Annotated in this window: 52 protein-coding genes and 3 pseudogenes (2 of these 55 running past the window's edge); 33 read left to right on the top strand and 22 right to left on the bottom strand. The window is 65.1% G+C overall.

Going from position 1 to position 55,289, the window contains the following annotated elements:
* Positions 1–475: pseudogene (locus ACVIGB_RS29985) on the top strand (hypothetical protein) (its annotated part extends 68 nt beyond the left edge of the window); the annotation flags it as partial.
* A 22-nt stretch (positions 476–497) separates the two neighbouring features.
* Positions 498–617: pseudogene (locus tag ACVIGB_RS29980) on the top strand (MutS-related protein); the annotation flags it as partial.
* A 9-nt stretch (positions 618–626) separates the two neighbouring features.
* On the opposite strand, the pseudogene mutS reads toward ACVIGB_RS29980, so the two are convergent.
* A pseudogene (mutS, locus tag ACVIGB_RS29975) lies at positions 627–3,327 on the bottom strand (DNA mismatch repair protein MutS).
* Positions 3,328–3,540: 213 nt separating this feature from the next.
* Here mutS and pcaF point away from each other — a divergent pair.
* From pcaF to ACVIGB_RS29940, 7 genes are all read left to right on the top strand, one after another.
* Positions 3,541–4,749, top strand: coding sequence for a 3-oxoadipyl-CoA thiolase (gene pcaF / locus ACVIGB_RS29970; protein WP_456719947.1), 1,209 nt, complete (start codon positions 3,541–3,543; stop codon positions 4,747–4,749).
* Between the two features lie 105 nt (positions 4,750–4,854).
* Positions 4,855–5,556, top strand: a complete 702-nt coding sequence (gene pcaH, locus ACVIGB_RS29965; protein ID WP_456719948.1) for a protocatechuate 3,4-dioxygenase subunit beta — start codon at positions 4,855–4,857, stop codon at positions 5,554–5,556.
* On the top strand, positions 5,557–6,159 hold the full coding sequence (gene pcaG / locus ACVIGB_RS29960; RefSeq protein ID WP_456719949.1) for a protocatechuate 3,4-dioxygenase subunit alpha: 603 nt from the start codon (positions 5,557–5,559) through the stop codon (positions 6,157–6,159).
* A gap of 144 nt (positions 6,160–6,303) precedes the next feature.
* Positions 6,304–6,627: an ArsR/SmtB family transcription factor gene (locus ACVIGB_RS29955; RefSeq protein WP_207834457.1), complete on the top strand. Its 324-nt coding sequence runs from the start codon at positions 6,304–6,306 to the stop codon at positions 6,625–6,627.
* A gap of 10 nt (positions 6,628–6,637) precedes the next feature.
* Positions 6,638–7,102, top strand: a complete 465-nt coding sequence (locus ACVIGB_RS29950) for an SRPBCC domain-containing protein (RefSeq protein ID WP_456719950.1) — start codon at positions 6,638–6,640, stop codon at positions 7,100–7,102.
* Between the two features lie 21 nt (positions 7,103–7,123).
* Complete coding sequence (locus tag ACVIGB_RS29945) at positions 7,124–7,975, top strand: shikimate dehydrogenase (RefSeq protein WP_456719951.1); 852 nt, start codon at positions 7,124–7,126, stop codon at positions 7,973–7,975.
* Positions 7,976–7,990: 15 nt separating this feature from the next.
* The gene (locus tag ACVIGB_RS29940) at positions 7,991–9,160 is read left to right on the top strand and encodes a Gfo/Idh/MocA family protein (RefSeq protein WP_456719952.1); all 1,170 of its coding nucleotides are present in this window, start codon (positions 7,991–7,993) and stop codon (positions 9,158–9,160) included.
* Between the two features lie 196 nt (positions 9,161–9,356).
* Here the strand turns inward: ACVIGB_RS29940 and ACVIGB_RS29935 are convergent, their stop codons facing one another.
* From ACVIGB_RS29935 to ACVIGB_RS29920, 4 genes are all read right to left on the bottom strand, one after another.
* Entirely contained in the window at positions 9,357–10,667 is a 1,311-nt protein-coding gene (locus ACVIGB_RS29935) for an ABC transporter substrate-binding protein (RefSeq protein WP_456719953.1), read from the bottom strand.
* 289 nt (positions 10,668–10,956) lie between these two features.
* Entirely contained in the window at positions 10,957–12,513 is a 1,557-nt protein-coding gene (locus ACVIGB_RS29930; protein ID WP_092120288.1) for an MDR family MFS transporter, read from the bottom strand.
* A gap of 191 nt (positions 12,514–12,704) precedes the next feature.
* Positions 12,705–13,877, bottom strand: coding sequence for an HlyD family secretion protein (locus tag ACVIGB_RS29925; RefSeq protein WP_092120285.1), 1,173 nt, complete (start codon positions 13,875–13,877; stop codon positions 12,705–12,707).
* Complete coding sequence (locus tag ACVIGB_RS29920) at positions 13,870–14,349, bottom strand: MarR family winged helix-turn-helix transcriptional regulator (protein ID WP_092120282.1); 480 nt, start codon at positions 14,347–14,349, stop codon at positions 13,870–13,872. The genes ACVIGB_RS29925 and ACVIGB_RS29920 overlap by 8 nt, the downstream gene beginning before the upstream one ends.
* Before the next feature lie 188 nt (positions 14,350–14,537).
* Here ACVIGB_RS29920 and ACVIGB_RS29915 point away from each other — a divergent pair, with 188 nt between their 5' ends.
* Together ACVIGB_RS29915 and ACVIGB_RS29910 are read left to right on the top strand one after the other, a co-directional pair.
* Positions 14,538–15,026, top strand: a complete 489-nt coding sequence (locus ACVIGB_RS29915) for a Fur family transcriptional regulator (RefSeq protein WP_092120279.1) — start codon at positions 14,538–14,540, stop codon at positions 15,024–15,026.
* A gap of 118 nt (positions 15,027–15,144) precedes the next feature.
* Positions 15,145–16,101: a DMT family transporter gene (locus tag ACVIGB_RS29910; protein WP_456719954.1), complete on the top strand. Its 957-nt coding sequence runs from the start codon at positions 15,145–15,147 to the stop codon at positions 16,099–16,101.
* A gap of 402 nt (positions 16,102–16,503) precedes the next feature.
* Here the strand turns inward: ACVIGB_RS29910 and ACVIGB_RS29905 are convergent, their stop codons facing one another.
* Positions 16,504–17,379 carry a sulfurtransferase gene (locus ACVIGB_RS29905; RefSeq protein WP_456719955.1) on the bottom strand — a complete coding sequence of 292 codons (876 nt, stop codon included), beginning with the start codon at positions 17,377–17,379 and terminating at the stop codon, positions 16,504–16,506.
* Between the two features lie 318 nt (positions 17,380–17,697).
* Here ACVIGB_RS29905 and ispG point away from each other — a divergent pair, with 318 nt between their 5' ends.
* The 7 genes from ispG (at position 17,698) to ACVIGB_RS29870 (ending at position 24,690) form a co-directional block, all read left to right on the top strand.
* A complete protein-coding gene (gene ispG / locus ACVIGB_RS29900; protein ID WP_092120273.1) occupies positions 17,698–18,987 on the top strand; it encodes a flavodoxin-dependent (E)-4-hydroxy-3-methylbut-2-enyl-diphosphate synthase in 1,290 nt (429 codons plus the stop codon).
* A gap of 286 nt (positions 18,988–19,273) precedes the next feature.
* Positions 19,274–20,167 carry a TauD/TfdA dioxygenase family protein gene (locus tag ACVIGB_RS29895; protein WP_456719956.1) on the top strand — a complete coding sequence of 298 codons (894 nt, stop codon included), beginning with the start codon at positions 19,274–19,276 and terminating at the stop codon, positions 20,165–20,167.
* A gap of 141 nt (positions 20,168–20,308) precedes the next feature.
* Positions 20,309–20,842, top strand: a complete 534-nt coding sequence (locus ACVIGB_RS29890) for a hypothetical protein (RefSeq protein WP_456719957.1) — start codon at positions 20,309–20,311, stop codon at positions 20,840–20,842.
* Between the two features lie 27 nt (positions 20,843–20,869).
* Positions 20,870–21,910, top strand: a complete 1,041-nt coding sequence (locus ACVIGB_RS29885) for a TAXI family TRAP transporter solute-binding subunit (protein WP_456719958.1) — start codon at positions 20,870–20,872, stop codon at positions 21,908–21,910.
* On the top strand, positions 21,907–22,530 hold the full coding sequence (locus tag ACVIGB_RS29880; RefSeq protein ID WP_092120261.1) for a hypothetical protein: 624 nt from the start codon (positions 21,907–21,909) through the stop codon (positions 22,528–22,530). Before ACVIGB_RS29885 ends, ACVIGB_RS29880 begins: the two co-directional genes overlap by 4 nt.
* Before the next feature lie 38 nt (positions 22,531–22,568).
* Positions 22,569–23,168 carry a DsrE family protein gene (locus ACVIGB_RS29875; protein WP_092120258.1) on the top strand — a complete coding sequence of 200 codons (600 nt, stop codon included), beginning with the start codon at positions 22,569–22,571 and terminating at the stop codon, positions 23,166–23,168.
* Positions 23,169–23,349: 181 nt separating this feature from the next.
* On the top strand, positions 23,350–24,690 hold the full coding sequence (locus tag ACVIGB_RS29870) for a Rieske 2Fe-2S domain-containing protein (RefSeq protein ID WP_456719959.1): 1,341 nt from the start codon (positions 23,350–23,352) through the stop codon (positions 24,688–24,690).
* 146 nt (positions 24,691–24,836) lie between these two features.
* On the opposite strand, the gene ACVIGB_RS29865 is transcribed toward ACVIGB_RS29870, so the two are convergent.
* Both ACVIGB_RS29865 and ACVIGB_RS29860 read right to left on the bottom strand, forming a co-directional pair.
* Complete coding sequence (locus ACVIGB_RS29865) at positions 24,837–26,444, bottom strand: Na+/H+ antiporter (protein WP_092120252.1); 1,608 nt, start codon at positions 26,442–26,444, stop codon at positions 24,837–24,839.
* A gap of 108 nt (positions 26,445–26,552) precedes the next feature.
* A complete protein-coding gene (locus tag ACVIGB_RS29860) occupies positions 26,553–26,939 on the bottom strand; it encodes a nuclear transport factor 2 family protein (protein WP_092120249.1) in 387 nt (128 codons plus the stop codon).
* 202 nt (positions 26,940–27,141) lie between these two features.
* On the opposite strand from ACVIGB_RS29860, the gene ACVIGB_RS29855 reads away from it, so the two are divergent.
* Positions 27,142–27,588 (top strand): GFA family protein, encoded by a 447-nt coding sequence (locus ACVIGB_RS29855; protein WP_456719960.1) that lies wholly within the window; start codon positions 27,142–27,144, stop codon positions 27,586–27,588.
* Between the two features lie 12 nt (positions 27,589–27,600).
* Here ACVIGB_RS29855 and ACVIGB_RS29850 read toward each other — a convergent pair whose 3' ends face one another.
* Entirely contained in the window at positions 27,601–27,957 is a 357-nt protein-coding gene (locus tag ACVIGB_RS29850) for a hypothetical protein (RefSeq protein ID WP_456719961.1), read from the bottom strand.
* Positions 27,958–28,312: 355 nt separating this feature from the next.
* Here ACVIGB_RS29850 and ACVIGB_RS29845 point away from each other — a divergent pair, with 355 nt between their 5' ends.
* Positions 28,313–30,214 carry a caspase family protein gene (locus ACVIGB_RS29845; RefSeq protein ID WP_456719962.1) on the top strand — a complete coding sequence of 634 codons (1,902 nt, stop codon included), beginning with the start codon at positions 28,313–28,315 and terminating at the stop codon, positions 30,212–30,214.
* Positions 30,215–30,224: 10 nt separating this feature from the next.
* On the opposite strand, the gene ACVIGB_RS29840 is transcribed toward ACVIGB_RS29845, so the two are convergent.
* Positions 30,225–30,905 carry a DUF1345 domain-containing protein gene (locus ACVIGB_RS29840; protein WP_456719963.1) on the bottom strand — a complete coding sequence of 227 codons (681 nt, stop codon included), beginning with the start codon at positions 30,903–30,905 and terminating at the stop codon, positions 30,225–30,227.
* A 136-nt stretch (positions 30,906–31,041) separates the two neighbouring features.
* On the bottom strand, positions 31,042–31,962 hold the full coding sequence (locus ACVIGB_RS29835) for a polyprenyl synthetase family protein (RefSeq protein ID WP_456719964.1): 921 nt from the start codon (positions 31,960–31,962) through the stop codon (positions 31,042–31,044).
* A 128-nt stretch (positions 31,963–32,090) separates the two neighbouring features.
* Between ACVIGB_RS29835 and mtgA the strand changes: the two genes are divergently transcribed.
* From mtgA to ACVIGB_RS29815, 4 genes are all read left to right on the top strand, one after another.
* Complete coding sequence (gene mtgA / locus ACVIGB_RS29830; protein WP_456719965.1) at positions 32,091–32,834, top strand: monofunctional biosynthetic peptidoglycan transglycosylase; 744 nt, start codon at positions 32,091–32,093, stop codon at positions 32,832–32,834.
* Between the two features lie 157 nt (positions 32,835–32,991).
* Positions 32,992–33,177 carry a 50S ribosomal protein L32 gene (gene rpmF, locus ACVIGB_RS29825; RefSeq protein ID WP_021077536.1) on the top strand — a complete coding sequence of 62 codons (186 nt, stop codon included), beginning with the start codon at positions 32,992–32,994 and terminating at the stop codon, positions 33,175–33,177.
* A gap of 227 nt (positions 33,178–33,404) precedes the next feature.
* Positions 33,405–34,037 carry a hypothetical protein gene (locus ACVIGB_RS29820; RefSeq protein WP_456719966.1) on the top strand — a complete coding sequence of 211 codons (633 nt, stop codon included), beginning with the start codon at positions 33,405–33,407 and terminating at the stop codon, positions 34,035–34,037.
* A 19-nt stretch (positions 34,038–34,056) separates the two neighbouring features.
* A complete protein-coding gene (locus ACVIGB_RS29815; RefSeq protein WP_092120233.1) occupies positions 34,057–34,527 on the top strand; it encodes a YybH family protein in 471 nt (156 codons plus the stop codon).
* A 23-nt stretch (positions 34,528–34,550) separates the two neighbouring features.
* Here ACVIGB_RS29815 and ACVIGB_RS29810 read toward each other — a convergent pair whose 3' ends face one another.
* A complete protein-coding gene (locus ACVIGB_RS29810; protein ID WP_456719967.1) occupies positions 34,551–34,835 on the bottom strand; it encodes a hypothetical protein in 285 nt (94 codons plus the stop codon).
* Positions 34,836–35,054: 219 nt separating this feature from the next.
* On the opposite strand from ACVIGB_RS29810, the gene ACVIGB_RS29805 reads away from it, so the two are divergent.
* A complete protein-coding gene (locus ACVIGB_RS29805) occupies positions 35,055–36,746 on the top strand; it encodes a putative bifunctional diguanylate cyclase/phosphodiesterase (RefSeq protein ID WP_456719968.1) in 1,692 nt (563 codons plus the stop codon).
* 168 nt (positions 36,747–36,914) lie between these two features.
* On the opposite strand, the gene phaR is transcribed toward ACVIGB_RS29805, so the two are convergent.
* The gene (gene phaR, locus ACVIGB_RS29800) at positions 36,915–37,505 is read right to left on the bottom strand and encodes a polyhydroxyalkanoate synthesis repressor PhaR (protein WP_092120227.1); all 591 of its coding nucleotides are present in this window, start codon (positions 37,503–37,505) and stop codon (positions 36,915–36,917) included.
* Positions 37,506–37,818: 313 nt separating this feature from the next.
* Between phaR and ACVIGB_RS29795 the strand changes: the two genes are divergently transcribed.
* The 3 genes from ACVIGB_RS29795 to yddG all read left to right on the top strand — a co-directional run bounded on the left by ACVIGB_RS29795 (position 37,819) and on the right by yddG (position 41,001).
* On the top strand, positions 37,819–38,997 hold the full coding sequence (locus tag ACVIGB_RS29795; protein ID WP_092120225.1) for an acetyl-CoA C-acetyltransferase: 1,179 nt from the start codon (positions 37,819–37,821) through the stop codon (positions 38,995–38,997).
* Positions 38,998–39,265: 268 nt separating this feature from the next.
* Positions 39,266–39,991 carry an acetoacetyl-CoA reductase gene (gene phbB, locus ACVIGB_RS29790; RefSeq protein ID WP_092120223.1) on the top strand — a complete coding sequence of 242 codons (726 nt, stop codon included), beginning with the start codon at positions 39,266–39,268 and terminating at the stop codon, positions 39,989–39,991.
* 143 nt (positions 39,992–40,134) lie between these two features.
* Positions 40,135–41,001: an aromatic amino acid exporter YddG gene (gene yddG / locus ACVIGB_RS29785; RefSeq protein WP_456719969.1), complete on the top strand. Its 867-nt coding sequence runs from the start codon at positions 40,135–40,137 to the stop codon at positions 40,999–41,001.
* On the opposite strand, the gene ACVIGB_RS29780 is transcribed toward yddG, so the two are convergent.
* The 3 genes from ACVIGB_RS29780 to gloB all read right to left on the bottom strand — a co-directional run bounded on the left by ACVIGB_RS29780 (position 40,998) and on the right by gloB (position 42,970).
* Positions 40,998–41,693, bottom strand: coding sequence for a flavin reductase family protein (locus ACVIGB_RS29780; protein ID WP_456719970.1), 696 nt, complete (start codon positions 41,691–41,693; stop codon positions 40,998–41,000). The genes yddG and ACVIGB_RS29780 overlap by 4 nt on opposite strands.
* Before the next feature lie 75 nt (positions 41,694–41,768).
* A complete protein-coding gene (locus tag ACVIGB_RS29775; protein ID WP_092120215.1) occupies positions 41,769–42,203 on the bottom strand; it encodes a cupin domain-containing protein in 435 nt (144 codons plus the stop codon).
* Complete coding sequence (gene gloB / locus ACVIGB_RS29770; protein ID WP_420968143.1) at positions 42,203–42,970, bottom strand: hydroxyacylglutathione hydrolase; 768 nt, start codon at positions 42,968–42,970, stop codon at positions 42,203–42,205. The genes ACVIGB_RS29775 and gloB overlap by 1 nt, the downstream gene beginning before the upstream one ends.
* 183 nt (positions 42,971–43,153) lie before the next feature.
* Here gloB and ACVIGB_RS29765 point away from each other — a divergent pair, with 183 nt between their 5' ends.
* Positions 43,154–43,906 carry a class I SAM-dependent methyltransferase gene (locus ACVIGB_RS29765; RefSeq protein WP_176528500.1) on the top strand — a complete coding sequence of 251 codons (753 nt, stop codon included), beginning with the start codon at positions 43,154–43,156 and terminating at the stop codon, positions 43,904–43,906.
* 217 nt (positions 43,907–44,123) lie between these two features.
* Here the strand turns inward: ACVIGB_RS29765 and ACVIGB_RS29760 are convergent, their stop codons facing one another.
* From ACVIGB_RS29760 to ACVIGB_RS29740, 5 genes are all read right to left on the bottom strand, one after another.
* Positions 44,124–44,903 carry a DUF4167 domain-containing protein gene (locus ACVIGB_RS29760; protein ID WP_456719971.1) on the bottom strand — a complete coding sequence of 260 codons (780 nt, stop codon included), beginning with the start codon at positions 44,901–44,903 and terminating at the stop codon, positions 44,124–44,126.
* Between the two features lie 498 nt (positions 44,904–45,401).
* Positions 45,402–46,283, bottom strand: a complete 882-nt coding sequence (prmC, locus tag ACVIGB_RS29755) for a peptide chain release factor N(5)-glutamine methyltransferase (RefSeq protein ID WP_456719972.1) — start codon at positions 46,281–46,283, stop codon at positions 45,402–45,404.
* A 183-nt stretch (positions 46,284–46,466) separates the two neighbouring features.
* Complete coding sequence (gene prfA, locus ACVIGB_RS29750) at positions 46,467–47,546, bottom strand: peptide chain release factor 1 (RefSeq protein ID WP_456719973.1); 1,080 nt, start codon at positions 47,544–47,546, stop codon at positions 46,467–46,469.
* A gap of 56 nt (positions 47,547–47,602) precedes the next feature.
* Positions 47,603–49,870 (bottom strand): phosphoenolpyruvate--protein phosphotransferase, encoded by a 2,268-nt coding sequence (gene ptsP / locus ACVIGB_RS29745; protein ID WP_092120197.1) that lies wholly within the window; start codon positions 49,868–49,870, stop codon positions 47,603–47,605.
* 459 nt (positions 49,871–50,329) lie between these two features.
* On the bottom strand, positions 50,330–51,586 hold the full coding sequence (locus ACVIGB_RS29740) for an aspartate kinase (RefSeq protein ID WP_456719974.1): 1,257 nt from the start codon (positions 51,584–51,586) through the stop codon (positions 50,330–50,332).
* A 210-nt stretch (positions 51,587–51,796) separates the two neighbouring features.
* Between ACVIGB_RS29740 and ACVIGB_RS29735 the strand changes: the two genes are divergently transcribed.
* From ACVIGB_RS29735 to ACVIGB_RS29725, 3 genes are all read left to right on the top strand, one after another.
* A complete protein-coding gene (locus ACVIGB_RS29735; protein WP_456719975.1) occupies positions 51,797–52,264 on the top strand; it encodes a PH domain-containing protein in 468 nt (155 codons plus the stop codon).
* A 14-nt stretch (positions 52,265–52,278) separates the two neighbouring features.
* Positions 52,279–53,031: a bifunctional 2-polyprenyl-6-hydroxyphenol methylase/3-demethylubiquinol 3-O-methyltransferase UbiG gene (gene ubiG / locus ACVIGB_RS29730; protein ID WP_456719976.1), complete on the top strand. Its 753-nt coding sequence runs from the start codon at positions 52,279–52,281 to the stop codon at positions 53,029–53,031.
* Between the two features lie 335 nt (positions 53,032–53,366).
* On the top strand, positions 53,367–53,648 hold the full coding sequence (locus tag ACVIGB_RS29725; protein WP_456719977.1) for a GIY-YIG nuclease family protein: 282 nt from the start codon (positions 53,367–53,369) through the stop codon (positions 53,646–53,648).
* Between the two features lie 259 nt (positions 53,649–53,907).
* On the opposite strand, the gene ACVIGB_RS29720 is transcribed toward ACVIGB_RS29725, so the two are convergent.
* Positions 53,908–54,888, bottom strand: coding sequence for an IS481 family transposase (locus tag ACVIGB_RS29720; protein WP_456719978.1), 981 nt, complete (start codon positions 54,886–54,888; stop codon positions 53,908–53,910).
* 206 nt (positions 54,889–55,094) lie between these two features.
* Here ACVIGB_RS29720 and ACVIGB_RS29715 point away from each other — a divergent pair, with 206 nt between their 5' ends.
* Positions 55,095–55,289 carry the beginning of an EamA family transporter gene (locus tag ACVIGB_RS29715; protein ID WP_456719979.1) on the top strand. The gene runs 705 nt beyond the window's last position, so the window shows 195 of its 900 coding nt (coding positions 1–195); its start codon is at positions 55,095–55,097; the stop codon falls past the right edge of the window.

Below are 55,289 nucleotides of genomic sequence, written 5' to 3'. Positions count from 1 at the left end.
CAGTGCGTCCGTCATCACGGAACGGTCGGGGCCGGTGATCGGCGCGCTGATCGCCACCCTGCCGATCTCTGCCGGGCCGTCCTACACCTTCCTCGCGCTCGATCATGACGCCGCCTTCATCGCCGAGGGCGCGCTGTCGAGCCTGCCGGTCAATGCCGCGACGATCTTCATGGGTCTCACCTACGCGGTGCTGGCGCAGCGTTTCAGCATGTTGATCAGTGCGGGTTCCGCGATCGCGTTGTGGCTCGTGCTCGGCACCATCATCCGTCAGTTCGCGTGGACGCTCGCCGGCGGGCTGATCCTCAATGCGATTGCGTTTGCGATCTGCATTCCGCTGCTCAGGCCTTATCGGCACGTCGCGAAAATGCCGCTGATCGCGCGGCGCTGGTACGATATTCCGCTGCGCGCCGCTCTGGTCGCGAGCCTGGTCGGTACGGTCGTCACCGCGTCGACCTGGGTCGGTCCGCGCGTCGCGCGACGCCGGTACGTAAGAGCCTGCAGCTGATGACCTGGCGCGCGGGCGCTCGACCTTCATGGTCGAGATGGTCGAGACCGCCGTGATCCTGAACCAGGCGAGCGAACGGTCGCTGGTCATCATGCTCGACGAAATCGGCCGCGCGCTCTAATCAGCGACCTTCGACGGATTTCGCTGTCGATCGCTTCGGCAGTTTCGCCCGCGATACGTACATCAGCGCTCGCGCGGCGACATTTCGTCGGGAAGTGCCTTCACCGCAAGCCGCTCGCTCGCACGTCTCGCTTCGCGCGGGACGCACTATCAGCGAGCTGACGCGCGCTCTGGCGCGCCTGGCTTCGCGCCAGCACCGATTTGGCGCGCGTGATCACGGCGGGCGGCAGGCCGGCGAGCTTTGCGACCTGGATGCCGTAGGAGCGGTCGGCGGAGCCCGGCAGCACCTCGTGCAGGAACACGACGTCGCCCTGCCACTCCTTCACCCGCACCGTGGCGTTGAACATCCGCGGCAGCTTGGCCGAGAGCGCGGTCAGCTCGTGATAGTGCGTCGCGAACAGCGTGCGGCAGCGGTTGCTTTCGTGCAGGTGCTCGATCGCGGCCCAAGCGATCGACAGGCCGTCGAAGGTCGCTGTTCCGCGGCCGATTTCGTCGAGGATGACCAGCGACCGTTCGCTCGCCTGGTTCAGGATCACGGCGGTCTCGACCATCTCGACCATGAAGGTCGAGCGCCCGCGCGCCAGGTCATCAGCTGCACCGACGCGCGAGAACAGCCGGTCGACGATGCCGAGCCGCGCGCGCGACGCCGGTACGTAAGAGCCGATCTGCGCCAAGAGCGCGATCAGCGCATTCTGGCGCAGGAAGGTCGATTTGCCGGCCATGTTCGGGCCGGTGATCAGCCAGAGCTGCCCGGATTTCTGTCCCGGCGCCGGCGACAGATCGCAGGCATTGGCGATGAACGGCTGGCCGTCGCGCTTCAGCGCCTGCTCGACCACCGGATGGCGGCCGCCCTCGATCGCAAAGCCGAGCGAGCCGTCGACGTCGGGCCGCACGTAATTGTCGTCGATCGCAAGCTTCGCCAGCGAAGTCGCGACGTCGAGCATCGCAAAGGCATGCGCGGCGTTGCGCAGATCGTCGCTGGCGGCGAGCGCCAGCGCGCTGAGGCGCTCGAAGATCTCGAGCTCGAGATTGAGCGCACGCTCGCCGGCATTGGCGATCTTCGCTTCGGTCTCGCCGAGCTCTGCCGTGGTGAAGCGGACCTGCCCGGCGAGCGTCTGGCGATGGATGAAGGTCGCATTGAGCGGCGGCGCGAACAGCTTGTCGCCATGCTGCGCGGTGACCTCGACGAAATAGCCCAGCACATTGTTGTGCCGGATCTTCAGCGTCTTGATGCCGGTGTCCTCGGCGTAGCGCGCCTGCATCGCGGCGACGACGAGGCGCGAGGCATCGCGCAAATTCCGGCTTTCATCGAGCGCGGCCTCATAGCCTTCGCGGACGAAGCCGCCGTCGCGCTTGATCAGCGGCAATTGCTCGGAGAGTGCGCGGGAGAATTCCTGCGCCAGATCGCGTGACGGGCGCTGCAGCGCCGCCATCACGGTCGACACCTCGGCCGGCGGATTGGCAAGCTGCGCCAATAGCTCCAGCGCCTGATCGGCGGCTAGGATGCCGTCGCGCAGGCTCGCAAGGTCGCGCGGCCCGCCGCGGCCGACCGAGAGCCGCGCCAGCGCGCGCGACATGTCGGGCGCCGCGCGCAGCACCGTTCTGACGTCCTCGCGCGCCGCGGAATCCGCAACGAAGGCGGAGACGGCGTCGAGCCGCCGCGCGATCACGGCAACATCGGTGAGCGGCGCGGCAAGGCGCTGCGCCAAGAGGCGCGAGCCCGCCGCTGTCGCGGTGCAGTCGATCGCATCGAGCAGCGAGCCGCGGCGTTCGCCGGCTAGCGTCCGCGTCAGTTCGAGATTGGCGCGGGTCGCCGGGTCGATCGCCATCGTGGTGCCGGCAGCCTCGCGCGCCGGCGGCGACAGCGGTGGACGTCTGCCGACCTGGGTGCGGTCGATATAGGTGACGGCCGCGGCCGCGGCGGTCGCCTCCAGCCGCGACATCGCGGAGAGGCCGTCCATGGTCGCGACCGCGAAATAGTCGCACAGCCGCCGCTCGGCGGTAGCGCTGTCGAACACGTCGCGGGTCAGCGGTGTCACCGACGGCAGCTCGCGCAAGGTCGGCGCAAGTTCGTTGTCGCTGTACAGCGCGTCAGTGACGATGGCCTCGTTCGGATTGATGCGCGCCAGCGTCGCCGCGAGCTCTGATGTCGCGCACTCCGTCACCATGAATTCGGAGGTCGAGATGTCGATCCAGGCAAGGCCGAGACGATCCGCGCCGGCCGAGCCGCGGGCGCGCGCGATCGCGATCAGGTAATTGTTGGTGCGGGCGTCGAGCAGCGTGTCTTCGGTCAGCGTGCCCGGCGTCACCAGCCGCACCACGCCGCGGCGGACCACGCTCTTGTTGCCGCGAGCCTTTGCCTCCGCGGGATTTTCGGTCTGCTCGCAGACCGCGACGCGGTGGCCGGCGCCGATCAGGCGATGCAGATAGTCCTCGGAGCGCTCGACCGGCACGCCGCACATCGGGATGTCCATGCCCTGATGCTTCCCGCGTTTGGTCAGCACGATGCCGAGCGTCTTCGAGGCGATCTCGGCGTCCTCGAAGAACAGCTCGTAGAAATCGCCCATCCGGTAGAACAGCAGCAGGCCGGGGTGGGCCGCCTTGATCTCCAGATACTGTTCCATCATCGGTGTGACGCGCGACGGCGCCTCGGCGGCGGGAGCGGGCTCGGGCGGAACGGGGATGGGCTGCTGAATGGTCATGAGGGCCGGGAAGCTACAAAATTTCGCAGCGCGGTCCTATCCGCGAGGTCGGGGTTTTCCACCCTGTCCACGGTGCCAATTATGTCAGCCCTCACGGTAATGCGTGCAGGGCGCGCAGTGCCGTCAATTGACCTGCCGCGGGCACGCTCCTAAAACTCACCCCAAGTTCCAGCCTATCCAGCGCCTAAGTCGCGGCATTCAGGGAGAGATTCAATGCGTGATGTCTATATTTGCGATGCCGTCCGGACTCCGATCGGCCGTTTCGGCGGTTCGCTCGCTAAGGTGCGCGCCGACGATCTCGCGGCGGCCCCGATCAAGGCGCTGATGGCCAAGCACCCGACGCTGGACTGGAATCAGGTCGACGAGGTCTATTTCGGCTGCGCCAACCAGGCCGGCGAGGACAACCGCAACGTCGCGCGCATGGCGCTGTTGCTCGCCGGCATGCCGGAATCGGTTCCCGGCCAGACCCTGAACCGGCTCTGTGCCTCCGGCCTCGACGCGGTCGGTGCCGCAGGCCGCGCCATCCGCGCCGGCGAGATCGATTTCGCGATCGCGGGCGGCGTCGAATCGATGACGCGCGCGCCGTTCGTAATGGGCAAGGCCGCGGAAGCTTTCTCGCGCTCGTCCGACATCTACGACACCACGATCGGCTGGCGCTTCATCAATCCGCTGATGAAGGCGCAGTATGGCGTCGATGCGATGCCGGAGACCGGCGAGAACGTCGCCGAGGAATTCCAGGTCTCGCGCGCCGATCAGGATGCGATGGCGATCCGCTCGCAGCAGCGCGCGGGTGCGGCGATCGCGTCGGGCTATTTCGCCGAGGAGATCGTGCCGATCCAGGTGCCCGGCGGCAAGGCCGGCCCGATCACCGTCGACAAGGACGAGCATCCGCGGCCGGAGACCACGCTCGAAGCTCTCGCCAAGCTGAAGCCGATCGTGCGCAATCCGGGCACGGTGACCGCGGGCAACGCGTCGGGTGTCAATGACGGCGCCGCCGCGATGATCCTTGCCTCCGAGGCTGCGGTGAAGAAGCACGGCCTGACCCCGCGCGCAAAAATCCTCGGCCTTGCCTCGGCCGCGGTGCCGCCGCGCATCATGGGCATCGGCCCAGTGCCGGCGACCAGGAAGCTGGTCGAGCGGCTCGGCATCAAGGTGTCGGACTTCGATCTGATCGAGCTCAACGAGGCCTTCGCTTCGCAGGGCATCGCCTGCCTGCGCCAGCTCGGCGTCAAGGAAGATGCCGATTTCGTCAATCCGCATGGCGGCGCGATCGCGCTCGGCCATCCACTCGGCATGAGCGGCGCGCGGCTGGTGCTGACCGCCGTGCACGGCATGGAGAAGCGAGGCGGGAAGCTTGCCTTGGCAACTATGTGCGTCGGGGTCGGCCAGGGCGTTGCGGTCGCGATCGAAAAGCTGAACTAATCCAATGGCTCGGAGGGGCTGAAAACAGCCCTTCCCCAATTTGGTTATGCATTATAATGATCTGATGTGAGCTCGCGGGGCGCGTGGGCCGCGGAGGAATTCGCCATGACCTTACTCTATCCGCTGCAATCGCTTGCGGCGCATCCGGCGCGGCTGTCGCCGGACTATCGCTCCACCGTGAAGCGCTCGCCGCAGAAGCCGCTGATCCCGATGCGGCACACGCTCTCCGAATTGACCGGGCCGGTCTATGGCCATGAGACGGTGCGCGCACACGACAACGATCTCACCATCCAGGCCAAGGGCGAGCCGCTCGGCGAGCGCATCATCGTGCATGGTCACGTGCGCGACGAGGACGGCCGTGGTGTGCCCAACACGCTGGTCGAGCTGTGGCAGGCCAATGCCTGCGGCCGCTACATCCATGTCGTCGACCAGCATCCGGCGCCGCTCGATCCCAATTTCACCGGCGCCGGCCGCACGCAATCCGATGCCGACGGTTACTACAAGTTCATCACCATCAAGCCCGGCGCCTATCCGTGGGGCAATCACCACAATGCGTGGCGCCCCGCGCATATCCACTTCTCGGTGTTCGGGCATTCCTTCATCTCGCGGCTGGTGACGCAGATGTACTTCCCCGGCGATCCGCTGTTCCCGTTCGATCCGATCTTCAACTCGGTGACGGACGAGAAGGCGCGGGCGCGGATGATCTCGTCGTTCGATCTCGATAACACCCAACCGGAATGGGCGCTGTGCTACCGCTTCGATATCGTGCTGCGCGGGCGCAACGCCACGCCGATGGAGACCAGGTAAGTGTCGAACCAGCGTCCTGATGGAATCACGCCCTCGCAGACCGTCGGCCCCTACTTCAAGTACGGCCTGACGCCGAACGGCGAGTACGAATGGAACGACGCCTTCACCAACAACCTGCTGACGCCTGACGTCTCGGGCGAACGGATTCGCGTCGAGGGCACCGTCTATGATGGCGACGGCGCCGTGATCCCGGATTGCATGCTGGAGATCTGGCAGGCCGATAGCCAGGGCCGCTTCTCCGACCCGCAGGATGCGCGCGCGCTGCCGAACTCCTCCTTCAAGGGTTTTGGCCGCTGTGGCACCGACAAGAGCGGCTTCTATGCCTTCGACACCATCAAGCCAGGCGTGGTGCCGGACGCCGACGGCAAGCCGCAGGCGCCGCACATTCTGCTCGCGGTGTTCGCGCGCGGCATGCTGCTGCATCTCTACACCCGGATCTACTTCGACGACGAAGCCGGCAACACCGGCGATCCTGTGCTCGCATTGGTGCCGGCCGATCGCCGCGCCACGCTGATTGCGAAGCGCAAGGCCGGCGCGGGCAACACCTACACGTTCGACGTCCATCTGCAGGGCGACAACGAAACGGTGTTCTTCGACGTCTAGCCGCTGACCGCGCCCGGCGGCGCGCAAATCCAGCATGAAGGGACGACCCAAATCCGCTGCGCGCCCTCGCCGCAGCGGATTTCGCTTGACTATGCATAATCAGTTATATAGCAAGTTAGTTATATAACTGAGATGAGATCAAGCATGGCCAGCCTCGATGCCGCCTTTTCCGCGCTCGCCGACCCGACCCGCCGGGCGATCCTCGCGCGTCTCGCGCTGGGCGAGGCGACTGTGATGGAGCTGGTCGAGCCGTTCGAGATGACACAGCCCGCGATCTCCCGCCATCTCAAGGTGCTCGAGGGCGCGGGCCTGATCGTCCGGCGCGTCGAAGGCACCAAGCGGCCGTGCCGGCTGGCGCCGACGGCGGTCGCCGAGATCGATCAATGGCTCGGCATGCTGCGGCGGGCGCTGGAAACCAATTACGACCGGCTGGACGGAGTGCTGGCCGCCATGAAGCCTGAAAAGTGAAGGGTATCCCATGAGCAAGTTGACGCTGAAGACCGAAGGCGACCGCACCATCGTTGTCACCAGGCGCTTCGTCGCGCCGCCCGAGGCGGTGTATCGCGCGCATACCGAGCCGGAGCTGCTGCAGAAGTGGCTGCTCGGCCCGGAAGGCTGGACCATGCCGGTCTGCGTCAGCGAGCTCAGGCCCGGCGGCAAGATTCGTTACGAATGGACCGACGGCAAGGGCGGCGGCTTTCATCTGACCGGCGAATATGTCGCGCTCGAACCGTTCAGCCGTATCGTGCATGTCGAGCGCATGCATCTGCCGGATGCGACGCCGGACAATCATGTCGAGACGCGGTTTGCGCCCGACGGCAGCGGCACCGTGATGACGATGCGGATGACCTTGCCGGATGCCGAGACGCGCGCGGCGATGCTCGCGACCGGCATGGAGCACGGCATGGAAGACAGCTATGCTCGGCTCGACTGCATGAACTGAGCACTGCCAACGTGAGGGACAATGCGCGATCGTTTCCTGACCGGTCTGATCGGGTATCCGATCGCGCATTCGGCGGCGCCCGCGATGCACGAGCAGGCCGCCGCCGTGCTCGGCGTTCGCGCTCACTACCAGCTCATCGAAGTGAAGGCCGCCGGGCGCGACGATCTGCGTGCGATGCTGGAGGGCGTCAGGCGGCTCGGCTTTGCCGGCGTCAACGTCACTTTTCCCTACAAGGAGGCGGTCGTCGATCTGCTCGATGACCTCGCGCCGGATGCGCGCGCGATCGGCGCGGTCAACACCATTGTCGCCAGTGGCGCCCGGCTGATCGGACACAACACCGATGCGACGGGGTTTGCGCGTGCGATCGAACCGCTGCTTGCGTCAGCGCCGCGCGGTCCGATCGCGCTGATCGGTGCCGGCGGCGTCGGCAAGGCGGTCGCCTTTGCGCTCGCCGGCCTCGGCGTTGCCGGGATCAGGGTCTTCGACGCCGATGCCGCCAAGGCCGCGCAGCTTGCGGCCCAGCTGCGGGATCGCCGCGCGGTTCACGCCAGCAGCGTCGCGATCGCGGCGGACGGCGCCGTGGGCTTGGTCAATGCAACGCCGGTCGGCATGCTGCCGAGCCGTGAGACGCCGGTGCCGGATGCGCTGCTGCATCGCTCGATGTGGGTCGCCGACGCGGTCTACACGCCGCTCTGGACGCCGCTGCTGACAGCGGCAAAAGCCAAGGGCGCAAGCGTCCTGACCGGACGGGACCTCGCGATCAACGCCTCGGCCGATGCATTCAAGCTGTTCACGGGACTGGCGCCGTCGCATGCGGCGATGGCAAATGCGTTCGACGCCGTGATGGCTGCACGCTACTCTCCGCCCGCTTGAAGGGCGGAGACATCAATGACAAAAATCAGGATCGGTCTGGCCGGCTGCGGCTTCGTGTCGGAGCTGCACATGGTCGCCTATCGGCGGGTCTATGGCGTCGATGTCGAGGTGGGGGCGGTCGCGGCGCGCGGCGATCACGTGGTCGAGTTCGCGCGCAAGCACGAAATCCCGAACGCCTATCGCAGCTTCGCCGAGCTGATCGCCGATGCTGATATCGACGTCATCGACATCTGCACGCCGCCCAACCTTCACGCCGCGATGATCGTCGAGGCGATGCAGGCCGGCAAGCACGTGATCTGCGAGAAGCCGTTCAGCGGCTATTTCGGGCGCGACGGTGACAAGGCGCCGATCGGCAAGCATGTCCCGAAGGCGCTGATGTACCAGCGCGTGATGGAGGAGATGGAAGCGACCCGCGCCGCGATCGAGCGCAGCGGAAAGCTCTTCATGTATGCCGAGGACTGGATCTACGCACCGGCGGTGACCAAGACCGCCGAGATCATCCGCGCGACGCGCGACAAGATCCTGTTCATGAAGGGCGAGGAGAGCCATTCCGGCTCGCATGCCGCGCACGCCGCAGAGTGGGCGATGACCGGCGGCGGCTCGCTGATCCGGATGGGCTGCCATCCGTTGTCGGCCGTGCTCTATCTCAAGCAGGTTGAGGCACGCGCGCGCGGCGAGGCGATACACGTTGCCAGCGTCACCTGCGACGTCGGCAATGTCACCGCCGGTCTCAGGCCCGAGGAGCGCGGCTACATCAAGGCCAATCCGGTCGATGTCGAGGATTGGGGCACGCTGACCGCGACCTTCTCCGACGGCACCAAGGCCACGGTGTTCTCCGGCGACATGATCATGGGCGGCGTGCGCAATCTGATCGAGACCTACACCTCGGGCGGCTCGCTGTTCGCCAACATCACGCCGAACACGCATCTCGTGAGCTACCAGACGTCAGAGGAGAAGCTTGCCTCCGTCTACATCACCGAGAAGGTCGATCGCAAAACCGGCTGGCAATATGTCTGCCTCGAGGAGGAATGGACCCGCGGCTACTTGCAGGAGATCCAGGATTTCATGGAGTGCGTCGCAACCGGCCGCGCGCCGCTCGCCGGCCTTGCGCTGGCGTATGAGACGACGAAGGTGAATTACGCCGGCTATTGGGCGGCGGATGAGGGGCGGCGGGTGATGCTGTAGAGGCTCGATCGCGCCGCGTCGGGACTGCGCTCCCTCGCCCCGTTCTTCACGGGGAGAGGGTTGGGGTGAGGGGCTCTCTCCGCGAGCAGTGTGGTTGGTGAGACCTGTACCCCCTCACCCGGATTGCATCTGCGATCCAATCCGACCTCTCCCCGCAAGCGGGGCGAGGTAAGAAAGCAAACGTCGCTGGTACCGACTACGCCCCGTACACCGATCCCTTCGGCAGCGGGAATACCGGATCCTGCGTCCTGATATTGGTCGGCCACACCACGGTGATGCGCTCGCCGGCGTTCTGCATCACGACGGGTGTCGAGCGCTCGTTCTGGCCGGACATCGGCGTGCCGGGCGGATAGAATTTTACGCCATAGCCCTGGATGGTGCCGCCCGGTGGGATGTCGACATCAAGCGCCGCCTTGCGGATCGCCTCGGGATCGAAGCCGCCATATTTCTCCGTGGCGACCGGCAGCACATTGTTGAGCAGCACCCAGGTCTGGTTGAAGCCCATCGAGCAGTGCGGCGGCACTTCGGTGGCGCTGGTCTTCTCGCGATACCGCGCGACCATCACCTTGGTGAGATCGCCGACCCCCGGCGCCAGCTTGGCGGGATCGAGCAGTTGCGCCGGAACGGGATCGATGTTGCAGAAATTGTCGATGTCGGCGCCGAACGTCGTGCGCAGCTTGTCGAGCTGGCTGTAGCCGGCGCCGGCGCCGAACAGCATCTTGAATTTCAGTCCGCTCTCGCGCGCCTGGCGCAGGAACAGCGTGATATCGGGGTTGTAGCCGGCATGCGAGATGATGTCGGCCTTGGCGCGCTTCAATTTGGTCACCAGCACCGAGAGATCGGGCGCGGAGGCCGAATAGCCTTCCTTGAGCACGACCTGCAGCCCGGCTTCCTTCGCGAAGGTTTCGTCGGCAGCGGCAACGCCGACGCCGTAGGGACCGTCCTCATGGATCAGCGCGACCTTGACGTCCTTCGGCTCCATGCCGAGCCTGGCCTTGGCGTGCTCCGCGAGGAAGCCGCCGAACGCCTGGCCATACTGGTCGGAATGGATCTGCGCGCGGAACACGTATTGCAGGTTCTTGTCCTTGAATACGGCGGTCGAGACCGCGGTCGTGATCCAGAGGATCCGCTTCTGCTGCTCGACCTTGGCGGCGAGCGGCACTGCGTGCGAGCTCGCGAACACGCCGTTGAGAATGTCGACCTTCTCCTGGTCGATCAGGCGATTGGCCTCGTTGATCGCGACATCGGGCTTGCTCTGGGAATCGACGTTGACCGGGGCGATCTTGTACTTGCCGCCGACGCCACCCTTCTCATTGACGAGATCGATCGCGATCTGCGTACCGATCGAGGAGGCGACCGAGCCGCCGGCGGCAAACGGGCCGGTCAGGTCGTAGATCACGCCGATCCGGACCGTTTCGGCCTGCGCTTGCGCGCGTGTCCAATCGAAGCTGAAAGCAGCGGCGGCAGCCGCTGAAGTCTTCAGCAGCGTCCTGCGTGAAGTCGGCATCGCGTCCTCCCCTGAAGCCGTCATTGCTGTGACGGGTATTTGTTTTTTGCGGAGTATTGGGAGGCGAGGTCGGAAAGTCAACGCGATTGCAGTTGCGGTGTCTTGCGCTTTCGGAGGGGGCCGCCGCATTGAAAACTGTCGTCGCCCGGCTTGACCGGGCGACCCAGTATTCCAGAGGCTGCAGTGCTTGAGCCGATAAGCCGCGGCGTACTGGATCGCCCGGTCAAGCCGGGCGATGACATCAATAGCGCGGTTAGCGAGTGCGATCGAAGCGCAGGGACGCGAAAACCTACTCCATCACCGCGGCATGATCCGGCGGCGCCGACTGCGCGCGCAGCGTGGCCTTGGTCGAGCCGATCATCAGCGCGAGCGGGATCGAGACCAGGATGAACAGCATCACCAGCTGGTAGTCGTGCGAGAATGCGATGATCTGCGACTGCGCGGCCACCATCCTGTCGGCGAGCGCGCGGCCGGCATCGGTGTTGAGGTTGATCATGCCTGATACGTCGGGCATCTGCAGCGCGTGGTTGAACGGATTGATCTGCTCGGACAGCTTTGCGTAGATCCGCCGCCCGCCTTCCGTCAGCTGTGCGATCACGATCGAGATGCCGACCGAACTTGCGACGTTGCGGAACAGCGTCAGCATCGAGGTGCCGTCGGTACGCAGCTGGTTGGGCAGCGTCAGGAACGCCACCGTCGACAGCGGCACGAAGACGAGGCCGAAGCCAAAGCCCTGGATCACGCTGACGACGATGATCTCGCTCGCCTGCGTCATGTCGGTCCAGCCGGTCATCTGGAACAGCGACGCCGCGGTCAGTGCCAGGCCGGAGATGATCAGCGTGCGCGCCTCGATGTAGCGCATCAGGCGGCCGACCAGCATCATCGCGACGAAGGTACCGGCGCCGCGGGTCGCCAGCAACAGGCCGGCGGTGATGATCGGATAGCCGACCACGTTCTGCAGATACGGCGAGGACAGTGCCATGGTCGAATACAGCACGAGGCCCATCACCGTCATGAACACGACGCCGCCGAGGAAATTGCGGTCCTTGAAGATCGCGAACTGGATGAACGGCTTGTCGGTGGTCAGCGAATGGGCGAAGAAGAAATAGGCGCCGACCGCCGCCACAATGAACTCGATCATGATCTCGTTGGATTCCAGCCAGCCGAGCTGCTCGCCGCGGTCGAGCGCGAGCTGCAGCGCGCCGATCGCGACCGCGAGCGCGCCGAAGCCGAACCAGTCGAAGCGCAGCGCGTGGTCCTGTCTGGTCTCGTCCATGAAGATGATCAGGCCGAGCACCGTGACGAAGCCGAACGGCAGATTGACGAAGAACACCCAGTGCCAGGAATAGGTCTCGGTCAGCCAGGCACCGAGCGAGGGACCCATGATCGGACCCATCATCACGCCCATGCCCCAGATCGACATCGCCTTGGCGCGCTCATGCAGCGCGTAGGAATCGAGCATCACCGCTTGTGACAGCGGCACCAGCGCCGCGCCGAACACGCCCTGCAACAGGCGGAACAGCACCATCTGGTTGATGTCCTGCGCCAGGCCGCAGAACACCGAGGCAACGGTGAAGCCGGCCGAGCAGATGATGAAGATGCGCTTGCGGCCGAAGCGGTTGGCGATCCAGCCCACCGGCGCGGTCATGATCGCGGCCGCGACGATGTAGGAGGTCAGCACCCAGTTGATCTGGTCCTGCGAGGCCGACAGCGAACCCTGCATATAGGGCAGCGCGACGTTGGCGATCGTGGTGTCGAGCGCCTGCATGATCGTCGCGGTCATCGCGCAGATCGTCACCATGTTCCGGCGCATGCCGGGCACGGCGGATGGTGACGGTGCATTCATTCAGGTCGGTCTCGCTTTGTCGAATGTGTCGGGGGTCACCTCTCCCGCTTGCGGGGGAGGTCGGCGCGTAGCGCCGGGTGGGGGCTCTCTCCGCAATGTGACTCGTGGAGAGAGCCCCCACCCCAGCCCTCCCCCGCAAGCGGGAGAGGGGGCGCACTGTCTCTGCGGTCGATTATCGACCGCATTTCATCCTACTCGTGGTCCGGGTGCGCGGAGGCTGAGCGCAGCCCGAGCAGGCCGGCCAGCGTGCGGCGGTGATTGGTGTCGATCGTCGCGTAGACGCTCATGCCGGCCTTCAGCTTCTTCACGAACGGATCGTTCTCGTCGAAGTAGATCCGCACCGGCACCCGCTGCACCACCTTGACGAAGTTGCCGGTGGCGTTCTGCGGCGGCAGGATCGCGAACTGCGCGCCGGTGCCGGGGGACAGCGAGCCGATCTTGCCTTTGAATTCATGGTTCGGGAACGCGTCGACGTCGAGCGTCACCGGCTGGCCGACCGCGACATAGGTGAAGTCGCTTTCCTTCGGATTGGCGTCGACCCAGGGATGGTCGACATCGATCACGGAAAACACCGGCGCGCCCGCGGCGACGAAGCGGCCGAGCTGGATCTGGTCGACCTGGGTCGCCACGCCGTCCATCGGCGCGCGCAGCACGGTGTGATCGAGATTGCGCTGGGCGTCGTCGAGCTTGGCCTTGGCCTGGGCGTAGGGCGGGAATCGCTCGATCGGCAAATCGACATCGCCGAGCAGCTGCGTCTTGGCGTTGGAGATCTGCTGCCTGATGTATTGCGCCAGGCTCTCGGCGGTGACCTGCGCGTTGGCGGCGTTGTCGAGGTCGAGCTGCGAGCCGAAATTCTGCTTGGCGAGCGTCGATTTGCGATCGACGTCCTTCTTCTTCAGTTCGATGCTCTGCTGGGCGAATTCCAGCATCCTGGTGTTGATCTTGATGTTGTCGACCAGATTGTCATAGGTGGTCCGGGTCTGGTCGAGCGCCGCCTTGGCCTGGTCGACCGCGAGGCGGAACGGCACCGGATCGATCTCGAACAGCTCGTCGCCCTTCCTGACGTGCTGGCCTTCCTTCACGACGATCTTGTCGATCTTGCCGGAGATTTCCGGCGTGATCAGCACCTTCTGCGCGCCGACATAGGCGTCGTCGGTGCCGACATAGCGGCCGCCATTGAGATAGAACACGCCGCCGACGATCACCGCCGCGATCGGCAGCACGACGAGCAGCAGCACCCGGCGATAGCGCCGCAGGCCCGCCATCAGACGCCGGCGCGGCGCGCGGCTGGCCTTGCCCGACGGCGCGGGCTCACCGGGATTGCTCTTCTGCTCAGGGGCCAGCTTGAGGACGGATTCAGCCATAGCGTTGTTCCTTTCGGGAGGGCTCGCCGGCTGGGCTTTGGATGGCATTGCGAACGTTTTCCTTGATCGATTCCAATTGGGTGAGCAGGCGATGCGCATCAGCAGGGCTGATGCCCTCGAGCGCGGTCGCGGTGAGTTCGGAGCGCAGGCCGGCAAGCTTCCCGAGCAGCGGGCGCGCGGCCTTCTTGAGATAGAGGCGGTTGACGCGGCGGTCGTTGTCGTCGCTGCGGCGCTCGATCCAGCCATTGTCGCAGAGCTTGTCGATCAGCCGCGTCAGCGTGATCGGCTGCATCTCGAGCAGCTCGGCGAGCTCGGTCTGCTTCATGCCTTCCTGGCGTTCCACCTTGGACAGCACGGCCCATTGTGCGCGGGTGATGCCGTAACGGGCGGCCTCCTTGTCGGCGTAGACGCGGATCAGCCGGAACAACTCGCCAAGCGTAAACAAGAAGTCCGTATCCACGGAACCGCGCATAGACCCATCTCCATAAGCTTGGGATATAATAAGCTTGCTTATGAATTCTGCATGCCGGGTTAACGGGAGGCTGCCCCGCATGCCGGACATGGCTGCAAGGCGGTGAGGGACTGGCTTAGGTAGTGGGCATGGGTATTGGCTGGGGCCGGGCTATGGGAACGGGCGCAGAAATGCTACATATCCGGGCAATGAGCCTCGCCAAGCCGACATTTCCTGCCCCCGACCACGATCACGGACGCTGCGCCGCGGATGCGATGGCGCATGCCGAACAGGTGTGTGCGCGCCGCGGCCAGAAATTCACTCCGATCCGGCGTCAGGTGCTGCAGGCGCTGCTGTCGAGCCATCGGCCGCTCGGCGCCTATGAGGTGATCGACGAACTGGCCAAGACGATGCCTCGGCCGGCACCGATTACCGTCTATCGCGCGCTCGACTTCCTGATGGAGAACGGCCTCGTTCACCGCATCGAGAGCCGCAACGCCTTCCTCGCCTGCGCGCACGACCATGACGAGACCTCGATGGTGGCGTTCCTGATCTGCGACCATTGCGGCTCGGTCGGCGAGATCCCCGCCGCCCCCGTCGCGCAAAGCCTGACCGCCGCGGCGCGGGCCTCAGGCTTTATCCCGAAACTCTCCGTGGTCGAGATCGCCGGCACCTGCGCGCATTGCCAGAAGGCGTGATGCGCGGATGCGATTGAGCCGAGCAATCACCGCGAACACTCTGCGCCCCCTCCCCCGCTTGCGGGGGAGGTGAGGCCCCGAAACAACAACACGGCAGCAAGCCGGCCCGCGAGGAAACATGTCGACCCAAGCGATCTCCGCCAGCGTCACGAGGCCCGTCAGCGTCGGCCACGGGCTGCCGCCCGGCGCTATCGCATTGATGCTGATGCTGTGCGTGAGCTGGGGTTTCAACCAGCTGGCGGTGAAGCTCGCGCTGCCTGATGTGCCGCCGATGCTGCAGGCGCTGATCCGCTCCTCGGGCGCGCTGCCGGTCATGCTGATCGTCGGCCGGCTGCGCGGCGTCAAATTCTTCGAGCGCGACGGCACGCTGCTGCCGGGCGTGATCGCGGGGCTGATGTTCGGCTGCGAGTTCGTGCTGATCTTTACCGGGCTCGTCTTCACCTCGGCGTCGCGCGCCTCGGTCTTCCTCTACACCGCGCCGTTCTTCGTCGCGCTCGGCTCGCACCAGTTTCTCGGCGAACGTCTTTCGACCGTGCAGTGGAGCGGGCTGGCGCTGAGCTTTGCCGGTGTCGCGCTCGCGATCGGCGTGCCGCAGCCGAATGTCGATGCCAAGGTGCTGCTCGGCGACCTCATGGTGGTCGGCGGCGGCGCGCTCTGGGCGGCAACTACCTTGGTCGCCAAGGGCACGCAGCTGCGCAAGGCCGCGCCGGAAAAGGCGCTCGGCTATCAGGTCGCGATCTCGATTCCGATTCTCGGGTTCGCAGCCTGGATCGCCGGCGAGCGCATCGAGCACGTGCCGAGCGCGCTGTCGATCTCGCTGCTCGCCTATCAGGCGGTCTGGGTGGTGGGCTGCACTTTTGTCATTTGGTTTGCGATGGTGAAGACCTATTCGGCCAGCAAGCTCTCGGCCTTCACCTTCGTCACGCCGCTGTTCGGCGTGGTCGCCGCCTATTTCATCATGCACGACACGCTGACCCCTGTGTTCGGCGTCGCCGCGCTGCTGGTGATCGCCGGCCTCTATCTCGTCAACAAACCCGACCCGAAGGTGACGCCGGATCCGAACGTGCCGGCGTGAGGCTCAGGCGCCCTACGATTCGGCCGTCGTGTCGCCCTAGCAAGGCTCGGACATATCATGTCGCGAGAATGCGAAGCTGCGTCCCCGCCCACACTGTCATCGCCCGGCTCGACCGGGCGATCCAGTATTCCAGAGACGCCGGTGCTTGAATCGAGAGGCCGCGGCGTACTGGATCGCCCGGTCGAGCCGGGCGATGACACCGAGATGAGGTGCGCAATAGCGGTGGGTGGTATCGCGCGAAATCGATCCTCAGCGTCGTCCTGGCGAAAGCCAGGACCCATTACCCCAAATCTCAATTGTTGCGCGACGCCGGGGCCGCGTTCCCATTCACAAGCAAATTCGGTGGTTATGGGTCCTGGCTTTCGCCAGGACGACGAAGGAGGAGGCATCACGCTCCGTCCACTACCCCACTTCGATCGGCAAAGACTCATCCTTCGCCCATTCGCCCATCGAGCCGTCATAGAGCGTGAGATTGTCGTAGCCGAGCCGATGCAGCTGGAACAGGTCGATGGTCGCGGAGATGCCGCCGCCGCAATAGGCGACGACGCGCTTGTCCCTGGTGATGCCTTGCGCGGCGAAGGTTGCCTCCGCCTCCGCAAGCGGCACGAACGTCTTGCCCTTGGGATCGATCAGGGTTGCCGCCGGCACGCTGACGCTGCCGGGGATGCGGCCGGGCCTGCCGTAACGGCTCGGCTCCAGCCCCTTGTAGAATTGCGGGCCGAGCGCATTGACGATCACGGTGTCGCGCTCCGTGGTCGCGGCGAGCACGTCGCGCTTGCCGACGAACATGCCCTCCTTCGGCCGCGCCGAGAACGTCGCCTGCGGATAGCCGCCGGCAAGCCCGGTCTCGATGTCGCGTCCCTCGGCGGTCCATTTGTCGATGCCGCCGTCGAGCACTGCGGCGCCGTCAAAGCCCAGCGAATGCAGCATCCACCAGAACCGCGTCGCCCACATCGCCGTGCCGATCGAATAGAGCACCACGCGGCTGTTGGCCGAAATGCCGTGCCGGCCGAACGCGGCCTCGAGCTGGGCCGTCGGCGGCATCATGAAGCGCAGCTCGGTGCGGGGATCGGAGAATTCGGCCTGCAAATCGAGGAAATTGGCGCCCGGGATGTGGCCGGCCTCGAACGTCTGGCGGCCAGAGACGACGATGTAGGGAACGCCGCTGCCGGCCGGGGCCGGCTCCAGATAGGTCGTGCAGTCGAACAGGCGTAGTTCCGGTCGGGTCAGGATGTCGGCAAGTTCCGCCGTGGTGATCAGCTCGCTATGGCCGGCCATGTCGCGCCCTCCCGGAATGATCTTAAGGGGATGCTAGAGCATGATCCGAAAAAGTGGGTACCGGTTTTTCGGAAAGATCATGCTCAAACCAGAAGGAGACCGCCGGATCACACGAAAAGCTGTCACTTTGCCCTTTGATTCACCCCAATTCGGCCCAATATAGCTGTCCATGCAGGACGCCGCTGCATGGCTTGCCTTTGGCCTCAATCGGCGCCATAAGCTGTTGAATTCACTCCGAAACATCACCGTTTGGCCTGCCGCGCGCGAGGCCCATCGCCCCCTTGGTGAATGTCACCAAAACCTGATATTCGAGACGCCATGAACAAGCCCGAGATTTTGCCGCAAGACGACGTCGCCGGTCCCGCACCGCGGCACCACACCACGCAGGTCATGGTCGGCAACGTCGCCGTCGGCGGCGGCGCCCCGATCGTCGTGCAGTCGATGACCAACACCGACACCGCCGATATCGAGGGCACCATCGCCCAGGTCGCCGCGCTCTCCCGCGCCGGCTCCGAGATGGTGCGCATCACCGTCGACCGCGAGGAAGCCGCAGCCGCCGTGCCGCACATCCGTGACGGCCTGCGCAAGATGGGCATCACCACGCCCCTGATCGGTGACTTCCACTATATCGGCCACAAGCTGCTCGCCGAGTATCCGGCCTGCGCCGAGGCGCTCGACAAGTACCGCATCAATCCCGGCAATGTCGGCTTCAAGAACAAGCGCGACACCCAGTTCGCCGACATCATCGAGATCGCCAACAAGAACAACAAGCCGGTGCGCATCGGCGCCAATTGGGGCTCGCTCGACCAGGAGCTGCTCACCAGGCTGATGGACGAGAACACGGCGTCGGCCAATCCGCGCGACGCCCGCGCGGTGACCCGCGAGGCGATGGTGCAGTCGGCGTTGCTGTCGGCGGCCCGCGCCCAAGAGCTCGGCATGCCCAAGAACAGGATCATCCTGTCGGCGAAGGTCTCTGCCGTGCAGGATCTGATCGCGGTCTATCAGGAAGTCGTGCGCCGCTCGGATTACGCGATCCATCTCGGCCTCACCGAGGCCGGCATGGGCTCGAAGGGCATCGTTGCCTCCTCAGCCGCACTCGGCATTCTCCTGCAGCAGGGCATCGGCGACACCATCCGCATCTCGCTGACGCCGGAGCCCGGCGGCGACCGCACGCTGGAAGTGCAGGTCGCGCAGGAATTGCTGCAGACCATGGGTTTCCGCACCTTCGTGCCGCTGGTTGCGGCCTGCCCGGGCTGCGGCCGCACCACCTCGACCACGTTCCAGGAGCTGGCGCGTTCGATCCAGGATTTCATCCGCGACGAGATGCCGGCCTGGAAGACCAAGTATCCGGGCGTCGAAGAGCTCAACGTCGCGGTGATGGGCTGCATCGTCAACGGCCCCGGCGAATCCAAGCACGCCAATATCGGCATCTCGCTGCCCGGCACCGGCGAGGCGCCGGCCGCGCCTGTCTTCGTCGACGGCAAGAAGTTCCGCACCCTGCGCGGTCCGGGCATCGCCGCCGACTTCAAGGCGCTGGTGATCGACTATATCGACCAGCGTTACGGCAGCGGCGCCAAGGTGCCGGAGCCGGCGGGCGCCGCGGAGTAGTTTCGTTCCGCGCGTGACCCACGCGCAACCGTCGTCGGCGAATGCCGGGACCCATAACCACAGGACGTGGTTATGGCGCGAGCTGCGGGTTACGAGCCTTCGCAAAACCTGATCCTGTGGTTATGGGTCCCGGATCTGCGCTCCGCTTCGCGGAGCCTGTCATCGGGCGGCGCTCCGCGCCGACCCGTTGGCTTATCCGGGACGACGGGTATGTTTGCGGCGCGGATTGCGCTTCGCTCCATCCGGGCTACCATGCTCCCAATCAAGAACCATCGGGAGAACGCCCATGAGCTCGCTGTCCGGCAAGCAGGGTCCGCGCTACCGCCACCTCGCCGACCAATCCGAGCCCTATGAGACCATCGGCGTCGAGAAGCTGACGCCGATCATTGGCGCGGAAATCTCGGGCGTCGATATTGGCAGACTGGTTGGCGACGATGCGCGCTCCAACCGGCAGATGGACGAGATCCATCGCGCGCTCGCCGAAAATCTCGTCATCTTCTTCCGCGATCAGCACATCAGCCCCGACCAGCATCTCGCCTTCGGCCGCAAGTTCGGCGAGCTGCATGTGCACCCCGCCGCGCCCAATGAGGGCGATCCGGCGCTGATGAAGATCTATGCCGACAAGGATTCTCCGCGCGCCAACGGCGAAGGCTGGCACACCGACGTGTCCTGCGATCTCGAGCCGCCGATGGGCTCGATCCTCTACATCAAGCAGTGCCCGCCGCGCGGCGGCGACACCCTGTTCGCCAACATGTACGCGGCCTATGAGGCGCTGTCGGACCGCATGAAGGCCTATCTCGACGGGCTGACCGCGCTGCATGACGGCGAGCAGACCTATCGTGGGCTGTACGCCAATTATGGTGTCGCCGACAAACGGGAATATCCCCGCGCCGAGCATCCGATGGTCCGCACCCATCCGGTCACCGGCAAGAAATCGCTCTACGTCAATCGCGGCTTCACCCGCTTTATCGTCGGCATCCCGCGCGACGAGAGCGACGCCATGCTGGCCTATCTCTACCAGCATGCGGAGAACCCGCTGTTCCAGTGCCGCTTCCGCTGGACCGAGAACGCGATCGCGTTCTGGGACAATCGCTGCGCCCAGCACCGGGCGATGTGGGACTACTGGCCGCACACCCGCTCCGGCACCCGCGTCACCGTGAAGGGCGAGCGGCCGGTGTGAGGACAGCGCCGGCCTTGCGCCGTCGCGCCGGCCGCGGCTGAGCTCGATGCTTCAATCTGCCCAAAGCTGCGCGGTTAACAGGGGTAATCCTTGCGGGTCATAGTATCCGTGAGCCGGTGAGCCCTATGATGCCCGATCATAATGGGCGATATCACCATGCGGCAGGTGATACTGGACGCGCGCAGACATGAGAGCATCGTCATTCGCGTCGACGGGAACTCAGCTTGTGAAAGTGCCGGCTCGCGCGTCAGATCGGATCGAGCGCCATTTGCTCCGAGGATGATGCGCCGGGCGGCTCCGCTATGGTTCGCAGCAACCCTCGCCGTGACGTGTCTTTCGGATGTGCCGGGTTCCGGCGGCGGCGCGCACGCGCAGTCCAACGGCATGGCCGGCAATTCCCTGCACCTGGCACAAGCAAAGACGAGCGCTGCGGTTAACGCTGCTCCAGCCAAACAAGCGCCAAGCGCGGACGCGCTCGCCCGCGAACTCGCGATGGCACGGCGAGATATTGAATTGCTGCAGCTCTCGACCTGGGGAACGCATGGAACGCGCGGCGATGCGACCAAGGCCCGCGATCTCTACGCGAAGGCTGAGGCCGAGTGGAATCAAGGAGGCAAAGGCGCGATTCGAGGCGCTGCGTTCGCTGCCTTCATAGAGCAAGAGCGAACGCGCTGACGGGATGTCGTGCAAGGGAGCTGGTCGATGAAAAGGTCTGCCGGATTACGTCCGCTGTTTCTGCTCGCGGCCCTGGTGTCGCTGCTCCTCGCGCCGCAGCCGCCCGCGGCGGATGCGCGGCCGCAACATGGTCAGCCTCAAAAGGCTCGCTTGATCCGGGCCGAACCGCCTCCGCCCAAGCCTGAAGTTCTGGCCATGAATGCCTGGGTCGTCGGCCTCGCCGGCGGTCTTCTCGAGGGCGCGCCGATCCGCCTGGCCGCGGAGATAGCCCGTGTGACCGATGACGGCAACAATCTGCATGTTTTGCCGGTGGTGACGCGAGGGGCCGTGGAGAATCTCAACTCGCTGCTGTATTTGCGCGGCATCGACGCGGCGATCATCAATTCCGACGCACTCGAGGAATACAAGAGCCAGGTGCCGGACATCCAGCGACGGATCGCTTATGTCCTGAACCTGTTTCCGTCCGAACTGCATATCTTCGTTCGGCCGGAGATTCAGAGCCTGAGCGACCTCGCCGGCAAGAAGGTGAACTTCAACAACCAGGGTACCGCCGCAGCCTATTCAGGTCCGCTGATCTTCAGTCGTCTCGGCATCGACGTCGAGAAGACCTTCATTCCGCACCAGATCGCACTCGAGCAGATGCGGAAAGGCGAAATGGCGGCCGTCGTCTTCATTACCTCGAAGCCGGTCGATGCATTTGTGAAAGGCCGGTTTGAATCGGGCTTCAAGTTCCTGCCCGTCCCGTATGACAGCAAGTTCGAGGACTATTATCTGCCGGCAGCTCTTGATGCCGCCGACTATCCAAATCTGATCAAGCCGGGTGACCGCATCACCACGATCGCCGTGCCGACCGCTCTCGTTGCCTTCAATTGGCCGGCCAGCACCAATCGCTTCGAGCGTGTTGCACGCTTCGTCGATCATCTGTTCTCGCGTATCGACAAGCTGCAAGGACCGGGCTTCGACCCGAAGTGGAAATCGATCAATCTCGGAGCGACGGTGCCCGGTCTCACGCGCTTTCCTGCCGCGCAGGCGTGGCTCGATCGTCAGTCGGCACGGGCATCGCAATGACCAGGCTCGCCGTCCCGCTGCTTGCCGCAACCGCCGCCGTCAACGGCGTTGCCCTGGCGCAAGGGATGGAAGACCCCATGGCACAGCTGCGCGCCTGTTCCCAGCTGCAACGTGAAGCGCGCCTGGAATGCCTCGACAAGCTGTCGCACGCCACTGCGCCGCCCCGCCGCGAGGCGTCGAGAGCCGATAATTGGACGATCAGCGAGACGACGTCGCCCGTCGATTATTCACCAATCGCCACTGCGACGACATTCGATTCGGTCGAATCGTCGATCAAGCTGTCGATCCGGTGTCGCGGCGGGCGGACTGAATTGTCCTTCGCGGGACCGGCTATCTCGGGCCGCGGCGACGGCTATGCGATCTCCTATCGCATCAACGACGGTCAGCCGACGCAGGTCGCGGCAACTGTGTCGGCGTTTGGTTCCGGCGTCGCCGTCGCAGGCGATGCGGTTCGCTTGTTGCAATCGCTTCCCGATAACGCGGTCCTTGTTGTCCGCCTCTCACCCGGTACCGGGGCTGCCCATGACGCAAGATTCTCGCTCGCGGGGCTGGACGCGATGCGAGCGAGGATGGCCGCGATCTGCAAATGGCCGCTCGCTGTCGCAAGGCCCAGCAATTGAGAACTGTGTTCGACGATTTTTCGAGATGGAGATGCTTGATGCGCAATTTTAGATCTGCTGCGAAATTCATTGCGATGGGTGCCATCGCTGTGCTGGCTTCCACCTCCTTGGCGGTGGCCGAGCAAGGTGGGAAATACTGGGCGCCGACCGCGCAATCCGCGACTACCCCGGCGAGCGACGCCCGGAAATCTGAAACGCCGCGATCCGCCGCCGAAACGCGCAAGCGCGCCGCATATGCGCGTATGCATGATCCGGTGGCGCCGAAGGGGAAGGAGCATCATCTGGTCTTGCAGGTGAACAGCAATGATCCTGCCGCCATGAATCTCACGCTCAACAACGCAACGAACGTCACCGAATATTACAAGGGCCTTGGCGAAAAGGTGAAGGTCGAGGTGGTCACGTTCGGCCCGGGCCTGCACATGCTCCGCGAGGATACGTCGCCGGTGAAGGCTCGCATCGAGGAAATGGCCCTCAGTTCACCCGAGGTGTCGTTCAAGGCCTGCGGCAACACCCAGGAGAAGATGCAGAAGGCCGAGAACAAGTCGATCCCGATCATCAGGCAGGCGGAAGTCGTGAAGTCCGGCGTCGTGCGCGTGATGGAACTGCAGGAGAAGGGATGGGCCTACGTGAAGCCGTGAGCTGGCGGGCCAGCTTGCCTTGAACCCCGTTGCGCGGGCCCGGACCGGCCGGCGCAGAGAACGGGTGTAAATCCATCAGCGCGCGGGACAGGGCTGCCGGCCGCGCAGCCAATCGCATTGACGCCGCGCATCCGCTACGCCAAGCTCCGGGAAAATCAAAAACAACTCCCGGGGAAACGCCATGCTCCGCGCCGAAGACAACAAATTCCTGACCGAATCCGGTGCCGGAACGGGAATGGGCGAACTGCTGCGCCGGTTCTGGATTCCGGTGCTGCTGTCGGAAGAGCTGCCGGAGCCGGACAGCGACCCGAAGAAGATCATCGTCATGGGCGAGGAGCTGCTGGCCTTCCGCGACTCGAGGGGTGTGGTCGGCGTCATCGATCAGTATTGCCCGCACCGCGGCGCCAATCTCTGGCTCGGCCGCAACGAGGAATGCGGCATCCGCTGCGTCTATCACGGCTGGAAGTTCGACACCGACGGCCGCTGTGTCGACATGCCGACGTCCTATCCGGACCTCAACGCCAAGGACCTGATCCGCATCAAGTCCTATCCGGTGCGCGAATGGGGCGAGATGATCTGGGCCTATATGGGCCCCGCCGAGGCGATGCCAGAATTGCCGGCGCTGGAGATGGCGCTGCTGCCGGCCTCGCATCGCTTCGTCACCAAGAAGTGGCAGGACTGCAACTGGGTGCAGGCGGCGGAAGGCTCGATCGACACCGCGCATTTCACCTTCGCGCATCTCTCCTTCGAGAAGGAGGAGAACGAGATCCTCGACATCAAGAAGCACTTCGTCAACCCGCTGACGCGGGTCGCGACCGACCACATGCGATGGATCGCCGAGGATCCGCGGCCGGTGATCAAGATCAATCCGCATGAGGCCGGCCTCACGGTCGCGGGCGGGCGGCTGACCGGCAGCGACAACATCTACTGGCGCATCGCCCAGTTCCTGATGCCGTTCCACAGCTACGCGCCGAGCTCGATGCCGGGCGAGAACATGTTCGGCCAGACCTTCGTGCCGGTCGGCGACACCAATTGCTGGATCTACACCTATGCGTGGAATCCCGACCGGCCGCTGACCGACGCCGAACGCGACGGTTATGCCAATGGCAACGGCGTGATGGCTGTCGTCGACGAGAACTACGTGCCGCTGCGCAACAAGGCAAACGACTATCTGATCGACCGCCAACTGCAGCGGACCAAGAGCTACACCGGGATCAAGGGCGTCTCCGAGCAGGACGCCGCGGTGCAGGACAGCCAGGGCCCGATCGCCGACCGCACCCGCGAGCATCTCGGCCCGACCGATCTCGGCATCATGCATTTCCGCAAGCTGGTGATGGAGGCGGCCCGCGCGCTGCAAAAGGGCGAGGCACCGCCGCACGCGGCGCACCAGGATCGCTACACGGTACGCTCCGGCGCCTGTGTCACCAGCAAGACCAAGGACTTGGCCGCCGTGATGATCGAACGGTTCGGCGATCCCGCGGGCTTCGTCGGTGGTCCCGGACAGAACGCCGCGGCGGAATGACCTCTTACGGTCGTCCCAGCGAAAGCAGGGACCCATAACCACCGACGCGAATTGTCGAAGCACGCTGTGGCCCCAACCTTCGCCAAACCGGCAACGGTGGTTATGGGTCCCGGGTCGCGCTGCGCTTGCCCGGGGCGACATCGGGGCTACAACGGTATCCTGCGATACTCCCGGTTGGAGAGGCTGGCCTCCTCGAGATCCAGATCGCGCTCGATGCGCCGTCTGGTCTCGTCGGTGATCTTGCCGTCGCGCAGCAGCATGTGGATGAACTTGCGCTCGGACGAGATCAGCTCCCGCGTCAGTGCGGTGCCGGCGGCGGAGACGTCGTGCTTGTCGGGGTCGAGCGTATCAGGCAGCTGGTTGATGCGGATTTCGTGTCGTGACCGCAGCAGCTTGATCACTTCGTCGGAGAGCTCGCGGTCGTCGGTGATGGCGTCGAGCGATTTCAGCGCGGCGTTCAGCGCCTCGCGCCGCGCCTCGATTTCCTGCTCGTGCTCGGCGATATGCTCGCTGCGGCCGTCCTTGGCGAGGCCGAGCACGCGCACCACCGGCGGCAATCCGAGGCCGAGCCCGACCAGTGTCACGAAGATCACGCCGAAGGCGACGAACAGGATCAGGTCGCGATACGGGAAGGCCTCGCCGCCGGGCAATGTCAACGGCAGCGCAAGTGCCGCGGCGAGCGAGACCGCGCCGCGCACGCCGGTGAAGGCGACCACGAACACCGCCCGCCACGACGGCAGCGGATCGCGCTCGCGCACGCGGGCGCTGATCCAGCGCGGCAGATAGGTGCCGGGAAATACCCAGAGGAAGCGCGCGACGATCACGATGACGGCGACCAGCGCGGTGGCGGTCAGGATGTCGTGCAGTGGGAACGCCTTCGACTTCTCGTACAGCGAGCGCATCTGGAAGCCGGTCAGGAGGAACAGCAGGCCCTCGATCAGATAGATGATCAAGTCCCAGAAGAAGATGCCCTGCAGGCGCGTCGCGGCCGAGATCAGCAGCGGTCCGTTCCAGCTCATATAGAGGCCGCAGGCGACGGTGGCGATCACGCCGCTGCCGCCGAAATGCTCGGGGATCCAGTAGGCGAGATAGGGCGTGATCAGCGACAGCGTGATCTCGACCTGCGGATCCCTGGCGCGGCGGCGGGCGCGCAGGCTGAGCCAGCCCACCGCCGTGCCGAACGCGATCTCGCCGGCAACGATGACGAGGAACGTGCCGGTCGCCTTCGGCAGCGAGAACAGCCCGGTGGTGATGGCGGCGAGCGCGAAGCGGTAGAGGATCAACGCCGTCGCGTCATTGGCGAGCCCTTCGCCCTCGAGCACGACAAGGATCCGACGGGGCATGCCGAGCTTGCGCGCGATCGCGAGCGGCGCGACCACGTCCGGCGGCGCAACGATCGCCCCGAGCAGGAATCCGATGCTCCAGGGCAGCCCGATCAGATAGTGGGTCGCGGCCGCGACCATGAAGGCGGTGAAGATCACGCAGCCGACCGAGAGCAGGATGATCGGCCGCAGATTGGCCTTGAACTCGCGCCAGCTCATCGCGACGCTCGCCGAATAGATCAGCGGCGGCAGCACCACCAGAAGCACGAGCTCGGGCGGCAGTTCCAGCGACGGCATGCCCGGCACGAAGGCGAGCACGATGCCGACCAGCAGGAGCAGGATCGCCGGCGCGATGTCGGTCCGCCGGGCAACCAGGGCGGTTCCCGCCAGCACGCCGAGCAGAGTGAGAAAGATCTGAAACTTGGCTTCCATACTGGGCTCAATTCGCCCGGAAACCAGCGCCAGTCAATGCGGTCCGGCCGGAGCCGGACCGCCGGGGCGTGTCATAAAGCCGTCGCAGGGATGCGGTGGGCCGCCCGGTCAGTCCCGCTGATCGTAGCGGTAGGACTTCGAGACGATCTGCCAGCCGTCGGCGAGCTTCATTGCGACGAGGTAGTCGGTGAAATAGCGCGGCGGCAGCTGGCAACGCACCTTGATGAAGGCGGTGTTGTCGTCGGAGCGGTCGATGGTGACGATGAAGTCCTCGCGCGGCTTGCCTTCGGCCTTCGCCGACGGCCGCTTGCGCACCAAAGCGAGCCAGTCCGGCACGCTGAGGACCTTCAGCTCGCCCTTGTCCACCCAGCGCAGGTCGGCACTGGGATGAAAGGCCGTCGCGAGCTTGTCGGCATTGCTCTCGTATAGGCCGTCGAAATAGGTTTGCACGACGCTTTCGACGCTGGATCGTTCTTGGGTTCTTTCTTGGCTCATTGGGTGGTCCTCCCGGCAGGGTTTTGGTCTACTAGAGCGTTTTCGAGCGAAGTGGGTACCGGTTCGCGTGAAGAAAACGCGTCAAACAAGAATCGAGAGCCTCCGTTCCGATTCAATCGGAACGGAAAGGGCTCCAGGATTTAGCCATGAACCGCCAGATTGCGCCATGGCCGGCGATAAAATTCCGCGTGAGGAGTGAGTTGTGACCGCATCTGAAAATTCGAACGCAAGCTCGAACGAAACGATCCTGACCGGCGAATGCTTCTGCCGCGACGTGCGCTATGAAGTGGCCGACGCGTTCGGCTATGCGCTGAATTGTCACTGCTCGAACTGCCGGCGCACCACGGGGTCGGCGTTCAAGCCGTTCGCAGGCATCGCGCGCGAGAAATTCACCGTCACCAGCGGCGCCGCGGGACTTTTGATCTACGGCGACGAGCTCACCCACGACGCGCATTGCGGCCGCTGCGGGTCGCTGCTCTATTCGCGCGTCCGTAACGGCGCCTATGTCCATGTCACGATGGGTACGCTGCGCGATGCGCCGACGATCCGGCCGACCGCGCATATCTTCGTCGGCTCGAAGGCGCCCTGGTACGAGATACTGGACGACCTGCCGCAATATCAGGAGCACGTCACGCAAGGCGGGGAATAAATCCGCGCGATATCAGTTCTTGTCTTGGGCTTGCTCAGCTTGCGCGGCAACGGTCGTGGACGGTCCCAACGCGAAGGCGAGCACGACGTTGTCGGCGCGTTGCTTGAACTCCTTCCCGACCGCGCTACGCGCGGCGTCGGCGAGTTCCTGCAACGGCTTGTCCTGCAGCAGGCTGGGGAAGGTGACGGTCACGGACGTGAGCCGGCCATTGTGCCAGTTGAACCCAACCGCCGGCTTGACCCCGATCGTGGCAAGGAGATCTTGCTCCACGGTCCTGGCGTGCTTGAAGCCGTCGAATACGGCATCGACCAGGCCGCAGCCCGCGGCGCAGCCGGCCAACAGCGCGAGGGCGAGGAGGGCTCGTGCCATGCTGCGGACCCTGCCGGCCCTGGCGGATGGAACCGCCGCGCTTGTGCCCTGCATCATGTCCTCCGTGCTTCTGTTCTTGTTGCCGCGATCGTGCACGAAATCGCGTGACCAGCCAAATCCGAACCGGCGGTCTGTTTCGTCGACTAACAGTCAGGATGGTATGGTCCACGCCGTCGCGGATCGTGAGGCGTCTCACAAAGCACCCCGGCTGCTTCTGGTAAACGGACCTGCATGCTAGAGCGTTTTCGAGCGAAGTGGATACCGGTTCGCGTGAAGAAAACGCGTCAAACAAGAAACTAGAGCTTCGTTCCGATTCAATCGGAACGGGGCTCTAGAAAACGGCCAGAGTGTCGCCATGAACGGGTCTGGGCTCTTGAACTTGAAACGGTTGCTGCTCGCCGTCGCGGCCTTGCTGCTGATCGCCTGCCAGCCCGCTTTCGCCGAGAAGCGCGTGGCGCTGGTGCTTGGCAACTCGGCCTATCGGAACACCGCGCCGCTGGCCAATCCGGTCAACGACGCCTCGGTGATGGCCGCGACGTTGAAGAATGCCGGCTTCGACGTGGTCGACTTCCGCAAGGACCTCCCGGCCGTCGAAACCCGCCGCGCGCTGCGCGAATTCGCCGACCTCGCCCGCGATGCCGATATCGCGCTGGTCTATTACGCCGGCCACGGCATCGAGGTCGACGGCGCCAATTACCTGATCCCGGTCGACGCCCGGCTGGAGCGCGATACCGACGTCTATGACGAGGCGTTTTCGCTCGACCGCATCCTGGTCGCGATCGAGCCGGCTAGGCGACTGCGGCTGGTGATCCTCGATGCCTGCCGCGACAATCCGTTTGCCAAGACCATGAAGCGGACGCTGGCGACCCGGGCGATCGGGCAGGGGCTCGCCAAGGTCGAGCCGACCAGCCCGAACGTGCTGATCGCCTATTCGGCGAAAGCCGGCTCGACCGCGGCCGACGGCGACGGCAAGAACAGCCCGTTCACGATCGCGCTGTCGAAGTTCCTGCCGACCCCCGGTCTCGATGTCCGCCGCGCCTTCGGTTATGTCCGCGACGAGGTGCTGAAGACCACGAATAACCGCCAGGAGCCGTTCGTCTATGGCTCGCTCGGCGGCGAGGACGTGCCGCTGGTGCCGGCACCGGCCAAACCGGCGCCCGCCGCCGCTGCTGCTGCCGCGCCCACAGCGCCCGCACCGACGCCGCAGTCGGAGGCACGTCGCGATTACGAGCTGGCGCTGCAGATCGGCAACAAGAGTGCGATGAACGCCTTCCTTGCCCAATATCCCAGCGGCTACTACGCCAGTCTCGCCAGATTGCAGCTGGAGAAGTTCACCGCCGAGGACGCGCGCGTGGCAGCCACCGAGAAGGCGCGTCTGGCCGAGCAGGAGCGCGCCCGGCTCGCCGCCGAGGGCGCGCAGAAGGCGCAGCAGGTCAAGGCCGAGGCCGACGCGAAGGCTGCCGAAGCGGCGCGTCTTGCCGCGGAACGGGCCAAGCAGGTCGCACAGGAACAGGCCTCGGCCGCCGAGCAGAAGCGGCAGGCGGATGCCGCGCTGGCCGATCGTGCCGCGACGAACAAGGCGGCTCCCGATCAAGCGGCAACGCAGGCTGCGGCCGCATCGCCGGCTCCGCCGGCTGCTCCCGAGAAGACCACGACCGTGGCCGCATTGGCCACCGGGTCACCCGAGGTGGACGTGGTCAAATCGGTGCAGGCCGAATTGCGCCGCGTCGGCTGCCTGAGCGGCACCGTCGACGGCGACTGGAACGCAGCCTCGCAGCGCTCGCTGACGCTGTTCAACCGCTATGCCGGCACCAAGCTCGACATCAAGACTGCCAGTGTCGACACCCTCGATGCCGTCAAGCTGAAGCAGTCCCGCGTCTGTCCGCTGGTCTGCGAGCACGGCTACAAGGCTGACGGCGATCGCTGCAGCAGGATCGTGTGCGCCGAGGGCTCGTTCCTCAACGACGACAATGAATGCGAGAAGCGGCGTGAGCGGAAGCCGGTCGCCAAGCGCGACAGCGACGAGCGACCGTCGCGCCGTGACCGCGAACGCGCATTCCGTCCGCAGCGCGAGCCACAGGTCCCGTCCGCGGAAATTCCGCGCCCGCAGGGCCGTGCCAGGGCGGAAGGCGGCGGCAGCGGTCAGATCATGTGCGATGCGTATCTGTGCCGTCCGGTCAGGCATGGCTGCCATCTCGAGTATCGCGGCGGCGGCGGCCCCGGCGGCAACGTCGGCAATGTCGAGGTCTGCAATTAGCGTGCGGCAGCTAGATCGCGCTCGCGGCGATATTCACCATCAGGGCCAGCAGCGCCGTGTTGAACACGAACGAGATGATGCCGTGCACGGTCGCGGTGCGGCGGATGATCTTGTCGGTGATGCCGACGTCGGAGACCTGCGCGGTCATGCCGATCACGAACGAGAAATAGACGAAGTCCCAGTAATCGGCGTCGGCATGCTCATCGCCGCTCGGGAATTGCAATCCGCCGGGCGTCTTGCCGCGGTAGAACTCGTGGGCGTAGTGCAGCGCGAACGCGGTGTGGACCGCCGTCCATGACAGCGTGATGGTGACGATTGCCACCGCCAGTCCGGCCGGGCTGCCCTTGGATGCGCCGAGTTCGAATACGATGGCCAGGAGGCTTGCCAGCGCGCCGAACGCGGTCAGCAGCAGGATCAGGAAACGGCCATCGTCCTGCAATATGGCGCTGCGCTTGATGTGGGCGACGCCACAGCGCAGCATCATCACATAGGCGAGCGCGAGATAGAGCGCGGCGAAAGCGTCCCAGCCGGCCAGCATGCGGGTGACGAGGCGCGTCGAGCCGGGGATCAGCAGCGCGACGGCGATGCCGACCGCGATCGAGACGAAGGTCCGCGGCCGGCCCACCACCACGCGGACCGGCATCGGCAGTTTGCGGAAGCGAACAAGGCGGTCGTCGATCTCCTTGCTCATTTCGCGCTTTGCTTTCGGTTAGAGCATGATCCGGAAAAGTGGAGCCCGGTTTTCCCTCGCGACAAACGCGTAGCGTTTGCGCGGAGATCATGCTCGGACAAGGAGATTAGATCATGAATGCGATTCGCATCATGATCTAGTTCTTGCGCTCGGCGACGAAACGGGCGGCTGCGCGCAGCACGTCGCCCCGGTTCCCGAACACCGACAGCGCGGCGTCGGCGCGCGCCAGCAGGTCGCGCACGCGCTGCTTGGCGCCGTCGATGCCGAGCTGGGTGACGAAGGTGGTCTTGCCGAGCACGGCGTCGGCGCCGGCCGGCTTGCCGAGTGCGGCGGCGTCGCCCTCGACGTCGAGCAGATCGTCGGCGATCTGGAAGGCTTCGCCGAGCGCTTTGCCGTAATCGTCGAGCGCCTGGTATTCCTTCTGCGAGGACTGGCCGAGGATCGCACCGGCGATGCAGCCGAAGCGGAGCAGCGCGCCGGTCTTCATCTGCTGCAGGCGCGCGACGTCGACCGGTTCGCGGTCGCCGAAGCGGCCTTCGCCGGCGAGGTCGAGGATCTGGCCGCCGGCCATGCCGCCGACGCCGGAGGCGCGCGCCAGCGCGCGGGTCAAGAGCAGGCGCACCTGGGCGTCCTTGTGGATCGCATCGCGGGTGATGATGTCGAAGGCAATCGTCAGCAGCGCGTCGCCGGCGAGGATCGCGGTGGCGTCGTCATAGGCCTTGTGCAGGGTCGGGCGGCCGCGGCGCAGATCGGAATTGTCCATCGCGGGCAGATCGTCGTGGATCAGCGAATAGCAGTGGATGCATTCAAGCGCTGCGCCCACCAGCAGGGCGGATTCGCGCGGGATGCCGAACACCGCGGCGCTCTCGACCGCAAGGAACGGCCGCAGCCGCTTGCCGCCGCCGAGGCTCGAATAGCGCATCGCCTCGATCAGCCGCTTCGGGCGCACGATCTCGTCGCTCTCGGTCGCATCGGACAGCAGTTTGGCGAGCAGGGCTTCGGTATCCTCCGCGGTCTGGTCCAGCCGCTTGGAAAACTCTGCAGTACCGGTCGTCATTAAGAATTGCTCCAGATCGATTTTCGGCCGGACAATCGTTGATGGGATCGGCTTCGTCAATTCCCGCCCTGCGACGGATCGCGCCTTAAAAGTGCTGGAAAAACCGTGAATTATCCCACAGACGTCTGATGGCGCCGGCCGTGTTCTGGCGGGCGGGTCCGAAATCCTCCCTGGAAAGGTCCTCCCCGGAAACCCCAGCTTTGCGCATTGTCCGGATTTTATTGCTGCTTTTGCTGGCCCTGCTGTTGCTGCCCTACCTGGTGACGCCGTTCTACCGCACCGGTCAGCCAGTTTCGGCCCTGATGGCGTGGCGGACCCTGCGAGGGGCCCCGGTGACGCGGCATTGGATCGATTTCGGCGCCATGTCGCCCTCACTGCCGCGGTCCGTGGTCGGCTCGGAGGACGCCCATTTCTGCAAGCACCGGGGCGTCGATTGGGGGGCGCTGCGCGAGGTGATCGACGACGCCGGGGATGGTGAGGCAGCCCGCGGCGGCTCGACCATCACCCAGCAGGTGGCCAAGAACCTGTTCCTGTGGTCCGGCCGCAGCGTGATCCGCAAGGGGCTGGAACTGCCGCTGGCGCTCTGGATCGATTTCGTGCTGCCCAAGCAGCGGATCCTCGAAATCTACCTCAACATCGCGGAAATGGGGCCGTCCGGGCAGGTTGGGGCCGAAGCCGGTGCCCAATATGCCTTCGGCCGGTCGGCGGCAGAGCTGTCACCCCGGGAGGCGGCGCTTTTGGCGGCGATCCTGCCGAATCCGGTCAAAAGGAACGCCCGGAACCCGGGTCCGGGGGTCCGCAGGCTGTCCGGCACCTATATGGCCCGGGCCAACACCGTGACGCGTTGCTGGCGCGAAAATCGCGGCTCTTGAGCGCGATTTCGAGCGGATTTTGCTGTCTCCGGGCCTAGATTTACGCGGTCCCTTCCACTATAAGCGCGGCCTTACCGGCATCGCAGCTTGCGCTTCGAAGCGCTGAGCCCGTCCGCATTTCGGACGATGCTTCCGCAACACCCTAGAGGACACCGTCATGGCCGTTCCCAGAAGAAAAACCTCGCCGTCGCGCCGTGGCATGCGCCGTTCGGCCGATGCGATCAAGACCCCGACCTATGTCGAGGACAAGGACTCCGGCGAACTGCGCCGTCCGCACCACCTCGACCTGAAGACCGGCATGTACAAGGGCCGCCAGGTCCTGAAGGCCAAGAAAGAGTCCTGATCGGACCTTCGGCTGTCGCGCCGCAGGCAGGAGCATGATCCGGAAAAGCGCGTAGCGGTTTTCCCTCGCGACAAACGCCAAAAGCGTTTGCGCGGAGATCATCCTCCAATCAAGACGGCGCTGCGCCTGAATTCGGCCAACGAGTGCGGCCAAGACGGGCGCGTCGGCGGCGAGGCCAATGAGCATCGCCGCATTGCTGGTTCTCCCTGAATAAGGCGCAAGCCCCGATGGTCGGTTTTCCGCTGCTGCTGGTTCCGCTCGCGGTCTACAACATCATCGCCTTCCTGATGCCCGGCGTGTCCTTCACGGACCCGCTGATCAGGCTGACATTGCTGTCGGGCGAGCAGTGGCAGATCACGCTCAGTGACATGCTGCTTGCCGCCGGCGTGATGCTGTTGCTGCTCGAGGTCATCAAGGGCGCGCGCCCCGGCGCGAAGTATCTCACCGACCATCTGCTGTCGCTGATCGTGTTCGGCGCGGCGGCCGCCGAATTCGTGCTCTGGCCGAAATTCGGCAACTCGACCTATTGCCTGCTGACGCTGCTGGCGCTGGTCGATTTCATTTCCGGAATTGCGCTGCGCACCCGCCGCCGTGCGGTGGTCGCGCCGGCAGCGCCGGCGCCGGTCAGCAAGCCGCAGCCCGCAGCGGTCGAGACGCCACGGCCCGCGCCTGCGGCAGAGCCTGCCCCGCCACGGCCCGAGCCGGCGCCTGTCGTCACACCGGCGCCCGCCGCGCCGGTCCCGCCAGCGACATCAGTTGCCGAATCCGTGCTGCTCGATCAGTCCACGCCAAAGCCCACGGTCAATTCGCCGGATTTGCAGCCGGGCGGCCAGCCACCGTCGGACACGCCGCAGCGCTAGACCCTTTTCGAGGACGATCATGAGCGGAGAAACGGCCCTTCCGATCGCCGATTCAACGACCACTCAATCGATCTTCGACTGGCTCGAACGGTTCGCCGCCTGCGTCAGGGCGGTCGACTATGCTGCCGCCCGTCCGTTCTGGCATTCGGACATCATCTCGTTCGGCACCTATCAGGAGCTCATCCACGGCCGTGCGCGCTGGACCGAGATGCAATGGGACAATGTCTGGCCCCGCACCGCGGATTTCGCCTTCGATCTCGCGCATGCGCAGGTGCTGATCAGCGCCGACGGCGGCATGGCGACGGTGATCACGCCGTGGACGAGCACCGGCTTCCATGCGGACGGCAGCCGCTTCGATCGGCCGGGGCGGGCGACGATCATTCTCGCGCGTCAGGCCGACGGACGCTGGCTCGGCATCCATTCCCATATGTCGCTGCGCCGCGGCGTGCCGCAGGACAGCCACGGCAACCGGCCCGTCAAGGCCCATTGATCGCAGTCCGGCGCTTGATCTTCCTAGATGATTTGCCTGGTCCGCCGCGCGACGCTGCGGCGTTCGTCGACATGCGGGCCGTAGGCGCTCTGCGCGTCGGCCAATGACCCACGCCGTTGTCCGCGCGTCTGCGGCTCGTGGGCGGCGGTGGCGATCAGATGGGCCACAAACGACGGATCGGCATGCGCCAGCGGGATCTTGGGCGCCCAATGGGTGGTCGCGGCCAGCGGCACCAGAGCCGTGCCGGTCGCCCCGGCAGTGTCTGTGAACTCGCCGTCCAGGACCTCTGATTGATCGATATCGCGCATCGCCTGCGACCCGTTGGAGCGTCATAGTCTGGGACGTTGCGTCCCTCCGCAACACCCTCATGGCAAGGGTCATGCCCGCCATCCCCAGTTCGTTCCGCGGCAGTCGAAAACGTGGTTTCCAGATTATTTATCAAGTTCTCCTAGCGTTGGATTCGCCGGAACCACTATCTTGAGGGTGTATAGAATCACCGGGTGCCGTCCCAAATCGAGACATGTTCGATGCCCCCTGTCCCGCCAGCTGCCAGCATCCTCGCCTCGCTCGGCCAAGCGACATTCGCCTGGGACCTGGCGACCGACGCGATTGCCTGGAGCGACAATGTGGCGACGGTCTTCCCGGACATTCCGGTCGCTGCGCTTGCGAGCGGCGGCGAGCTTGCAAAGCTGATCGAGCCAATGCGCTCGGTTCGATCGGATGCGCTCGGCCAGACTGGAACGGCGCGGAGCGGGGAGGGCGTTCCCTACCGGATCGAGTACGGCGTGCGGGCTGTCACCTCAGCGCCGTTGATCTGGATCGAGGAGACCGGCTGCTGGTTTGCCGGCGCCGACGGCAGGCCGGCGCGCGTGCAGGGCGTCGTTCGCATCAACAATGAGCGGCACGCCCGCGACGAGCAGCTCGTGAAGCTGTCGCGGCACGATCCGCTGACCAACGAGCTCAACCGCACCCATCTGATCGCCTCGCTCGCCGAGTCCATCGAGGAGTGCGCGCGCTTCCGCACCTCATGTGCCTTCATGCTGATCGGCATCGATCATCTGGCGCGGGTCAACGATGCCTTCGGCTTCGATGTTGCGGACGCCGTCATCGCCGAGGTGGCGAAACGGATTCGTGCCCGGCTGCGCAGCGGCGACATGCTCGGCCGCTTCTCCGGCAACAAGTTCGGGCTGATCCTGCGCAACTGCACCGTCGACGACACCAACGTCGCCGCCGAGCGCTTCCTCGCCGCGGTGCGCGACGAGGTGGTGCCGACCAGATCTGGCCCGGTGTCGGTGACGGTCTCGATCGGCGCCGTCACCATCCCGCGCCATGCGAAGTCGGCCGAGGAGGCGGTCAATCGCGCCCAGGAGACACTGGACGCCGCCAAGAGCCGCCGCGCCGGATCGTTCGCGCTGTGGAAGCCGAATGTCGAGCGCGATGCCCAGCGCCGCGTCAATATCCGCGTCACCGACGAGATCGTCACCGCGCTGAACGAGCGCCGCATCGTGATCGGCTTCGAGCCGGTGGTCGATGCGCGTTCGCGGCAGCCTTCGTTCTACGAGTGCCTGGTCCGCATGGAGCAGGAGGACGGCAGGGCGCTGCTCGCCCCCGATATCGTGCCGGTCGCCGAGCGGCTCGGCCTGATCCGGATGGTCGATCATCGCGTGCTGGAGCTTGCGATTGCCGAGCTCGCCTCCGCCCCTGGCGTCCAGCTCAGCCTCAACATCTCGCCGGACACCACGATGGATCCGGACTGGTGGGCCACTATCGAATCGCTGATGCACGCGCATCCCGGCGTCGGCGAGCGGCTGATCGTCGAGATCACCGAGACGGTTGCGATCCAGGATATCGACGACGTCCGCGGCTTTGTCACGCGGCTGAAGAATTTCGGCAGCCGGATCGCGATCGACGATTTCGGCGCCGGCTACACCTCGTTCCGAAACCTGCGCAAGCTTGGCGTCGATATTGTCAAAATCGACGGCGCCTTCGTGCAGAACATCGTTCGTTCGGCCGACGACCGTGCCTTCGTGCAGACGCTGATCGATCTCGCGCGCCGCCTTGAAATCAAGACCGTCGCCGAATGGGTGCAGGACGAAGAAGCCGCCGTGATGCTGCGCGAATGGGGCTGCGACTTCATCCAGGGCCGCCTGATCGGCCTCGCCTCACCGGACCGGCCGTGGAACGCTTCGGCGGAGAAGGTTGTGCCGGCTGCGGGCTGATCTGTTCGCCAAATTAACGGTGTCGTCCCGGCGAAAGCCGGGACCCATACGCCGCGGCTTCTCAATGAGGCGACCTGGCAGACGCCTCGTTCAATCAACAAGCATTAGTGGTTGGGTCCCGGCATTCGCCGGGACGACGATGGGGTGAGTAGCGCGCAAGAACGAGACCTACTCGTCCTTCTTCGTCGGCTGTGACATGCGCTCGAGGCGTTCCTGCATGTCCTTCATCTGGCGGCGAAGGTCGTCGATGTTGCCGTCGTCGGCCGCGGGCTCCGGCACCTTCTCGGCTTCAGTGCCGCCGCGCTGCGGCACGAACGGCTTGAACATCGAGAAGGTCTGCTGGAACAGCTCCATGTTGCGGCGGACCTGTTCTTCCAGGGGGGCAAACGGCGTACCGCTCAGGGCGCCCGCGATCTGCTTGCGGAATCTTTCCTGTTCCCGGGTCAGCTGATCGATCGACTGCTCGAGATATTTCGGCACCACCATCTGCATGCTGTCGCCATAGAAGCGGATCAGCTGGCGCAGGAAGGTGGTCGGCAGCAGGTTCTGCCCGGCCTTGTTTTCCTGTTCGAAGATGATTTGCGCGAGCACGGAGCGGGTGATGTCGTCGCCGGTCTTGGCGTCATAGACGAGGAAGTCCTCGCCTTCCTTCACCATCGCCGCGAGATCCTCGAGCGTCACATAGGTGCTCGTACCGGTATTATAGAGCCGCCGGTTCGCGTATTTCTTGATCGTGGTCGGTTGTTCAGATTTTGCCATGGGCTCACACTTCAACACCGAAGGACCTGGAACCCGGCAGCATCGCCGCTGGGCTAAATGCAACGCATCGCAGCAAAGGTAAGCATTTTCAAAGCCGTTCGGCTACCGTTTTGTGCTGCACGGTTAATCCCAAAGCAAAGGTATTGCTCAGGAAAGTGCCAAGAGCGTCATTTTGAGTGCGTCGCGGCGCAATTTGCGCCTCAGCGCGATTGACATGTCTCGACGAGGTTTACAGGATAGTCATCAAGAGACAGGCCCGCCAAACCGGCCGCCCGCCGTCGAGAAACCCAGCTACAACCCATAGGAGATGTCCATGTCAGACGATGTCGTCATCGTCAGCGCCGCCCGCACCCCGGTCGGTAGCTTCAACGGCGCGTTCGCCACAACGCCGGCCCACGACCTCGGCGCGATCGCCATCAAGGCGGCGCTGGAGCGTGCCGGCGTCGAGGGTGGTCAGGTCTCCGAAGTCATCATGGGCCAGATCCTCACGGCGGCGCAGGGCCAGAATCCGGCCCGTCAGGCCTCGATCGCGGCCGGCATTCCGGTGGAAAGCCCGGCTTGGGGCGTCAACCAGCTCTGCGGCTCGGGCCTGCGCACGGTGGCGCTCGGCTACCAGGCGCTGCTCAACGGCGATTCCTCGATCGTGGTCGCGGGTGGCCAGGAATCCATGAGCATGGCCCCGCACGCGCAATATCTGCGCGGCGGCGTCAAGATGGGCGGCCTCGAGCTGATCGACACCATGATCAAGGACGGCCTGTGGGATGCCTTCAACGGCTACCACATGGGCAACACGGCCGAGAACGTCGCCAAGCAGTACCAGATCACCCGCTCGCAGCAGGACGAGTTCGCGGTCGGTTCGCAGAACAAGGCCGAGGCGGCGCAGAAGGCCGGCAGGTTCAAGGACGAGATCGTCCCGGTCACCATCAAATCCCGCAAGGGCGATATCGTGGTCGACACCGACGAGTATCCGCGCCATGGCGCCACGATCGACGCGATGGCCAAGCTCCGTGCCGCCTTCGAGAAGGACGGCACCGTGACCGCCGGCAACGCCTCGGGCATCAATGACGGCGCCGCCGCCGTCGTCCTGATGACCGCCAAGGAAGCTGCCAAGCAGGGCAAGAAGGTGCTCGCCCGCATCGTCTCGTGGGGCCAGGCCGGCGTCGACCCCAAGATCATGGGCACCGGGCCGATCCCGGCCTCGCGCACCGCGTTGAAGAGGGCCGGCTGGAACATCGCCGATCTCGACCTGATCGAGGCCAACGAGGCGTTCGCCGCGCAGGCCTGCGCCGTCAACAAGGACCTCGGCTGGGATCCGGCCAAGGTCAACGTCAATGGCGGCGCGATCGCGATCGGCCATCCGGTCGGCGCGTCGGGCGCCCGCGTGCTGGTGACGCTGCTGCACGAAATGCAGAAGCGCGATGCCAAGAAGGGCCTCGCGACGCTCTGCATCGGCGGCGGCATGGGCATTGCTATGTGCGTTGCACGCGACTGAACAAGAGGCAGCGAGGTCGGTTAGGTGATGAAAAGATCATCTGTCAACCACGGCGCGAGCTGATAGAAAAGATGCCCGGCTTTGCGCCGGGCATTTTTGTTTCGAGAGCATGATCCGGAAAAGTGTGAATCGGTTTTCCGAAAAGATCATGCTCAAAAAAGGGAGCTAAAGCGCGATGGCGGTTCAGCCTAATCTCATCGCGCTTTGTTGAGTGAGTGCGAAGACCGGAGTGATCCGGTTATAAAAGACGGCCAAGGAGGAGACGGACATGGCACGTGTTGCATTGGTGACGGGCGGAACGCGGGGCATTGGAGCTGCAATCAGCAAGGCGATGAAAGCGGCGGGCTACAAGGTGGCGGCAAGCTACGCCGGCAATGACGCCGCGGCGGAGAAGTTCAAGGCGGAGAGCGGCATCCCGGTCTACAAGTGGGACGTCGCATCGTTCGACGCCTGCGCGGCCGGTGTGAAGCAGGTCGAGGCCGATCTCGGTCCGGTCGACGTGCTCGTCAACAATGCCGGTATCACCAAGGACACCGCATTTCACAAGATGACGCTGGAGCAGTGGAATGCCGTGATCAACACCAACCTCGGCTCGCTGTTCAACATGACGCGCCAGGTGATCGAGGGCATGCGCGCCCGCAAGTTCGGTCGCGTCATCTCGATCTCCTCGATCAACGGCCAGAAGGGCCAGTTCGGCCAGGTCAACTACTCCGCGGCGAAGGCCGGCGATATCGGCTTCACCAAGGCGCTCGCGCTGGAGAACGCCAAGGGCGGCATCACCGTCAACGTGATCTGCCCGGGCTACATCAACACCGAGATGGTGCAGGCGGTGCCGAAGGACGTGCTCGAGAAGAACGTGATCCCGCAGATTCCGGTCAACCGGCTCGGCGAACCCGAGGAGATCGCGCGCGCCGTGGTCTTCCTCGCGGCTGACGAGGCGGGCTTCATTACCGGCTCGACGCTGACCATCAACGGCGGCCAGTATCACGCCTGACGCGAGAAGCGTCGTCGCGTCGCAGACGTTCCCAATCAAGTCGTGATGCCCGGCCTTGTGCCGGGCATTTTCGTCGTTACAACCGCGAGGCGCGAAGCAGAGACAGAGACGTGGCTGGCCCGGCCGCGACGGATTGAATTCAGATGACGACCCGAACTGCCACCCTTGTCGGACTGACCGCCATCCTGATGTGGTCGCTGCTGTCGGTCATGACGGTCGCGACCGGGGCGATCCCCGCGTTCCAGCTCGCCGCCATGACGTTTGCGATCGGCGCCGCGGTCGCGTTCGCAAGCTTTCTCTTCCGTCCCGCAGCGTTCAGCGCACTGAAGCAGTCGCCGATTGCCTGGCTCGTCGGCGTCGGCGGGCTGTTCGGCTATCACGCGCTGTATTTCCTCGCGCTGCGTTTCGCGCCCCCGGCCGAGGCCGGCCTGCTCAACTATCTCTGGCCGCTGCTGATCGTGCTGTTCTCTTCGTTGCTGCCGGGCGAGCGGCTTGCGATCCATCACATCATCGGCGCGCTGCTTGGCCTCGCCGGCACCGTGCTGCTGTTCGCCGGCAACACCGGCGCCTTCACACGAGCGCAGATTCCAGGCTTCGCGGCGGCCTTCGTCGCGGCGTTCGTCTGGGCCGCCTATTCGGTGTTGTCGCGCCGGCTCAGGGCGGTGCCGACCGACGCGGTGGCGGGCTTCTGCCTGGCCACCGCCGTGCTCGCCGCGCTGGTGCACATGATGGTGGAAACCACCGTGTGGCCCGCGACACCGCTGCAATGGCTCGCGGTGATCGCACTCGGCATCGGTCCGGTCGGCGCTGCGTTCTTTGCCTGGGACATCGGCATGAAGCGCGGTGACATCCGCGTGCTCGGCGCCGCATCCTATGCCACGCCGTTGCTCTCGACCGCGTTTTTGATCCTCGCGGGCTTTGCCAAGCCCAGCGCCAACATCGCGATCGCCGCGATCCTGATCGCCGGTGGCGGTCTGATCGCGGCGAAAGACATGGTCTGGAAACGCTAGACGGCTGGCCGCCAGCCAGGCGGCTTGTAAGCGCCTTCCGGAATTTGCCCGAGCACGGAATGCTTCAGCTTCTGGGGCGACAGGCCATAGAACTGCTGAAAACTCATGATCAGCGGTCGCCATTTGTCGGGATCGATGCGGTCGGTTTGGCCGTCCATCAAAATTCCCGGATGAGCGTGCACGCGGGTCACGCGCACCTCGATTGCCATGAGATTGCCGCGCCAGACCTCGTCCTCCTGCGCCATTCGGTGGACGTGGGCGACCTTCGCTTCAATCTGTACCGGGCACTCGGCGGCGCGCGGGGCGGCGACGGTCTCGCCGTGCAATCGCGTCAAGCCGCTGATGTCGAACTTGTCCCGTTCGTGCCGATAACCGCGCTTGATCTTTCCTGCCGGCACGGGGTTCGAGCCGGTGGTGCGCGCCAGAGCATTGACGGCATCGACAAGATCGACCGATGGGAGATTGAGCACGCATTCGCCGGTGCGGATCATGTTCTCGGTGGTCTTGGAATTGCTTGCGAGGCCAAGCATGCATCGCCAGCCAACCCACCATGCCGACGACATCGGCGCCAGATTGGGCGAGCCGTCTTCATTGGTCGAGCCAATCAGAACGACGGGTGTCCCGAAATAGAGTATGGCCGGCTCAATGCTCCGCGATTCCGCAGTACGTGTGATATCGATGGTGCTGAGCATGCTGGCTTCCTCATGTGAAGCCTAGAGCTAATGGCTTGGTGCCCACTTACCCACCCGATTCCCGAGTAGCTTTTTTCAGTTGCCGGGGAACCAATCGGGCTTTGCCATCTCGAACTTCGCAAACTCAAATCCCGGCGCGACGGTGCAGCCGACCAGCGTCCAGTCGCCGCCGCTTGCCGCGGCCTGCCAGGCGCCTGCCGGCACGACCGCCTGTGGCTGCTCGCCGTTCGCGACATCCGGCCCGAGCGTGATCGCATGCGGCAGGCCGCCGTCCTGCGCGATCTCTAGCGTCAGCGGCGCGCCCGCGTAATAGTGCCACATCTCGACAGCGTCGATGCGGTGCCAGTGCGAGCGCTCGCCGCGCGCGAGCAGGAAGTAGATCGCGGTCGAATGCGCGCGTCCACTGGCGTCGCAGCGCTCGTCGCGAAACGTCTCGCGATAATGCCCGCCTTCGGGATGCGGCTGCAGCGCGAGCCGCGCGATGATGTCGGCAGCCGAGAGGTCGGCCATCACGACTTGTTCTTGCGCTCGCGGAGCTCGCCGAACACCAGCGCCGGGTCGGCGCCCTTCATGTGCAGCTTGGCTGCGACCGAAGGCTCGTCGGCGCGCAGGAACACGTTGGCCTTCTTCTCGTCACCCAGCAGCACGGGGATCGTCGGCTTGTTCTCGGCGCGCAGCTTCGTCACTTCCTCGGCGCGGGCCTGCAAATGCGGATTGTCGCCCTCGATGGTGAGCGCGAACTTCACGTTGGAGGCGGTGTATTCATGGCCGCAATACAGACGGAAATCGTCCGGCAGCGAACGCAGCTTCAGAAGCGAATCCCACATCATGGGATAGGTGCCTTCGAACACCCGGCCGCATCCGATCGAGAACAGCGTGTCGGCGGCGAACACCGCCTTCTCGCCGTCGAACACATAGGAGATGTGGTCGAGCGTATGGCCGGGGGTCTCGACCACGCGCGCGAGCAGGCTGCCGACCTTGATGACGTCGGCATTGGCGGCGCGCAGATCGACATTGGCGATCTTGGCCGACTGGTCGTGCGGGGCGACGACGCGGCAGCCGTACTTCTGCTTCAGCTCGGCGACGCCACCGACATGGTCGCCATGGTGATGGGTGATCAGGATGTCGGTCAGCGTCCAGCCTTCGTGCTCGAGCGCCTTGATGATCGGGCCGGCCTCCGGCGCGTCGATCGATGCCGTCGCCTTGGTGGCGGGATCGTGGATCAGGTACCCGAAATTGTCGGTGAGGCAGCTGAAGGTGCGAATTTCGGCGGTCATGATATCTCCACGAACAAACGGGACGGACATTTCAGAGCATGGTCTTTTCGAAAAGCCGGCGTCGCCGTTTCCGGATCATGCTCTTACCGCGCCCAATATAGGGGTGAAATATGGCGTTAACGCTCCGGCGGCAACGCAAATTTCGGCGCTCCCCGGCTGTAACGGGCATGTTAGGCTGGGATCATGGACGTCATCGACCTCCGCGACTTCTATTCGCAGCGCCTCGGCATCGTGGCGCGGCAGCTGATCAACCGTGGCATCCGTGCGCGGTGGCCGAATGCGGAAGGCCAGCGCGTGCTCGGGCTCGGCTATCCGACACCTTACCTCGGCCTGTTCCGTGATACCTGCGAGCGCTGCATTGCCTTCATGCCGGCGGCCCAGGGCGTGCTGAAATGGCCGACCGGCCGGCCTGCGCTGGCGACCCTGATCGACGAATTCTCGATGCCGTTGCCGGATGCGGCGGTCGACCGCGTGCTGCTGGTGCATGCGCTGGAGATGTCCGACGATCCGGAGCGGCTGCTGCGCGAGGTGTGGCGGGTGCTGTCGCCGTCGGGGCGGCTGATCGCGATCATCCCGAACAGGCGCGGCGTCTGGACCCGCACCGATGCCACGCCGTTCGGCCATGGCCGGCCCTATTCGCGGGCGCAGATCACCCAGCTGTTGCGGCAGACCTGGTTCACGCCGGCGTCATGGGGTGAGGCGCTGTTCATGCCGCCGGTGCAGGGCAGCTGGTTCTTGCGCTCGGCGATGGCGTGGGAGCGGGTCGGCGCGGCGCTGTCGATGCCGTTCGCCGGTGTGCATATCGTGGAAGCAAGCAAGCAGGTCTATCGCGCGATCCCGGCGCGCCGCGAACGCACGCAACTGATCCCGTCATTGCGTCCGGTGCTGGTGCCGTCCTCGACGGCGACGCGCAAATCCAGTCACGCGGAGTCGTGAAACGACGTGACACGGATAATTCACCCTCCCCTGGAGGGGTCGAGACGAGCGAAGCTCGCTCTGGGGTCGTTGCGCATAAAGCGCAGCGGGGTGGGGTGACAGTCTCTCCGATCGGGCTGTGCCCGTGTTGAGAGATCACCCCACCCCGTCTCACGTTTCGCTGCGCTTCGTGTGAGCCGACCCTCCCCCTCCAGGGGAGGGTGGCGGCACAGTTGCGTTACTCGTTGCCCGGATTGAAGTCGTCGCTCGGCGCCGGCTGCGCTGCCATGTCGGGGCGCGGGCCGTGCGGACGGCGGCGACGGCGCGGAAAGCGCTCGCTCCGTTCGCCGCGTTCTGCGCCGCCATTGTTGGCTTCATAGGGGCCACCGTTGACCTGCGGCTGCGTGCCGCCGGTGATGAACGAGGGCAGGCGATCGACGCCGCCGGCATCGGCCAGCACCGGCTGCGGCTGGTTCTGCGGTAGCGGTTGATACTGCGGCTGCGGACGATGCTCGCGTTCGCGGTGCTCACGCGGCTGCTGCTCGCGCGGCGGCTGGTCACGCTCGCGATGCTCCCGCGGCTGCTGGTAGGGCTGCTGGCCGTTGTCGCGCATGAACGGCTGTTGCTGCTGCGGCACGAAGCCCGGCTCCTGGCCGAAGCTCGAATAGCCGTCGCTGTCGTCGTCGCCGTCTTCGGTCTGCGTCACCTCGGCGTCGGGGCGCGGAGGCTGCTGATTCTGCCGGAATTGCTCCTGCGCGGTCGCGATGATCCGGTAGTAGTGCTCAGCGTGCTGGTAGTAGTTCTCGGCTGCCACCGGATCGCCGGAGGAGCGTGCATCGCGCGCAAGCTGGACGTATTTCTCGGCCACGTGGGAGGCCGTGCCGCGGATCTTGATGTCGGGTCCGTTCGATTCGTACACCCGTGTCAGGGGATTCTGGCCGCGCCGGTTATTATTGTTGTTGTTATTGTTGTTGTTATTCCGGTTGCGCATCCGCTTGTTGTTCTGACCGTTTCTCATCTGTCGCCTTTTATTCCAGCCCTGAAGTTATTGCAGTCCACAGTCCGATTTCTCAGAAGTCCGATTCCCAGATTCCAATTCCCAGAGTCCGATTCGGCGCGCGCCTAGGCGCACGGAATCGCAATACCGTTCGAAGTGGCATCGATGTCGCCGACCATCTCGTTCAGCAAAGTCGCGTTCAGCAAAGACGCGTTCCCCAACCGCCGCCGGCCAAACGCGCCAGCGACAAAATCATTCCGCCCGTTGAGACAGGCCCAGTTCTCGTGCGTAAGTGTTCAAGCGCAATAACAGGCTTTCGTTCGCTTGGCGGTCGAGAGCAGCACAGCTTCGGCTATTGCGCTCAATGAGACCTGCGTTCCTGGAACCTTTCGATCGGCGGGCTCTGCTGAACCCTGGTCATCACCCGTAACGGTTACGGGGCCAGCACCGATGTTGTGGGCGGAACGTAGTCGTTCCCGGGGGATATTCCAAGAGGTTTTTTTGCGTTCCAATAGGACTTTATCGGGGCAGCCGGCGGGCTGAAACGGCCCTCGGAACGCCCCCGAGATCGGCCTTGGGCGGCCCCGTTGGGGATAACCCGGAAGCCGTCATCAGCGCTTCAACGTCGCCGCTCTGGCCCTGTCCGACTTCCACAACCAGAAATCCACCCGAGGTCAAAAGACCCGCAGACTGCGAAATCAGCGCGCGGTAGGCGTCGAGCCCGTCGGCGCCGCCATCGAGCGCCGCGCGGGGATCGTGCGCGCGCACCTCGATGTCGAGACCGGCGATGTCGGCCGAGGGGATGTAGGGCGGATTGGACACGATCAGGTCGAACGCGCCGGTCAGCGCGCTGCCATAGTCGCACGCGACCCATGTCGCGCGCTGGCTAAGTCCGAGCTCGGCGGCGTTCTGGCTCGCCGTCTGCAGCGCCTCCGCCGAGATGTCGGTGGCGAAGCCGTGCGCGTGGGGCAGTTCCGAGAGCAGCGCCAGCAGGATCGCGCCCGAACCGGTGCCGAGATCGGCGATCCGCAGCGCGCGCTCGGCCGTGCCGTCGGCGTGCAGCAGTTCGAGCGCGCGCGCGACCACGGTCTCGGTGTCGGGGCGCGGCACCAGCGTCGCGGCGGTCAGATGCAGCGGCAGTCCCCAAAATTCCTTGATGCCGAGAATGCGCGCGACCGGTTCGCCGGCGAGGCGGCGCCGCGCCAGGCCCTCGAGGCGATCCGCTTCGTCCTGGGTCAGCGTACGTTTCGCTCCCGTGACCATGCCGGTCAGATCGAGGCGAAGCGCCGCGCCGACCAGCAGCCGTGCATCGAGTTCGGCGGAATCGTTGCCGGCCGATTGCAGCCGCGCGGCAAGTGCGCGGCGGGCCGTCTCGACGGTTGCGTTGACCACAGGCGCCATCACGCGGTGTCCTCGCGCAACACCAACCGCCCGTCGTCCCCGCGAAAGCGGGGACCCATACGCCGCGGCCCTTCGATCTGGGCAGTCGGGGTCGATATCGGGATCAACAATGACGCCCTGTGGTTATGGGTCCCTGCTTTCGCAGGGACGACGACGATCAATGGAGCCAGCAACCGGATCGGTTCACGCCGCCGCGCCCTGGGCCGCGAGCTGCGCGGCCTGGTGCTCGGTGGTCAGCGCATCGATCAGTTCGCCGAGCGCCTCGCCCGCGATCACCTGCGGCAGCTTGTAGAGCGTCAGGTTGATGCGGTGGTCGGTGACTCTCCCTTGCGGGAAATTATAGGTGCGGATCCGCTCCGAGCGGTCGCCGGAGCCGACCTTCTCCTTGCGGTCGGCGGAGCGCGCGGCATCGACGCGCTGGCGTTCCGCGTCGTAGATGCGCGAGCGCAGGATGTTCATCGCCGACGCCCGGTTTTTATGCTGCGAGCGGCTGTCCTGCATCATCACCACGATGCCGGTCGGCAGATGGGTGATGCGGATCGCGGACTCGGTCTTGTTGACGTGCTGGCCGCCGGCGCCGCCGGCGCGCATGGTCTCGATCCTTAAGTCGGTGTCCTTGATGTCGACGTCGACGTCCTCGACCTCGGGCAGCACGGCGACCGTGGCGGCCGAGGTGTGGATGCGGCCCTGCGTCTCGGTGTCGGGCACGCGCTGCACGCGGTGCACGCCGGACTCGAATTTCAACTTGGCGAAGGCGCCGCGGCCCTGCACCTCGGCGATGATTTCCTTGTAGCCGCCGACGGTGCCTTCGCTCGCCGAGATCACCTCGACCTTCCAGCCCTGCAAGGCCGCGAAGCGCTCATACATCCGGAACAGGTCGCCAGCGAACAGCGAGGCCTCGTCGCCGCCGGTGCCGGCGCGGATTTCGAGCACCACGTTGCGGTCGTCCATCGCGTCCTTCGGCAACAGCGCGATCCGGATCCCCTGTTCGAGCTCGCCGATGCGCGCCTGCAGCGTTTCCATCTCCGCTTCCGCCATGCTGCGCATCTCGGCGTCAGTCCCCGCATCCGCCAGCAACGCCTCGGCGTCGGCGAGTTCCGACCGGGCGGAGCGATAGAGCTTCACCGCATCGATCAGCGGATTGAGCTCGGCGAGCTCGCGCGTGATCGCAACATAGCGCTCGGAGTTGACCTGGCCGAGCAGCTCGGCCTCGAGCGAGGCGTGATGGGCGAGCAGGACGTCGAGTTTGGCTTCGGGTAGCATGGCGGAGTCTCGAATTGCTGAAAGCGCGAAAGGTGGCGGAGGCGACGGCAGCGTCGCTACAAGGCCAGCCCCTCGGTTTCCGCAAACTTCGTCAGCGCCCCGCGGATCGAGACGCTGCCGACCGGCGCGTCCAGCAGCGGATTGATCATCGCCTCGGCCTTCTTGGCGTCGAGGTCGAGGATCAAGGCCTTGACCGGGCCGTGCGCGGTCGCCGAGAGCGACAGCGAGCGATAGCCGAGCGCAATCAGCGCCAGCGCGCCGATCGGCTTCGACGCCATCTCACCGCACAGCGACGCGGCCTTCTTCGCGATCTTGGCCTTGCGCACGATGTCGCGCAGCGCGCGCAGGATCGGCGCCGACAGGGTGTCGAAGCGTTCCGAGACCTTGGCATTGCCGCGGTCGACCGCGAACAGGAACTGGAACAGGTCGTTGGAGCCGACCGAGACGAAGTCGACCTTCTTCAAGAGCTCGTCGAGCTGGTAAAGCAGGGCCGGCACCTCGACCATGGTGCCGATATCGATCCGTTCCGGCAGCGAATGGCCGTGCTGGCGCAGATAGGTCAGCTCGCGCTCGACGATCGCCTTGGCCTGGTCGAACTCGGCGATGTCGGAGATCATCGGGAACATGATCTTCAGCGCACGGCCGCCGCCGGCGCGCAGCAGCGCGCGGATCTGGCCGCGCAGCAGGCCGGGGCGGTCGAGGCCGAGCCGGATCGCGCGCCAGCCGAGCGCGGGATTTTCCTCGACCACGGTCTCCATGTAGGGCAGCGCCTTGTCGCCGCCGATGTCGAGCGTGCGGAAGGTGACGGGCTTGGTGCCGGCGGCATCGAGCACGGTGCGGTATAGCGCGAGCTGGTCGCTTGAACGCGGCAGGCTCGGGCTCACCATGAACTGCAATTCGGTACGGAACAGGCCGATGCCGGCGCTGCCGGTGTCCTCGATATGCGGCAGGTCGATGGTCAGGCCGGCATTGATCAGGAGCTCGATCGGCTGGCCGTCCTTGGTCACGCAAGGCTTGTCGCGCAGCGCCGAATATTGCGCCTGCCGCCGCGCCCGGAACCGGACGCGCTCGGCGTAGGCGGATTCGATCTCGGCGGAGGGGCGGACATAGATCTCGCCGGAAATGCCGTCGACGATGATGGCATCGCCCGGATCGGCAATGCCGGGCGCATTCGGCACCTCGCCGACCGCGGGAATGCCGAGCGCGCGCGCCACGATCGAGACGTGGGAATTCGCGGTGCCTTCCTCCAGCACCAGGCCGCGCAGCCGCTTGCGGTCATAGTCGAGCAGCGCCGCGGGGCCCATCGCGCGGGCGATCAGGATGGCGTTGTCGGGCAGCTGTTCGCGCGTCGGCGCATGGTCCTGGCCGACCAGTTGGCGCATCAGGCGATGGCCGAGATCCTCGAGATCGTGCAGCCGGTCGCGCAGATAGGGATCGGTCGAGCGCAGCATGCGCGCGCGGGTATCCGACTGCACGCGCTCGACGGCGGCTTCCGCGGTGAGGCCGGTGGCGACCGCCTCATGCAGCTTGTGCGACCAGCCCTGGTCGTTGGCGAACATGCGGTAGGCTTCCAGCACCTCGCGATGCTCGCCGCCTTCGGCGACGTCGCCGCGCTCCAGCATGCGGTCGAGATCGGCGCGCAGATTGGCGAGCGCAGTGTCGAGCCGCTTGATCTCCTTCGGCAGGTCCTCGGCGATATAGTTGGTGATGACGACGCGCGGCTCGTGCAGCACGACGTGGCCGAGCGCGATGCCGTCGGAGAGCACCGCGCCGGTCTTGTGCAGCGAGTGCCGCGCGGCGGGCTCGGCGCCGGGCTGGGCCAGCGCGGCAAGCTCGCCCGAGGCGATCATCTCCGCCAGCACCATGGCGGTGGTCTGCAGCGCCTCGACCTCTTCCTCGACATAGGTACGCTTGGCGCGGTTCTGCACCACGAGCACGCCGAGCGTATTGCCCGCGCGCAGGATCGGCACGCCGAGGAACGAGTGGTAGATCTCTTCGCCGGTCTCGGGGCGGTAGGCGAAGGCCGGATGGCTTTGCGCGTCGGAGAGATTGAGCGGCGTCGCCTCGCTGGCAACGAGGCCGACCAGGCCCTCATGCGCGCTCAGCACGGTGCGGTGCACGGCGTCGCGGTTCAGACCTTCGGTGGCGTAGAGCTCGAGTGTGTTGTCGATGCGCAGCACGTAGCAGGAGCAGACCTCGGCCACCATGTTGGCCGCGATCAGCACCACGATCTTGTCGAGGCGTTCCTGGGCGGAGACTTGCTCCGCCATGGTTTCGCGGAGCCGTCTCAACAGGACGCGGGGGCCTCCCGACGCGCTCCGCATGTGCTTCAGTCCCTCCCCACCAGGCCGGCGCACGGGGCCGGCCGGCCGTTGGCGCAAAACTCGTCAAAAACAACAATTTTAGTCATTCGGCGTCGCCGCTCGCGCCAGTTCCCGCCGATTCGGGATCGCACAAACTGTGCCACAGTTTGCGACAGCCCACCTGACTGGCCGTATAGCCAATCGAGGCTCGCTTTGCCAAGCAAAACGCCTGCCAGTAGCAAATAACGTCTGCGTCAGCCCGATGCTGCGCCCGCTAAGAGAAATTCTAACTCCGGGACGCCGGTACCGGGGGGCGCTTGTTCCGCGGGAGGCGGCGTAATCCCATCCCCTCGTCATTCCGGGGCGACGCGTAGCGTCGAGCCCGGAATCCATTTCACCACATGGCCTGCGGGCCGATGGATTCCGGGCTCCCGCTTCGCGGGCCCCGGAATGAGGAAAGGAAGGGGCCCCCGGAAAGCCCTACGCCTGGTCCAGCCCGTACAGCGTGTGCAGCGTGCGGACCGCGAGTTCGGTATAGGCGGCGTCGATCAGGACCGAGAACTTGATCTCGGAGGTGGTGATGGCGCGGATGTTGATGTTGCGATCGGCCAGCGCCTTGAACGCCTTCGCCGCGACACCGGCATGGCTGCGCATGCCGCTGCCGATCACCGAGACCTTGGCGACGTCGGTCGCGGTGTCGAGCCTGATATAGCCGATCTTGGCCTTGGCGGAGGTAATGGTGTCCTTGGCGCGGTTGTAGTCGGTGGCCGGCACGGTGAAGGTAAGGTCGGTGGTCTTGCCGTCCTCCGACACGTTCTGCACGATCATGTCGACGTTGATGCTGGCATCCGCGAGCGGCCCGAAGATCGCCGCGGCGACGCCGGGCTTGTCCTCGATCTGGCGCACGGAAATCTGGGCTTCGTCCTTGGAGAAGGCGATGCCGGTGACGACGTGCATTTCCATGATTTCCTCCTCGCTGCAGATCAGCGTGCCCGGCGGCTGGTTGGCGTGCGGGTCGATATCCTCTGGCTTGTCGAAGCTGGAGCGCACAAAGATCGGCATGTTGTGCACCATGCCGAGTTCCACCGAGCGAACCTGCAGCACCTTGGCGCCCTGCGAGGCCAGCTCCAGCATGTCCTCGAACGCGATCTTGTCGAGCCGGCGCGCCTTCGGCACCACGCGCGGGTCGGTGGTGTAGACGCCGTCGACATCGGTGTAGATGTCGCAGCGGTCGGCGCGCAGCGCGGCCGCGATCGCCACGGCCGAAGTGTCCGAACCGCCGCGGCCGAGCGTGGTGATGCGGCCGGTCTGCGGGTTGATGCCCTGGAAGCCGGCGATGACAGCGACTTCCTTGCGCTCCTTGAAACGGTCGATGATCTCGCTGCCGTCGATATCGAGGATGCGCGCCGAAGCATGCGCCTCCGAGGTCTTGATCGGGATCTGCCAGCCCTGCCAGGAGCGCGCCTGGATGCCGATGCCCTGCAGCACGATCGCGAGCAGGCCCGAGGTGACCTGTTCGCCGGAGGCGAGCACCGCGTCATATTCGCGCGCGTCGTGCATCGGCGAGGCCTCGGTGCACCAGGCCACCAGTTCGTTGGTCTTGCCGGACATCGCGGAGACGACGACGGCGACCTCGTGGCCGGCGTCGACCTCGCGCTTCACGTGCTGGGCGACGTTGCGGATACGATCGATATTGGCGACGGACGTACCGCCGAATTTCATCACGAGGCGGCCCATGACGACGCGTCTATTCCTTTAAGAGGATAAGTAGGTTAACCCACGCCGAAAACCGCAAGCGCGGGCACCGAAAGGCGCGTATACATAGCGCCGCGCCCGGGGGCAAGCCGGTTGGTAGGGGTCTCCGGAGGGTCTTTTGGGGGTGTTTTGCCGGTTGCGGGCGGGCTGTGGCGCAACGGTGACTCGCAGGTAACTCGAAGGCGGGATTGGATGGGACGCTACATCGACGAAATCCTGCAGCCCGGCGAGAAGGTGCTGTATTCCACCAATGCGCACTGGATGTTCTATCTGCCGGCGATCGGGGCCTGGATCCTGGTCCTGGCGCTCTTGATCCTGTCACGGATGACGACGGTCGACGGCCTGGTGCTGGCCTGCCTTGCGGCCGCCGCCGTGGTCGCGGTCGGGGCGCTGTACTGGACCGGCGCGGCCTGGTTCCATCGCTGGACTACCGAGACTGACGTGACCAATTTCCGCGTCGTGCACAAAACCGGCTTCATCAAGCGGCGCACCTTCGAGATGAGCCTCGACAAGGTCGAGAGCGTCGACGTCAACCAGAGCATCATGGGACGCCTGCTCAATTATGGCGACGTCACCATCCGCGGCGTCGGCGAGGGCATCGAGACCATCAAGACCATCGCCTCGCCGCTGTCGTTTCGCAATTCGATCACCGCGCGATAGGGGCGCGCGCAATCATGGCCACAACGCTTTCCAACTCCACCGCCGCCTCGGTCGATCCGGCCGAAATCGCGAAGTTTTCAAAGCTGTCGGATGAATGGTGGGATCCGCGCGGCAAGATGGCGCCGCTGCACAAGATCAATCCGCTGCGCCTGACCTATATCCGCGACGCCGCATGCCGCAAGTTCGAGCGCAACGCCAAGAGCCTGAGCTGCCTGTCCGGCCTGCGCCTGCTCGACATCGGCTGCGGCGCCGGGCTGTTGTGCGAGCCGTTCACCCGGCTCGGCGCCCAGGTGATCGGGATCGATCCGTCCGCCACCAACATCGCTGCCGCGAAGCTGCATGCCGACAAGGGCCATCTGTCGATCGACTACCGCTGCACCACGGTGGAGGAGATGGACGCACGCGAGCGCTTCGACATCGTGCTGGCGATGGAGGTGGTCGAGCACGTCGTCGATGTCGGCGCCTTCATCAAGCGCTGCGCCGTCATGCTCAAGCCAGGCGGGCTGATGGTGGTCTCGACCTTGAACCGCAACTGGAAGAGCTTTGCGCTGGCGATCGTCGGCGCCGAATACGTGCTGCGCTGGCTGCCGCGCGGCACCCATGACTGGAGCAAGTTCGTCACCCCCGCCGAGCTCGAGCGCTATCTCGGCGACGTCAACCTCGCCGTCACCGAGCAGGCCGGCGTGGTCTACAACCCGCTCGCCGACAAATGGACGGTCTCGTCCGACATGGACGTGAACTACATGGTGGTGGCGGAGGAGGGGTAGGACACCGAACTTGCCGCGACTCCAACCACAAGGCCGCTGTCGTCCCTGCGAAAGCAGGGACCCATAACCACCGGCCGATGTTGTTGAGCGCGATCTTAGCTCAGGACCTGCTTCGGAATCCGATCGACACCATCCGTCTCATCGCCGGTTCAACCACCGCGCCCCAAACCGCTCCCTGTGGTTATGGGTCCCTGCTTCCGCAGGGACGACAGCGAGCTTGTGGCGTGAATCGCGGCGATGTGAGACGCTGTTGCCTCCCGGCAGGTGTCGTCCCTGCGAAAGCAGGGACCCATAGCCACCGGCCTACATAGTTAGGCGAGATCCGCGTTCCGAGCATGTACTATGTCTACATCCTCGCAAGCCGGCGCCATGGCACGCTGTATATCGGCGTGACGAATTCCGTACAGAAACGGCTTGAGCAACATCGCAATGGCGAGGGCTCGTCTTTTGTCAAAACCTACGGCGTTTTTCGCTTGGTCCATGTCGAATCGTATCAACACGCTGAAGAAGCCATCACGCGCGAAAAGCAGCTCAAGAAATGGAAGCGGGACTGGAAGATCGAGCTGATCGAGCGCGAAAACCCCGAGTGGCGGGACCTCAGCGATCTGCTTGTCTGACTGCCGTGCCACGCCGCTCCCTGCGGTTATGGATTCCTGCTTTCGCAGGGACGACGGGGAGTTTGGGTATCGGCGTGCCCCTTGCTGGCGGCTTAAAGTCAGTGAAGTTAGCCCGGCTTTCGCCGATACATCCGGTGTCGTCCCTGCGAAAGCAGGGACCCATAACCACCGGCCGATGTCGTTGAGCGCGATCTGAGTTCAGGACGTGTCCTGCTCCACATCTCGCCAGACCTAATCGGTGTCATGGCCCGTTCCACCATCATGCCCCAAACCTCCTGCTGTGGTTATGGGTCCCTGCTTTCGTGTTTGGTCCCGTGTGATTGGCGAGGGCCTGCATTGGGGCCAGGTAGCCGAGGCATTTGAGGCGAGTTCGGTTGTAGTCGTGGACGAACTTGGCGATGAAGGCGTCCCGATCGGCATGGTCGATGAAGGTGCGCCTTGCACTGCCGCGCTTTTGTTCGCGGCCAATGGCTTCGGCGATACGGCGGTTGAAGCGTTCAACGAGACCGTTGGTCTGCGGGTGGTAGGGCTTGGTCAGGCGATGCTGGATGCCGCGCTGCTTGCAGACCTGATCAAAGGGGTGGTCGCCGGACGGTTTCCCGACCGGCTTGTTCTTCTTGTCGACAGCAAAGCGGTCGGTGAACTCGGCGCCGTTGTCGGTCAGGATGGTGTGAACCTCGTGCGAGAAGTCGGCCAGGAAGCGTTTGAGGAAGCCGGTCGCGGTGGCTCCGTCCCGCCTGGAATGGATCTCGACAAAGACGTAGCGGGTGGCGCGGTCGATGGCGACGAAAGCATAGCTGGTGCGGCGTTGCAGAGCCGGCAGATACTTCACGTCGATATGGATAAAGCCGATGCTGGCGGTCTCGAAGATACCGGGCTTGGGCTTGTCAGGCTTGGCAAGCCGGCTGATGCCATTGCGCTGCAGGCAGCGGTGAATGGCGCTGCGGGACAGCTTGGCATTGATGCATCGCTGCATCACCTCGACGATGTCGTCCAGCGGCAACTGCAGCGACGTCCGCAACTCGCAAACCGCTCGCTCTTCGACGGCCGACAGGCTGGTCGTGAGGTTGTTCGGCCGGTGCGAACGGTCTCCAACCGTGGTGCGGCCGCGCCAGCGGTAGATCGTGGTCTCGCTGACCCCCAGTTCAGCCGCCAACTGGGCAACCGACTTCTTGCTGCGCTGGATGTAGGCGCGCGTCTTTGGTGTCGTGGTGGCGTTCGCGTGCAGGTTCAGTTCCATGACACGAGGTGCTCCCTGACAAAGGCCACGCCTCGTTCTACACCGATTCCATCCAACCAATCAGCAGGGACCAAACACTTTCGCAGGGACGACAGCAGCTTGTGGATGCCGCGCAATCCAGTCATGCGCCGGCTCGGTTGACCGCGTCGGCGGCAATCGGCACGTTGTGCGCATACTCCCGCCCCGGCGCACTTTCCTCATCCCGCATGTTCACAATCGCCTCGCTCTGGATCCCCTTCACCATCGTCGCTGCGTTCGGGCAGGTGGCGCGCAATGCGATGCAGCGGCATCTGACCGGGCCGCTCGGGACCTGGGGCGCGACCAATATCCGCTTCCTGTTCGGCCTGCCGTTCGCGGTGGTGTTCTTCGCGCTGGCGGTGCTGCTGACCGGCGATCGCGTG

The organism is Bradyrhizobium sp. USDA 4341 (assembly GCF_054063755.1).
This window is presented reverse-complemented; position numbering and strand designations above follow the sequence as displayed.

Coding starts and splice junctions, on each gene's coding strand:
- pcaF (WP_456719947.1), top strand. CDS start 3,541: ATGCGTGATGTCTATATTTGCGATGCCGTCCGGACTCCGATCGGCCGT.
- pcaH (WP_456719948.1), top strand. CDS start 4,855: ATGACCTTACTCTATCCGCTGCAATCGCTTGCGGCGCATCCGGCGCGG.
- ACVIGB_RS29955 (WP_207834457.1), top strand. CDS start 6,304: ATGGCCAGCCTCGATGCCGCCTTTTCCGCGCTCGCCGACCCGACCCGC.
- ACVIGB_RS29950 (WP_456719950.1), top strand. CDS start 6,638: ATGAGCAAGTTGACGCTGAAGACCGAAGGCGACCGCACCATCGTTGTC.
- ACVIGB_RS29945 (WP_456719951.1), top strand. CDS start 7,124: ATGCGCGATCGTTTCCTGACCGGTCTGATCGGGTATCCGATCGCGCAT.
- ACVIGB_RS29940 (WP_456719952.1), top strand. CDS start 7,991: ATGACAAAAATCAGGATCGGTCTGGCCGGCTGCGGCTTCGTGTCGGAG.
- ACVIGB_RS29935 (WP_456719953.1), bottom strand. CDS start 10,667: ATGCCGACTTCACGCAGGACGCTGCTGAAGACTTCAGCGGCTGCCGCC.
- ACVIGB_RS29930 (WP_092120288.1), bottom strand. CDS start 12,513: ATGAATGCACCGTCACCATCCGCCGTGCCCGGCATGCGCCGGAACATG.
- ACVIGB_RS29925 (WP_092120285.1), bottom strand. CDS start 13,877: ATGGCTGAATCCGTCCTCAAGCTGGCCCCTGAGCAGAAGAGCAATCCC.
- ACVIGB_RS29920 (WP_092120282.1), bottom strand. CDS start 14,349: ATGCGCGGTTCCGTGGATACGGACTTCTTGTTTACGCTTGGCGAGTTG.
- ACVIGB_RS29915 (WP_092120279.1), top strand. CDS start 14,538: ATGAGCCTCGCCAAGCCGACATTTCCTGCCCCCGACCACGATCACGGA.
- ACVIGB_RS29910 (WP_456719954.1), top strand. CDS start 15,145: ATGTCGACCCAAGCGATCTCCGCCAGCGTCACGAGGCCCGTCAGCGTC.
- ACVIGB_RS29905 (WP_456719955.1), bottom strand. CDS start 17,379: ATGGCCGGCCATAGCGAGCTGATCACCACGGCGGAACTTGCCGACATC.
- ispG (WP_092120273.1), top strand. CDS start 17,698: ATGAACAAGCCCGAGATTTTGCCGCAAGACGACGTCGCCGGTCCCGCA.
- ACVIGB_RS29895 (WP_456719956.1), top strand. CDS start 19,274: ATGAGCTCGCTGTCCGGCAAGCAGGGTCCGCGCTACCGCCACCTCGCC.
- ACVIGB_RS29890 (WP_456719957.1), top strand. CDS start 20,309: ATGGGCGATATCACCATGCGGCAGGTGATACTGGACGCGCGCAGACAT.
- ACVIGB_RS29885 (WP_456719958.1), top strand. CDS start 20,870: ATGAAAAGGTCTGCCGGATTACGTCCGCTGTTTCTGCTCGCGGCCCTG.
- ACVIGB_RS29880 (WP_092120261.1), top strand. CDS start 21,907: ATGACCAGGCTCGCCGTCCCGCTGCTTGCCGCAACCGCCGCCGTCAAC.
- ACVIGB_RS29875 (WP_092120258.1), top strand. CDS start 22,569: ATGCGCAATTTTAGATCTGCTGCGAAATTCATTGCGATGGGTGCCATC.
- ACVIGB_RS29870 (WP_456719959.1), top strand. CDS start 23,350: ATGCTCCGCGCCGAAGACAACAAATTCCTGACCGAATCCGGTGCCGGA.
- ACVIGB_RS29865 (WP_092120252.1), bottom strand. CDS start 26,444: ATGGAAGCCAAGTTTCAGATCTTTCTCACTCTGCTCGGCGTGCTGGCG.
- ACVIGB_RS29860 (WP_092120249.1), bottom strand. CDS start 26,939: ATGAGCCAAGAAAGAACCCAAGAACGATCCAGCGTCGAAAGCGTCGTG.
- ACVIGB_RS29850 (WP_456719961.1), bottom strand. CDS start 27,957: ATGGCACGAGCCCTCCTCGCCCTCGCGCTGTTGGCCGGCTGCGCCGCG.
- ACVIGB_RS29845 (WP_456719962.1), top strand. CDS start 28,313: ATGAACGGGTCTGGGCTCTTGAACTTGAAACGGTTGCTGCTCGCCGTC.
- ACVIGB_RS29840 (WP_456719963.1), bottom strand. CDS start 30,905: ATGAGCAAGGAGATCGACGACCGCCTTGTTCGCTTCCGCAAACTGCCG.
- ACVIGB_RS29835 (WP_456719964.1), bottom strand. CDS start 31,962: ATGACGACCGGTACTGCAGAGTTTTCCAAGCGGCTGGACCAGACCGCG.
- mtgA (WP_456719965.1), top strand. CDS start 32,091: ATGGCGCCGGCCGTGTTCTGGCGGGCGGGTCCGAAATCCTCCCTGGAA.
- rpmF (WP_021077536.1), top strand. CDS start 32,992: ATGGCCGTTCCCAGAAGAAAAACCTCGCCGTCGCGCCGTGGCATGCGC.
- ACVIGB_RS29820 (WP_456719966.1), top strand. CDS start 33,405: ATGGTCGGTTTTCCGCTGCTGCTGGTTCCGCTCGCGGTCTACAACATC.
- ACVIGB_RS29815 (WP_092120233.1), top strand. CDS start 34,057: ATGAGCGGAGAAACGGCCCTTCCGATCGCCGATTCAACGACCACTCAA.
- ACVIGB_RS29810 (WP_456719967.1), bottom strand. CDS start 34,835: ATGCGCGATATCGATCAATCAGAGGTCCTGGACGGCGAGTTCACAGAC.
- ACVIGB_RS29805 (WP_456719968.1), top strand. CDS start 35,055: ATGCCCCCTGTCCCGCCAGCTGCCAGCATCCTCGCCTCGCTCGGCCAA.
- phaR (WP_092120227.1), bottom strand. CDS start 37,505: ATGGCAAAATCTGAACAACCGACCACGATCAAGAAATACGCGAACCGG.
- ACVIGB_RS29795 (WP_092120225.1), top strand. CDS start 37,819: ATGTCAGACGATGTCGTCATCGTCAGCGCCGCCCGCACCCCGGTCGGT.
- phbB (WP_092120223.1), top strand. CDS start 39,266: ATGGCACGTGTTGCATTGGTGACGGGCGGAACGCGGGGCATTGGAGCT.
- yddG (WP_456719969.1), top strand. CDS start 40,135: ATGACGACCCGAACTGCCACCCTTGTCGGACTGACCGCCATCCTGATG.
- ACVIGB_RS29780 (WP_456719970.1), bottom strand. CDS start 41,693: ATGCTCAGCACCATCGATATCACACGTACTGCGGAATCGCGGAGCATT.
- ACVIGB_RS29775 (WP_092120215.1), bottom strand. CDS start 42,203: ATGGCCGACCTCTCGGCTGCCGACATCATCGCGCGGCTCGCGCTGCAG.
- gloB (WP_420968143.1), bottom strand. CDS start 42,970: ATGACCGCCGAAATTCGCACCTTCAGCTGCCTCACCGACAATTTCGGG.
- ACVIGB_RS29765 (WP_176528500.1), top strand. CDS start 43,154: ATGGACGTCATCGACCTCCGCGACTTCTATTCGCAGCGCCTCGGCATC.
- ACVIGB_RS29760 (WP_456719971.1), bottom strand. CDS start 44,903: ATGAGAAACGGTCAGAACAACAAGCGGATGCGCAACCGGAATAACAAC.
- prmC (WP_456719972.1), bottom strand. CDS start 46,283: ATGGCGCCTGTGGTCAACGCAACCGTCGAGACGGCCCGCCGCGCACTT.
- prfA (WP_456719973.1), bottom strand. CDS start 47,546: ATGCTACCCGAAGCCAAACTCGACGTCCTGCTCGCCCATCACGCCTCG.
- ptsP (WP_092120197.1), bottom strand. CDS start 49,870: ATGCGGAGCGCGTCGGGAGGCCCCCGCGTCCTGTTGAGACGGCTCCGC.
- ACVIGB_RS29740 (WP_456719974.1), bottom strand. CDS start 51,586: ATGGGCCGCCTCGTGATGAAATTCGGCGGTACGTCCGTCGCCAATATC.
- ACVIGB_RS29735 (WP_456719975.1), top strand. CDS start 51,797: ATGGGACGCTACATCGACGAAATCCTGCAGCCCGGCGAGAAGGTGCTG.
- ubiG (WP_456719976.1), top strand. CDS start 52,279: ATGGCCACAACGCTTTCCAACTCCACCGCCGCCTCGGTCGATCCGGCC.
- ACVIGB_RS29725 (WP_456719977.1), top strand. CDS start 53,367: ATGTACTATGTCTACATCCTCGCAAGCCGGCGCCATGGCACGCTGTAT.
- ACVIGB_RS29720 (WP_456719978.1), bottom strand. CDS start 54,888: ATGGAACTGAACCTGCACGCGAACGCCACCACGACACCAAAGACGCGC.